This window comes from Pseudomonas sp. NFACC25, assembly GCF_900100935.1.
Lineage (GTDB): Bacteria > Pseudomonadota > Gammaproteobacteria > Pseudomonadales > Pseudomonadaceae > Aquipseudomonas > Aquipseudomonas marginalis.
The window spans coordinates 282483-338836 of the sequence record NZ_FMUC01000002.1 but is presented as its reverse complement, the minus strand read 5'-3'; the positions used below and the strand labels follow the sequence as shown (position 1 = coordinate 338836).

At 61.3% G+C, this 56354-nt stretch carries 53 protein-coding genes (2 of these 53 cut by a window edge); 40 read left to right on the top strand and 13 right to left on the bottom strand.

Going from position 1 to position 56354, the window contains the following annotated elements; translation table 11 throughout:
- From argE to BLQ09_RS05615, 10 genes are all read left to right on the top strand, one after another.
- Positions 1 to 398: the 3' end of an acetylornithine deacetylase gene (gene argE / locus BLQ09_RS05660; RefSeq protein ID WP_092355762.1), read on the top strand. 751 nt of this gene lie to the left of the window's left edge; only the last 398 of its 1149 coding nucleotides appear in the window; its start codon lies off the left edge, out of view; it ends in the stop codon at positions 396 to 398.
- Between the two features lie 133 nt (positions 399 to 531).
- Positions 532 to 1833, top strand: a complete 1302-nt coding sequence (argA, locus tag BLQ09_RS05655) for an amino-acid N-acetyltransferase (RefSeq protein WP_027608393.1) — start codon at positions 532 to 534, stop codon at positions 1831 to 1833.
- A gap of 596 nt (positions 1834 to 2429) precedes the next feature.
- Complete coding sequence (locus tag BLQ09_RS05650) at positions 2430 to 3800, top strand: OprD family porin (RefSeq protein WP_092355760.1); 1371 nt, start codon at positions 2430 to 2432, stop codon at positions 3798 to 3800.
- Between the two features lie 291 nt (positions 3801 to 4091).
- Complete coding sequence (locus tag BLQ09_RS05645; RefSeq protein WP_027608395.1) at positions 4092 to 4730, top strand: peroxiredoxin; 639 nt, start codon at positions 4092 to 4094, stop codon at positions 4728 to 4730.
- A 201-nt stretch (positions 4731 to 4931) separates the two neighbouring features.
- A complete protein-coding gene (ssuE, locus tag BLQ09_RS05640) occupies positions 4932 to 5525 on the top strand; it encodes an NADPH-dependent FMN reductase (RefSeq protein ID WP_027608396.1) in 594 nt (197 codons plus the stop codon).
- A 99-nt stretch (positions 5526 to 5624) separates the two neighbouring features.
- Complete coding sequence (locus BLQ09_RS05635; protein WP_027608397.1) at positions 5625 to 6593, top strand: sulfonate ABC transporter substrate-binding protein; 969 nt, start codon at positions 5625 to 5627, stop codon at positions 6591 to 6593.
- 25 nt (positions 6594 to 6618) lie between these two features.
- Positions 6619 to 7767 carry an FMNH2-dependent alkanesulfonate monooxygenase gene (gene ssuD / locus BLQ09_RS05630; protein WP_027608398.1) on the top strand — a complete coding sequence of 383 codons (1149 nt, stop codon included), beginning with the start codon at positions 6619 to 6621 and terminating at the stop codon, positions 7765 to 7767.
- A 9-nt stretch (positions 7768 to 7776) separates the two neighbouring features.
- The gene (gene ssuC / locus BLQ09_RS05625; protein WP_027608399.1) at positions 7777 to 8565 is read left to right on the top strand and encodes an aliphatic sulfonate ABC transporter permease SsuC; all 789 of its coding nucleotides are present in this window, start codon (positions 7777 to 7779) and stop codon (positions 8563 to 8565) included.
- Positions 8562 to 9368, top strand: coding sequence for an aliphatic sulfonates ABC transporter ATP-binding protein (gene ssuB / locus BLQ09_RS05620; protein WP_027608400.1), 807 nt, complete (start codon positions 8562 to 8564; stop codon positions 9366 to 9368). Before ssuC ends, ssuB begins: the two co-directional genes overlap by 4 nt.
- Positions 9369 to 9396: 28 nt before the next feature.
- On the top strand, positions 9397 to 9612 hold the full coding sequence (locus BLQ09_RS05615; protein WP_003176783.1) for a TOBE domain-containing protein: 216 nt from the start codon (positions 9397 to 9399) through the stop codon (positions 9610 to 9612).
- A gap of 121 nt (positions 9613 to 9733) precedes the next feature.
- Here BLQ09_RS05615 and BLQ09_RS05610 read toward each other — a convergent pair whose 3' ends face one another.
- Together BLQ09_RS05610 and BLQ09_RS05605 are read right to left on the bottom strand one after the other, a co-directional pair.
- Positions 9734 to 10363 carry a TetR/AcrR family transcriptional regulator gene (locus BLQ09_RS05610; protein ID WP_065924363.1) on the bottom strand — a complete coding sequence of 210 codons (630 nt, stop codon included), beginning with the start codon at positions 10361 to 10363 and terminating at the stop codon, positions 9734 to 9736.
- 213 nt (positions 10364 to 10576) lie between these two features.
- Positions 10577 to 11953, bottom strand: a complete 1377-nt coding sequence (locus tag BLQ09_RS05605; protein WP_003213894.1) for a glutamine synthetase family protein — start codon at positions 11951 to 11953, stop codon at positions 10577 to 10579.
- Between the two features lie 597 nt (positions 11954 to 12550).
- Between BLQ09_RS05605 and BLQ09_RS05595 the strand changes: the two genes are divergently transcribed.
- The 7 genes from BLQ09_RS05595 (at position 12551) to BLQ09_RS05565 (ending at position 20864) form a co-directional block, all read left to right on the top strand.
- Positions 12551 to 13909 carry a glutamine synthetase family protein gene (locus BLQ09_RS05595; protein WP_003176780.1) on the top strand — a complete coding sequence of 453 codons (1359 nt, stop codon included), beginning with the start codon at positions 12551 to 12553 and terminating at the stop codon, positions 13907 to 13909.
- A 58-nt stretch (positions 13910 to 13967) separates the two neighbouring features.
- Entirely contained in the window at positions 13968 to 15332 is a 1365-nt protein-coding gene (locus tag BLQ09_RS05590; protein WP_092355757.1) for an aspartate aminotransferase family protein, read from the top strand.
- 181 nt (positions 15333 to 15513) lie between these two features.
- A complete protein-coding gene (locus tag BLQ09_RS05585) occupies positions 15514 to 16608 on the top strand; it encodes a polyamine ABC transporter substrate-binding protein (RefSeq protein ID WP_065924369.1) in 1095 nt (364 codons plus the stop codon).
- A 154-nt stretch (positions 16609 to 16762) separates the two neighbouring features.
- Complete coding sequence (locus BLQ09_RS05580; protein WP_027608404.1) at positions 16763 to 17857, top strand: polyamine ABC transporter substrate-binding protein; 1095 nt, start codon at positions 16763 to 16765, stop codon at positions 17855 to 17857.
- A 66-nt stretch (positions 17858 to 17923) separates the two neighbouring features.
- Positions 17924 to 19066: an ABC transporter ATP-binding protein gene (locus BLQ09_RS05575; protein WP_027608405.1), complete on the top strand. Its 1143-nt coding sequence runs from the start codon at positions 17924 to 17926 to the stop codon at positions 19064 to 19066.
- Positions 19063 to 19983 carry an ABC transporter permease subunit gene (locus BLQ09_RS05570; protein ID WP_027608406.1) on the top strand — a complete coding sequence of 307 codons (921 nt, stop codon included), beginning with the start codon at positions 19063 to 19065 and terminating at the stop codon, positions 19981 to 19983. Before BLQ09_RS05575 ends, BLQ09_RS05570 begins: the two co-directional genes overlap by 4 nt.
- Positions 19980 to 20864 (top strand): ABC transporter permease subunit, encoded by an 885-nt coding sequence (locus BLQ09_RS05565; protein WP_015886412.1) that lies wholly within the window; start codon positions 19980 to 19982, stop codon positions 20862 to 20864. Before BLQ09_RS05570 ends, BLQ09_RS05565 begins: the two co-directional genes overlap by 4 nt.
- A 131-nt stretch (positions 20865 to 20995) precedes the next feature.
- On the opposite strand, the gene BLQ09_RS05560 is transcribed toward BLQ09_RS05565, so the two are convergent.
- Positions 20996 to 21637 (bottom strand): HD domain-containing protein, encoded by a 642-nt coding sequence (locus tag BLQ09_RS05560; RefSeq protein ID WP_027608407.1) that lies wholly within the window; start codon positions 21635 to 21637, stop codon positions 20996 to 20998.
- A gap of 202 nt (positions 21638 to 21839) precedes the next feature.
- Between BLQ09_RS05560 and BLQ09_RS05555 the strand changes: the two genes are divergently transcribed.
- A complete protein-coding gene (locus tag BLQ09_RS05555; protein ID WP_027608408.1) occupies positions 21840 to 22805 on the top strand; it encodes a GlxA family transcriptional regulator in 966 nt (321 codons plus the stop codon).
- Positions 22806 to 22838: 33 nt separating this feature from the next.
- Here the strand turns inward: BLQ09_RS05555 and BLQ09_RS05550 are convergent, their stop codons facing one another.
- Entirely contained in the window at positions 22839 to 25193 is a 2355-nt protein-coding gene (locus tag BLQ09_RS05550; protein WP_092355754.1) for a penicillin acylase family protein, read from the bottom strand.
- Positions 25194 to 25224: 31 nt separating this feature from the next.
- A complete protein-coding gene (locus BLQ09_RS05545; protein ID WP_092355751.1) occupies positions 25225 to 25800 on the bottom strand; it encodes a DUF6436 domain-containing protein in 576 nt (191 codons plus the stop codon).
- Between the two features lie 99 nt (positions 25801 to 25899).
- Between BLQ09_RS05545 and BLQ09_RS05540 the strand changes: the two genes are divergently transcribed.
- Positions 25900 to 26841, top strand: coding sequence for a phospholipase BipL (locus tag BLQ09_RS05540; protein WP_092355748.1), 942 nt, complete (start codon positions 25900 to 25902; stop codon positions 26839 to 26841).
- Between the two features lie 105 nt (positions 26842 to 26946).
- Here BLQ09_RS05540 and BLQ09_RS05535 read toward each other — a convergent pair whose 3' ends face one another.
- Positions 26947 to 27699 (bottom strand): DUF2059 domain-containing protein, encoded by a 753-nt coding sequence (locus BLQ09_RS05535; RefSeq protein ID WP_027608412.1) that lies wholly within the window; start codon positions 27697 to 27699, stop codon positions 26947 to 26949.
- 131 nt (positions 27700 to 27830) lie between these two features.
- On the opposite strand from BLQ09_RS05535, the gene BLQ09_RS05530 reads away from it, so the two are divergent.
- Together BLQ09_RS05530 and BLQ09_RS05525 are read left to right on the top strand one after the other, a co-directional pair.
- A complete protein-coding gene (locus BLQ09_RS05530) occupies positions 27831 to 28463 on the top strand; it encodes a 2OG-Fe(II) oxygenase (protein WP_027608413.1) in 633 nt (210 codons plus the stop codon).
- Positions 28464 to 28465: 2 nt separating this feature from the next.
- Positions 28466 to 28948, top strand: coding sequence for a 2-thiouracil desulfurase family protein (locus BLQ09_RS05525; RefSeq protein ID WP_027608414.1), 483 nt, complete (start codon positions 28466 to 28468; stop codon positions 28946 to 28948).
- On the opposite strand, the gene BLQ09_RS05520 is transcribed toward BLQ09_RS05525, so the two are convergent.
- The gene (locus tag BLQ09_RS05520; RefSeq protein WP_051429424.1) at positions 28899 to 29423 is read right to left on the bottom strand and encodes a transporter substrate-binding domain-containing protein; all 525 of its coding nucleotides are present in this window, start codon (positions 29421 to 29423) and stop codon (positions 28899 to 28901) included. The two genes, BLQ09_RS05525 and BLQ09_RS05520, sit on opposite strands and share 50 nt — an antisense overlap.
- 134 nt (positions 29424 to 29557) lie before the next feature.
- Between BLQ09_RS05520 and BLQ09_RS05515 the strand changes: the two genes are divergently transcribed.
- Positions 29558 to 29998, top strand: a complete 441-nt coding sequence (locus BLQ09_RS05515; protein ID WP_027608415.1) for a DUF4399 domain-containing protein — start codon at positions 29558 to 29560, stop codon at positions 29996 to 29998.
- Between the two features lie 67 nt (positions 29999 to 30065).
- Here the strand turns inward: BLQ09_RS05515 and serA are convergent, their stop codons facing one another.
- The gene (serA, locus tag BLQ09_RS05510; protein ID WP_027608416.1) at positions 30066 to 31295 is read right to left on the bottom strand and encodes a phosphoglycerate dehydrogenase; all 1230 of its coding nucleotides are present in this window, start codon (positions 31293 to 31295) and stop codon (positions 30066 to 30068) included.
- 205 nt (positions 31296 to 31500) lie between these two features.
- Between serA and BLQ09_RS05500 the strand changes: the two genes are divergently transcribed.
- The 4 genes from BLQ09_RS05500 to BLQ09_RS05485 all read left to right on the top strand — a co-directional run bounded on the left by BLQ09_RS05500 (position 31501) and on the right by BLQ09_RS05485 (position 35715).
- Complete coding sequence (locus BLQ09_RS05500; protein ID WP_092355745.1) at positions 31501 to 32895, top strand: FAD-binding oxidoreductase; 1395 nt, start codon at positions 31501 to 31503, stop codon at positions 32893 to 32895.
- 22 nt (positions 32896 to 32917) lie between these two features.
- Entirely contained in the window at positions 32918 to 33583 is a 666-nt protein-coding gene (locus tag BLQ09_RS05495) for a fumarylacetoacetate hydrolase family protein (protein WP_027608418.1), read from the top strand.
- 169 nt (positions 33584 to 33752) lie between these two features.
- Positions 33753 to 34679 (top strand): SdiA-regulated domain-containing protein, encoded by a 927-nt coding sequence (locus BLQ09_RS05490; RefSeq protein WP_027608419.1) that lies wholly within the window; start codon positions 33753 to 33755, stop codon positions 34677 to 34679.
- 121 nt (positions 34680 to 34800) lie between these two features.
- Complete coding sequence (locus tag BLQ09_RS05485; protein WP_027608420.1) at positions 34801 to 35715, top strand: SdiA-regulated domain-containing protein; 915 nt, start codon at positions 34801 to 34803, stop codon at positions 35713 to 35715.
- An 18-nt stretch (positions 35716 to 35733) separates the two neighbouring features.
- Here the strand turns inward: BLQ09_RS05485 and rpiA are convergent, their stop codons facing one another.
- A complete protein-coding gene (rpiA, locus tag BLQ09_RS05480; RefSeq protein ID WP_092355741.1) occupies positions 35734 to 36405 on the bottom strand; it encodes a ribose-5-phosphate isomerase RpiA in 672 nt (223 codons plus the stop codon).
- 136 nt (positions 36406 to 36541) lie between these two features.
- Here rpiA and ilvA point away from each other — a divergent pair, with 136 nt between their 5' ends.
- Positions 36542 to 38056 (top strand): threonine ammonia-lyase, biosynthetic, encoded by a 1515-nt coding sequence (gene ilvA, locus BLQ09_RS05475; protein WP_027608422.1) that lies wholly within the window; start codon positions 36542 to 36544, stop codon positions 38054 to 38056.
- A gap of 41 nt (positions 38057 to 38097) precedes the next feature.
- On the top strand, positions 38098 to 38511 hold the full coding sequence (locus tag BLQ09_RS05470) for a DUF2269 family protein (RefSeq protein WP_027608423.1): 414 nt from the start codon (positions 38098 to 38100) through the stop codon (positions 38509 to 38511).
- A 149-nt stretch (positions 38512 to 38660) separates the two neighbouring features.
- Here BLQ09_RS05470 and BLQ09_RS05465 read toward each other — a convergent pair whose 3' ends face one another.
- On the bottom strand, positions 38661 to 39320 hold the full coding sequence (locus BLQ09_RS05465; RefSeq protein ID WP_027608424.1) for a histidinol-phosphatase: 660 nt from the start codon (positions 39318 to 39320) through the stop codon (positions 38661 to 38663).
- 143 nt (positions 39321 to 39463) lie between these two features.
- Between BLQ09_RS05465 and BLQ09_RS05460 the strand changes: the two genes are divergently transcribed.
- Complete coding sequence (locus BLQ09_RS05460; RefSeq protein ID WP_003176750.1) at positions 39464 to 39943, top strand: RNA pyrophosphohydrolase; 480 nt, start codon at positions 39464 to 39466, stop codon at positions 39941 to 39943.
- A 22-nt stretch (positions 39944 to 39965) separates the two neighbouring features.
- Positions 39966 to 42245, top strand: coding sequence for a phosphoenolpyruvate--protein phosphotransferase (gene ptsP / locus BLQ09_RS05455; RefSeq protein WP_027608425.1), 2280 nt, complete (start codon positions 39966 to 39968; stop codon positions 42243 to 42245).
- An 83-nt stretch (positions 42246 to 42328) separates the two neighbouring features.
- Here the strand turns inward: ptsP and BLQ09_RS05450 are convergent, their stop codons facing one another.
- On the bottom strand, positions 42329 to 43075 hold the full coding sequence (locus BLQ09_RS05450; RefSeq protein ID WP_092355738.1) for an NRDE family protein: 747 nt from the start codon (positions 43073 to 43075) through the stop codon (positions 42329 to 42331).
- A gap of 121 nt (positions 43076 to 43196) precedes the next feature.
- Here BLQ09_RS05450 and BLQ09_RS05445 point away from each other — a divergent pair, with 121 nt between their 5' ends.
- From BLQ09_RS05445 to BLQ09_RS05435, 3 genes are all read left to right on the top strand, one after another.
- The gene (locus BLQ09_RS05445) at positions 43197 to 43979 is read left to right on the top strand and encodes a sulfite exporter TauE/SafE family protein (protein WP_027608427.1); all 783 of its coding nucleotides are present in this window, start codon (positions 43197 to 43199) and stop codon (positions 43977 to 43979) included.
- A 65-nt stretch (positions 43980 to 44044) separates the two neighbouring features.
- Entirely contained in the window at positions 44045 to 44857 is an 813-nt protein-coding gene (lgt, locus tag BLQ09_RS05440) for a prolipoprotein diacylglyceryl transferase (protein ID WP_065924346.1), read from the top strand.
- 52 nt (positions 44858 to 44909) lie between these two features.
- A complete protein-coding gene (locus tag BLQ09_RS05435; RefSeq protein WP_027608429.1) occupies positions 44910 to 45743 on the top strand; it encodes a thymidylate synthase in 834 nt (277 codons plus the stop codon).
- A 129-nt stretch (positions 45744 to 45872) separates the two neighbouring features.
- Here BLQ09_RS05435 and cadR read toward each other — a convergent pair whose 3' ends face one another.
- Entirely contained in the window at positions 45873 to 46313 is a 441-nt protein-coding gene (cadR, locus tag BLQ09_RS05430) for a Cd(II)/Pb(II)-responsive transcriptional regulator (protein WP_027606134.1), read from the bottom strand.
- Between the two features lie 84 nt (positions 46314 to 46397).
- Between cadR and BLQ09_RS05425 the strand changes: the two genes are divergently transcribed.
- From BLQ09_RS05425 to BLQ09_RS05395, 7 genes are all read left to right on the top strand, one after another.
- The gene (locus BLQ09_RS05425) at positions 46398 to 48650 is read left to right on the top strand and encodes a heavy metal translocating P-type ATPase (RefSeq protein ID WP_092355735.1); all 2253 of its coding nucleotides are present in this window, start codon (positions 46398 to 46400) and stop codon (positions 48648 to 48650) included.
- 16 nt (positions 48651 to 48666) lie between these two features.
- Entirely contained in the window at positions 48667 to 49530 is an 864-nt protein-coding gene (locus BLQ09_RS05420) for a LysR family transcriptional regulator (RefSeq protein ID WP_027606132.1), read from the top strand.
- Between the two features lie 246 nt (positions 49531 to 49776).
- Positions 49777 to 50841, top strand: a complete 1065-nt coding sequence (locus tag BLQ09_RS05415) for a putative 2-aminoethylphosphonate ABC transporter ATP-binding protein (RefSeq protein ID WP_092355732.1) — start codon at positions 49777 to 49779, stop codon at positions 50839 to 50841.
- 1 nt (position 50842) lies between these two features.
- Positions 50843 to 52549: a putative 2-aminoethylphosphonate ABC transporter permease subunit gene (locus BLQ09_RS05410; protein WP_092355730.1), complete on the top strand. Its 1707-nt coding sequence runs from the start codon at positions 50843 to 50845 to the stop codon at positions 52547 to 52549.
- 22 nt (positions 52550 to 52571) lie between these two features.
- Positions 52572 to 53594, top strand: coding sequence for a putative 2-aminoethylphosphonate ABC transporter substrate-binding protein (locus tag BLQ09_RS05405; protein ID WP_065938090.1), 1023 nt, complete (start codon positions 52572 to 52574; stop codon positions 53592 to 53594).
- Between the two features lie 125 nt (positions 53595 to 53719).
- Positions 53720 to 54853 (top strand): TIGR03364 family FAD-dependent oxidoreductase, encoded by a 1134-nt coding sequence (locus BLQ09_RS05400; RefSeq protein ID WP_092355727.1) that lies wholly within the window; start codon positions 53720 to 53722, stop codon positions 54851 to 54853.
- Entirely contained in the window at positions 54853 to 55407 is a 555-nt protein-coding gene (locus BLQ09_RS05395; RefSeq protein ID WP_027606127.1) for a phosphonate degradation HD-domain oxygenase, read from the top strand. Before BLQ09_RS05400 ends, BLQ09_RS05395 begins: the two co-directional genes overlap by 1 nt.
- On the opposite strand, the gene BLQ09_RS05390 is transcribed toward BLQ09_RS05395, so the two are convergent.
- Positions 55404 to 56354, bottom strand: the 3' portion of a protein-coding gene (locus BLQ09_RS05390) for a DUF3482 domain-containing protein (RefSeq protein WP_027606126.1). It continues 417 nt past the right edge of the window; 951 of the gene's 1368 nt are visible here — the last part of the coding sequence; its start codon lies off the right edge, out of view; its stop codon occupies positions 55404 to 55406. The genes BLQ09_RS05395 and BLQ09_RS05390 overlap by 4 nt on opposite strands.

The following is a 56354-nucleotide window of genomic DNA, read 5'->3' as shown; positions in this document are numbered from 1 at the left end:
GCCAATGCTCCCTGGAATTCGACCTGCGGCCCTTGCCGGGCATGGACCCCGCAGTGCTGCGTGCGGCGATCCGGCAAAAGCTCGAACCCCTGGCCGAGCGCCATAAAGTCAAGATCGACTACGCGCCGTTATTCCCCGCAGTGCCGCCGTTCGAGCAGGTCGAAGACGCCGAGTTGGTGCGGGTCGCGGAACGATTGACCGGGCATCGTGCCGAAGCAGTAGCGTTCGGCACCGAAGCGCCTTATCTTCAGCGCCTTGGTTGTGAAACCCTGGTGCTCGGCCCTGGCGACATCGCCTGTGCCCACCAACCGGGCGAATACCTCGAAATGTCACGCTTGACGCCTACAGTGCGTCTATTGCGGGAACTGATCGAACATTACTGCCTGAAACCTGCGTAAATTAACCCCTGTCCATTCGTACATAAGGAGAGCGAGCGTGTCGCCAAGCCTGTTCCGACGATAACCATCAGCCCGCTGTGCGTTTTCACGACTCATCCTTTTTCGGCTGCTTTTTATTACAGGCCCAGGTTCCATGCCCGACTACGTTAATTGGCTTCGTCACGCTTCGCCCTACATCAACGCCCACCGCGACTGCACCTTTGTGGTCATGTTGCCCGGCGACGGCGTGGATCATCCGAACTTCGGCAATATCGTCCACGACCTGGTGCTGCTCCACAGCCTGGGCGTGCGCCTGGTGCTGGTGCACGGTTCGCGCCCACAGATCGAAGCGCGCCTTGAAGCGCGCGGCCTGGTCCCGACTTACCATGAAGGCATGCGCATCACCGATGCCGCGACGCTGGAGTGTGTGATCGACGCGGTCGGCCACCTGCGTATCGCCATCGAAGCGCGCCTGTCGATGGACATGGCCTCGTCGCCGATGCAGGGCTCGCGCCTGCGGGTGGCCAGCGGCAACCTGGTGACGGCGCGGCCTATCGGCGTGCTTGAAGGCGTGGATTACCACCACACCGGCGAAGTGCGCCGGGTCGACCGCAAGGGCATCAATCGCCTGCTGGATGAGCGCTCCATTGTGCTGCTGTCGCCCCTGGGCTATTCGCCTACGGGGGAGATCTTCAACCTGGCCTGCGAAGACGTCGCCACCCGCGCCGCCATCGACCTGGGGGCGGACAAACTGCTGCTGTTCGGCGCTGATCTCGGCCTGATCGATGAAAATGGCCGCCTGGTCCGCGAACTGCGCCCGCAACAAGTACCGGCACACCTGCAACGCCTGGGCAGCAGCAACTACCAGTCCGAATTGCTTGATGCAGCGGCCGAGGCTTGCCGGGGCGGGGTAGGGCGCAGCCACATTGTCAGCTACGCCGAAGACGGTGCCTTGCTCACCGAACTGTTCACCCGCGATGGCGGCGGCACGCTGGTGGCCCAGGAGCAATTCGAACGGGTGCGCGAGGCGGCGATTGAAGACGTCGGCGGCTTGCTCGACCTGATCAGCCCCCTGGAAGAACAGGGCATCCTGGTGCGCCGTTCGCGGGAAGTGCTCGAGCGTGAGATCGAGCAGTTCAGCGTGGTTGAGCGCGAAGGCATGATCATCGCGTGTGCGGCGTTGTATCAGATCGCCGATTCGGACGCGGGTGAACTGGCTTGCCTGGCGGTGAACCCGGAGTATCGCCATGGCGGGCGGGGTGATGAGCTGCTGGAGCGTATCGAAACCCGTGCCCGGGCGCAGGGGTTGAAGACGCTGTTCGTACTTACCACGCGGACTGCCCACTGGTTCCGTGAGCGCGGCTTTGTGCCGAGCAGCGTGGATCGCCTGCCCTCGGCACGGGCCTCGCTGTACAACTACCAGCGTAACTCGAAGATTTTCGAGAAGGCCTTGTAGAACCCTACCCCCAAGTCACCGGGCAGGCTCGTGTAAGAGCCTGCCGTCACGCACGACTAAAGTTTAAGCATTCTTGATCTGACGCCGATAACAGGTGGGCGGCTATGGATAGAGTGTGGGCGCTTGCAAACACCTGAATCGTCGAGTGGGCGGCTTGGACAGCAAAAGAAACGATTAGTGACACAAAAACTGTAACAAATTGACGGGAGGATGTGCCTTTGGCCATGATGGCGTCGCCTTTTTGATCGTGGGTGACGTATGCAACAGCGCGGCCACACTAATCGATCTAAAAAAGCTCTAACAAATACCCTTTAGGAATTAGCTTGTGTGGCGAGTGGTCTATGCTGGCCTGTCCACGTCACGGAAAGTCTTATTCCTGAATCGTATGAAAAAGAATGAAATAATTCTTTTTGGGTGTATGAAAAACTCATTACCCTGCAGGGACCAAATCAACGGTGGTTAGACGAAGGTAGTAGACACACAAGGTTACGATTGACTTGTCAGTCACTATCCGGTGCTAATCGCGCATCTGTGGATCGAGGGCGTCAGACCCGAGACCAAAGAAATACAAAAATTAGAAACGAGAGGAGCGGTACATGAAGAAGTCCACCTTGGCACTGTCTGTAGCTTTGGGCGTAATCGCTCAGCAAGCAGGCGCTGCCGGTTTCATCGAAGACAGCCACGCCACACTGAGTGCGCGTAACTTTTACATCAACACCGATAACCGTGATGGCCACCCATCGTCGACCTCGAACACCCGCAGCAAGAACGCTGAATGGGGCCAAGGCTTCGACCTGCGTTTCATCTCGGGTTACACCCAAGGTACCGTTCAGTTCGGCGTTGATGCGATCGGCCTGTACGGCGTGCGCCTGGATTCGAGTCGTGCTGAACACGGTAACTACAACGGCACCGCATCTGGCGGTACTGTGTTCCCGAGCGATGGCAACACGGCTGTTAACGATTTCGCCAGCCTGGGCGTGACCGGCAAGGTCAAGATCTCCCAAACCGAACTGAAGTTGGGCACCCTGCAGCCTAAGTTGCCGGTTATCGTGACCAACGATGGTCGTCTGCTGCCGCAGACCTTCCAAGGTGGCCAGATCACTACCAACGACATCAAGGATTTGACCTTGGTTGCTGGTCAGGTGGAAAAGGCCAAGGGTCGTAACTCCAGCAACAACGAAAACCTGTCGATTGGTGGTGCCAACGGTAGCTCCAACTACAACACAGGCACTTTCGTTAACAAGTTCTACTATGCGGGTGGTGACTACAAACTCACCAAAGACCTGACCGCCCAGTACTACTACGGCAACCTGGAAGACTTCTACAAGCAGCACTTCCTGGGCCTGACTCACAACTGGGCAATCGGCCCGGGCGTTTTGAAGTCTGACCTGCGTTATTTCAACAGCTCCGACGATGGTAAAAACGGCAACACCCCTGCTTACTACAGCAGCGGTAACTACAACGGTTTCAGCGGCGGCAAAGGTAAGGTTGATAACAACCTGTACAGCGGCCTGTTCCTGTACACCGTTGCCGGCCACACTTTCGGTGGTGGTTACCAGGTCAGCAACGGCAGCAGCGACTTCCCTTGGTTGAACCAGGGCGACGGTTCGTCGGCTTACCTGACGACTGACATGCAGATCCAGAAGTTTGCCCGCGCCGGCGAGCGTACCTGGCAAGCTCGCTACGCTTACGACTTCGCTAAAGTCGGCGTACCTGGCCTGACTGCTGGTGTCGTTTACCTCAAGGGTAGCGACATCGACACCGTAGGCACCAACGCTGGTCGTACTGAAATCACCGGTCAATCCGAGTGGGAACGTGACATCACCGTTGCTTACGTGATTCCAGAAGGCCCGCTGAAAAACCTTGGCGTTGCCTGGAAAAACGCTATGTGGCGCACCGACCTGGCGAACACCCGTTCCCAGGACGAAAACCGCCTGATCGTCAGCTACTCGCTGCCACTGTTCTAGTCGCGTGAAGCTGTTGTAAGACCGTAAAACCTTGCCCGGCGCACGCCGGGCAAGGTGTCTTGCTTTTCAAGTCGGGCTAAACCCCCGCAAGCCCTTCCTGAACCCCTCTTTGTACAGCGTCTCAAGGCCTTCTCGAACCTTGGAAACGATGTTGCGCCTCGCCCTTTCCCGCGTCCAATGAACAGATTTTTAATATTCCTTTATCGTCTAGATAAATCGATATTTATTCTTTTTAAATAATCCGCAATCCATGCACAGTGGGCTCCATAAGCACTCACCAGGAGCCACACCATGAGCCTAAGACTGGGCGATATCGCCCCCGACTTCGAACAGGATTCCAGCGCCGGCAAGATTCGTTTCCACGAATGGCTGGGCGACAGCTGGGGTGTGTTGTTTTCCCACCCGGCGGACTTCACCCCGGTGTGCACCACGGAGCTGGGCTTCACCGCCAAGCTCAAGGACGAGTTCGCCAAGCGCGGCGTCAAGGCCATCGCCCTGTCGGTGGACCCGGTGGATTCGCACCACAAGTGGATCGAAGACATCAACGAAACCCAGGCCACCGTCGTCAACTTCCCGATCCTGGCTGACGCCGACCGCAAGGTTTCGGACCTCTACGACCTGATCCACCCGAATGCCAGTGACACCCTCACCGTGCGTTCCTTGTTCGTGATCGACCCGAACAAGAAGATCCGCCTGACCATCACCTACCCGGCCAGCACCGGCCGTAACTTCCACGAAATCCTGCGGGTCATCGACTCGCTGCAACTGACCGACAACTACAAAGTCGCCACCCCCGCCAACTGGCAGGACGGTGATGAGGTGGTGATCGTGCCGTCACTCAAGGATGAGGAAGAGATCAAGAAGCGCTTTCCGAAGGGCTATCGGGCGGTGAAGCCGTATTTGCGGCTTACTCCACAGCCCAATCGTTGAAACTGACTCACAGCAGGGGTTTTCAGGCCGTTTCTACGGCCTTTTTTTTCGCCTGGCGACCTACAAACCTCATATGCATTTAAAGAATAAACAAATGAAAAAATAAGATTTATAGATATATGAATCTGCTGATAAGGTCTGTTCCATCTTGGCGCCATCGCCACACAGCGAACCGCCGGCACTTGCTCAAGGAATTCCTGCATGTTGGTCGTAACACTTGGAGGCAGTCCCAGCCAGCGTTCCCGCTCCGGGGTCTTGCTGGAAAAAACCCGTCAGTGGTTGCAAGACAAAGGCGTTGAAGTGGTGAGTTACCAGATACGGGACTTCCCGGCTGAAGACTTGCTGCATGCACGCTTCGACAGCCCCAAGGTCATCGACCTGCTGCAACAGGTGGCTAACGCGGATGGCCTGGTGATCGCCACGCCGGTGTACAAGGCTTCGTTCTCCGGTGCGTTGAAAACCGTGCTCGACCTGCTGCCGGAGCGCGCCCTGGCCCACAAGGTTGTGTTGCCGATGGCGACCGGCGGCAGCATCGCTCACATGCTGGCGGTGGATTACGCCTTGAAGCCGGTATTGTCGGCCCTCAAAGCCCAGGAGCTGCTCCACGGCATCTTTGCCGAAGACAGCCAGATCGCCTACGGCGAAGGCAGTGCCCAGGCACAACTGGTACCGGTCCTCGAACACCGTTTGCACGAGGCCCTGGAGACGCTTTACGGCGCCATGGCCCGTCGTCCGAAACCGTTGGACCCGCATGTGTTGAATGAACGTTTGTTGAGTGCTCGCTGGAGCATTTAAGTCAGCCTCACCGCTATATAGATGTACTCACCTTACTCAGCCGCCAACGGCCAAGCAGGTGCAGCCAACCCCCTCATCGCACTATTTGGAGAGAGCGCCATGCGCACTGTCATCTTGCGTCGTGGTCTGGTCGCACTGTTTGCTGCGGCTGTGTCCTTCGGCGCCATTGTTCAGGCTCAAGCCGCCGAGACCCTGCGGATCGGTTACCAGAAATACGGCACCCTGGTGCTGCTCAAGGCCAAGGGCACCCTGGAAAAACGCCTGGCCGCCCAAGGTGTGCAGGTGCAATGGACCGAGTTTCCCGGCGGTCCGCAACTGCTCGAAGGCCTGAACGTGGGTTCCATCGACTTCGGTGTCACCGGCGAAACCCCGCCGGTCTTCGCCCAGGCCGCCGGTGCCGACCTGCTCTACGTGGCCTACGAGCCGCCAGCGCCCACCAGTGAAGCGATCCTGGTGCCGAAAGACTCGACGATCAAATCGGTGGCCGAGCTCAAGGGCAAGAAAGTCGTGCTCAACAAAGGCTCCAACGTGCACTACCTGCTGGTGCGTGCCCTGGAAGACGCCGGCCTGAAATACACCGACGTGCAGACCGTGTTCCTGCCGCCCGCCGATGCCCGTGCCGCCTTCGAGCGTGGCAGCGTGGATGCGTGGGTGATCTGGGACCCGTACCAGGCCGCCGCCGAGAAACAACTGCAAGCGCGTACCTTGCGTGACGGCACCGGCATTGCCGACAACCACCAGTTCTACCTGGCCACCAAGCCGTACGCCGAAAAGCATCCGGAAGTGGTCAAGGCGCTGATCGAAGAAGTGCGCGCGGTGGGCGAGTGGTCCAAGGCCAACCCCCAGGAAGTGACCGAACAAGTCGCGCCGCTGCTGGGCCTGCCGGCAGACATTACCCTGACCTCGGTGAAACGCCAGGGCTACGGCGCGCTGTTCCTGACCCCGGAAGTGGTGGCGGCCCAGCAGAAAATCGCCGACAGCTTCTACCAACTCAAATTGATCCCCAAGCCCTTGAGCATCAAGGACGTGATCTGGACGCCACCGGCTGCCGTGGCTAAAGCGCCGTAATCCGATTTCTTCAGGAGACAACTCCATGAGCCTCACTATTTTCTGGTTCCTGCCTACCCACGGCGACGGCCATTACCTTGGCACCGCCGAAGGCGCTCGCGCCGTCGACCACGGTTATCTGCAGCAAGTGGCCCAGGCCGCTGACCGCCTGGGATTCGGCGGGGTGCTGATCCCCACCGGTCGCTCCTGCGAAGACTCGTGGCTGGTGGCCGCCTCGCTGATCCCGGTGACCCAGCGTTTGAAATTCCTTGTCGCGCTGCGCCCCGGGATCATTTCCCCGACGGTGGCGGCGCGTCAGGCCGCGACCCTGGACCGCCTGTCCGGCGGCCGCGCGCTGTTCAACCTGGTGACTGGTGGTGACCCGGAAGAGCTGGCCGGCGATGGCTTGTTCCTCAGTCACGAAGAGCGCTACCAGGCTTCGGTGGAGTTCACCCGCATCTGGCGCCGCGTGCTGGAAGGCGAAACCGTGGATTACGACGGCGAGCACATCAGCGTCAAAGGCGCCAAGTTGCTCTACCCGCCGATCCAGCAACCGCGCCCGCCGCTGTACTTCGGGGGATCCTCCGAAGCGGCCCAGGACCTCGCCGCCGAACAAGTGGAGATGGTGCTGACCTGGGGCGAGCCACCGGCCGCCGTCGCCGAGAAGATCGAACAGGTGCGGGCCAAGGCGGCGAAGCTAGGGCGCACCGTGCGCTTCGGCATTCGTCTGCATGTGATCGTGCGCGAAACCAACGAAGAAGCCTGGAAAGCCGCCGACAAACTGATCTCCCATCTGGACGACGACACCATCGCCCGTGCCCAGGCTTCCCTGGCGCGCTTCGATTCTGTCGGCCAGCAGCGCATGGCGGCCTTGCATGGCGGCAACCGCGACAACCTGGAAGTCAGCCCCAACCTGTGGGCCGGCGTCGGCCTGGTGCGTGGCGGTGCGGGCACCGCGCTGGTGGGCGATGGCCCGACGGTTGCCGAGCGGGTCAAGGAGTACGCAGCGCTGGGCATCGACACCTTTATCTTCTCCGGTTATCCACACCTGGAAGAATCGTATCGGGTCGCCGAGCTGCTGTTCCCGCACCTGGATATCGAACGTCCCGAGCTGCCGAAAAGCGCCGGTTACGTAAGCCCGTTCGGCGAAATGGTCGCCAACGACATCCTTCCCAAAGCTGCGTCACAGAGCTGAGGCGGCGCCATGAACCTGGAAAAATTGAGCCATCGCGTGGCGCCCTGGGTGCTGCCGATTTTATTGCTGGCGGTGTGGCAGTTGTCGGTGTCCGCGGGTTGGTTGTCGACACGCATCCTGCCGGCGCCCAGCGCGGTGATTGAGGCTGGGGTCAACCTGGTGCGCAGCGGCGAAATCTGGACGCACCTGGCTATCAGTGGCTGGCGTGCCGGCCTGGGCTTTGTGATCGGTGGCAGCATCGGCCTGGCGCTGGGGTTTATCACCGGCCTGTCGACGTGGGGCGAACGCCTGCTGGACAGCTCGGTGCAGATGATCCGCAACGTGCCGCACCTGGCGCTGATTCCGCTGGTGATCCTGTGGTTCGGCATCGACGAGACCGCGAAGATTTTCCTCGTGGCCCTCGGCACGCTGTTTCCGATCTACCTGAACACCTACCACGGCATCCGCAACGTCGACCCGGCGCTGGTGGAAATGTCGCGCAGCTACGGTTTGTCCGGTTTCAGCCTGTTCTGGCAAGTGATCCTGCCGGGTGCGCTGCCGTCGATCCTGGTGGGTGTGCGCTTTGCCCTGGGCTTTATGTGGCTGACGCTGATCGTGGCGGAAACCATCTCTGCCAGCTCCGGCATTGGTTACCTGGCGATGAACGCCCGCGAATTCCTGCAAACCGATGTGGTGGTGTTGGCCATCGTGATGTACGCCATCCTCGGCAAGCTGGCCGACCTGGCCGCTCGCGGTCTGGAGCGTGTATGGCTGCGCTGGCACCCGGCTTACCAAGTGAATAAAGGAGGTGCGGCATGACCGCTCAACAACCTCCGCGCCTGCTGAAGGGGATTCCCCTGGCGGTGCGCAAATTGCGCAAGGCCTTCGGCGCGCGGGAAGTACTCAAGGAAATCGATCTGCACATTCCGGCGGGCCAGTTCGTGGCCGTGGTTGGTCGCAGTGGCTGCGGTAAAAGTACCTTGCTGCGCCTGTTGGCCGGCCTCGATAAAGCCAGCGGCGGCGAGCTGCTGGCCGGTTCGGCGCCGCTGAGCGAGGCGATTGAAGACACGCGCTTGATGTTCCAGGAAGCGCGCCTGCTGCCGTGGAAAAAGATTATCGACAACGTCGGCCTGGGCCTCAAAGGCAACTGGCGCCCTAAAGCCTTGGAAGCCCTGGAAGCGGTCGGCCTGGCCGAGCGTGCTAATGAGTGGCCGGCGGCCTTGTCCGGTGGCCAGAAGCAGCGTGTGGCTCTGGCCCGCGCCTTGATTCACCAGCCGCGCCTGCTGCTGCTCGACGAACCGCTGGGCGCCCTGGACGCCCTGACCCGTATCGAGATGCAGCAACTGATCGAAAACCTCTGGCAAAAACACGGCTTCACCGTGTTGCTGGTAACCCATGACGTCAGCGAAGCCGTGGCCATTGCCGACCGGGTGATCCTGATCGAAGACGGCGAAATCGGCCTCGACCTGATCGTCGATCTGCCGCGCCCACGGGCCCGAGGCTCACATCGCCTGGCCGCACTGGAAGCGCAAGTACTTAACCGTGTGCTGTCGTTGCCCGGCACACCGCCGGAACCCGAACCTGTTTCACCGCTGCCTACGCAATTGCGTTGGGCTCAATAACTCACTTGTCCTACGAAGGAAGTCCACCATGACTATTAAAGCCATCAACGTGCGTAACCAGTTCAAAGGCACCATCAAGGAAATCGTCGTCGGCGACGTGCTGTCGGAAATCGACGTGCAGACTGCATCCGGTATCGTCACGTCCGTGATCACCACCCGCTCGGTCAAAGAGCTGGAGCTGGTGATTGGCAGCGAAGTGATTGCCTTTGTGAAGTCGACTGAGGTGTCGATCGCCAAGTTGTGATTTGCGTCGCTCTTGAGGCCGTCATCGGGGTGTAGCCCCCTCCCACATATTGATCTGTGAGCACATTCAAAATGTGGGAGGGGGCTTGCCCCCGATGAGGCCGGCCCAGCCAACCCAGGATTCAGCGCTTAGGCAGATACGCCGGCAAATACAGCCCCACATACGCATCAAACACCCGCATCCCTTCCTCAGCCATACGCGGCGTAATCAGCCCATGCTGATGCACCGAACGCGCATACACGCGATCACTCAATTCCAACGCCAGCGCAAACACATCCACATCGGTTGGCAAGCTCGGCACTTCAAAGTGGCGGTCGAACACTTCCAGCATCAAATCCCCCAGCTCCAGATCATGCTGGCGGTCCGCCTGGGTCACTTCGGTCAGCCCGTGCTGGGCCAGGATCAACTGGCGCGCGGCGGCGTCGTTGCTGTAGATGGTCAGCATGCGCTGTTCGACGATGTAGGACAGGTCGCGCCAATGCTTGAGTGAATCATGCTCGATGGGGGCCTGGATGGCGCAGCGGAAGGCTGCATGTATATCGGCGGTCAGTGCCTCCAGCAGCGCCGGCACACTGGCGAAAAAGTGATACACCGACGACGGCGGGATCTGCGCGCGCTCGGCCACGCTGTAGATCGACAAACTCGCCACGCCTTCGGCGGCCAGCAAGGTGCGGGCGGCATCGAGAATCGCGTCGATCCGTGCCTGGCTGCGGGCGCGGGGTTTGCGAGGGGCGGCGGGGCGGGTGGGCATGGAAGTCTCCTACAAGGCAGCGGGCATTGTACGCAGAGCCTGGGGATGATCCATACCGCTTGTTGGGGTGAGCGGGCTTGCCCCGCGCTGGGCTGCGAAGCGGCCCCCATAAAAAACGCCGAGTTCCTTCAGAAAGAACTCGGCGCCTGTGTTGGGGGCTGCTACGCAGCCCAGCGCGGGGCAAGCCCGCACCACAGTCAATGCAGCCGTCGTTTAGACCGTATGCAGGTACCAGTTGTACTCAAGGTCGGAGATGGAGTGTTCGAACTCTTCCAGCTCACTTTCCTTACAGGCGACGAAGATATCGATGTATTTAGGATCGATGTACTTGGCCATCACCTCGCTGTCGTCCAACTCGCGCAGGGCATCGCGCAGGTTGTTCGGCAGGCTCTGTTCGTTCTGCTCGTAGCTGTTGCCTTCCACGGGGGCGCCCGGCTCGATCTTGTTGGTCAGACCGTGGTGCACGCCTGCAAGGACCGAAGCCATCAGCAGGTAAGGGTTGGCGTCGGCACCGGCCACACGGTGTTCGATACGTACGGCGTCGGACGAGCCGGTCGGTACGCGAATCGCCACGGTGCGGTTGTCCAGGCCCCAGCACGGCGAGTTCGGCACGTAGAACTGTGCGCCGAAACGACGGTAGGAGTTGACGTTAGGGCACAGGAATGCCATTTGGGCGGGTAGGGTCTCGAGCACACCGCCGATCGCGTGACGCAATGCGGCGTTCTGCTCGGGATCCTCGCTGGCAAAGATGTTCTTGCCGTCCTTGTCCAGGATCGAGATGTGTACGTGCAAACCGTTGCCTGCCTGGCCTGGGTAAGGCTTGGCCATGAAGGTGGTATCCATCTCATGGTCGTAGGCGATGTTCTTGATCAGGCGCTTGAGCAGTACCGCGTAGTCGCAGGCCTTGATCGGGTCGGCCACGTGGTGCAGGTTCACTTCGAACTGCGCCGGGGCACTTTCCTTGACGATGGCGTCGGCCGGGATGCCTTGCTCTTTGGCACCTTCCAGGATGTCCTGGAGGCAGTCGACGTATTCGTCGAGGTCGTCGATCAGGTAGACCTGTGTCGAGTGCGGGCGTTTGCCGGAGATCGGCGAGCGGGGCGGTTGTGGGCGGCCGTTCACGTTCTCCTGGTCGATCAGGTAGAACTCAAGCTCGAAGGCGGCGCAGATGGTCAGACCGAGGTCGTCAAACTTGCTTACAACTTGGCGGAGCACTTCGCGCGGATCGGCGAAGAAAGGTTCACCTTCAAGTTCGTGCATGGTCATCAGCAGTTGCGCGGTAGGGCGCTTTTGCCAGGGTTCATTGCACAGGGTGTCAGGGATCGGATAACAGATTCGGTCAGCATCACCGATGTCCAGGCCCAGGCCGGTGCTTTCCACCGTCGAGCCATTGATATCCAGGGCAAATAAAGAGGCAGGCAGGTTAATGCCCTTCTCGTAAACCTTGTGGAGGCTGGTGCGTTCGATGCGCTTACCGCGCACCACACCATTCATATCCGCAATTAGAAGGTCTACGTACAGAACCTCAGGATGATCCTTAAGGAACGCGTTCGCTTCGTTAAGCTGAACGGCACGCGGGGGTACCGACATGATGCAACACCTTTGTTGTTAAAAATATCAATCATTGATCTTTTCTGGTTTCAGTCAACCCGAACGGCATGCCGAAGTCAAGCGAGGCCTTTTTTGCCCTAAAAAAGCGCCGTGACCGCACTTTTGGGGCTTTTTGGGGCGGTTTTTTCGGTTTGACCGGCTTGGGACTCGCAGGCTTGAGCGGGCCGTGTTGTATTTTTTACGGGGGTGTTGTGTAAAAAAATGAACAAGGCTAAGCTCGATTCAAACCCATAACAGCAATAATACCGGGGTGCTTCATGTCTCGCCTGCCGCCAATCGGCGTCTCAGCCTGCTTCAGCCAGGCTTTGTCCGCAGTCCGTTCGTCCCGCGTGAATGCCCACGCACCGGCCAATATTCTTGACGGCCCATCCGCTCTCTTTTTTGCCTCCTCGACTGCCACTGACCGGCTGCCATCCGCGCGGCCGCTCATGATTCTGCACGACTTTGGCTTGAGGAATGCAACGCTGCAGCAAATGGCAGGTAAGCTCCTACCCTGAACGAAAAAACGACGCGGATGCTGCGTCAACCAACGCCTGGCCTTTAATGGATGCCAGGAAACCCAGCCCAGAGGCATTTATGAGTAACAACCTCGACCAGCTCACCGATTGGTTGAAAGACCACAAGATCACAGAAGTCGAATGCATGATTGGCGACCTGACCGGTATCACCCGGGGCAAGATCTCGCCGACCAACAAGTTCATCGCCGAAAAAGGCATGCGCCTGCCCGAGAGCGTTCTGTTGCAGACCGTGACCGGCGACTATGTCGAAGACGACATCTATTACGAATTGCTCGACCCGGCAGACATCGACATGATCTGCCGCCCCGACCAGAACGCGGTGTTCCTGGTGCCCTGGGCCATCGAGCCGACCGCCCAGGTGATCCACGACACCTACGACAAGCAAGGCAACCCGATCGAGCTGTCGCCGCGCAACGTGCTCAAGAAAGTCCTCAAGCTCTACGCCGACAAAGGCTGGCAGCCCATCGTGGCGCCGGAGATGGAGTTCTACCTGACCAAACGCTGCGAAGACCCGGACTTCCCGCTGCAACCGCCGATCGGTCGGTCCGGGCGCCCGGAGACCGGCCGCCAGTCCTTCTCTATAGAAGCCGCCAACGAATTCGACCCGCTGTTCGAAGACGTCTACGACTGGTGCGAGCTGCAGGAGCTGGACCTCGACACCCTGATCCATGAAGACGGCACGGCGCAGATGGAAATCAACTTCCGTCACGGCGATGCCCTGTCCCTGGCGGACCAGATCCTGGTGTTCAAGCGCACCATGCGTGAAGCCGCGCTCAAGCACGACGTGGCGGCCACCTTCATGGCCAAGCCGATGACCGGCGAGCCCGGCAGCGCCATGCACCTGCACCAGAGCATCATCGACATCGCCACCGGCAAGAACGTCTTCTCCAATGAAGACGGGACCATGAGCCAGCTGTTCCTCAACCACATTGGCGGCCTGCAGAAGTTCATCCCTGAGTTGCTGCCGCTGTTTGCCCCCAACGTGAACTCGTTCCGCCGCTTCCTGCCCGACACCTCGGCGCCGGTGAACGTGGAGTGGGGCGAAGAAAACCGCACCGTCGGCCTGCGCGTACCGGATGCCGGCCCGCAGAACCGTCGCGTGGAAAACCGCCTGCCGGGCGCCGACGCCAACCCGTACCTGGCGATTGCCGCCAGCCTGCTGTGTGGCTACATCGGCATGGTCGAAGGCCATAACCCCAGCGCCCCGGTGGTGGGGCGTGGTTACGAGCGCCGCAACCTGCGCCTGCCGTTGACCATCGAAGACGCCCTGGAACGCATGGAAAACAGCAAGACCATCGAGAAATACCTGGGTCAGAAATTCATCACAGGCTACGTCGCGGTCAAGCGGGCCGAGCATGAAAACTTCAAGCGCGTGATCAGTTCGTGGGAGCGGGAATTCCTGCTCTTCGCCGTCTGATGCGCCGGGCGCACGGGGCAACCCGTGCGCCCTTCACTGAAAAGTCTAGGAGATTGGTATGTCCAGCAACAACCCGCAAACCCGTGAATGGCAAGCCTTGAGCAGTGATCACCACCTGGCGCCGTTCAGCGACTTCAAGCAATTGAAAGAGAAAGGCCCACGGATCATCACCAAAGCCCACGGCGTTTACCTGTGGGACAGCGAAGGCAACAAGATCCTCGACGGCATGGCCGGCCTTTGGTGCGTGGCGATCGGTTACGGTCGCGATGAACTGGCCAACGCCGCCGCCAGGCAGATGAAAGAACTGCCGTACTACAACCTGTTCTTCCAGACCGCTCACCCACCTGTACTGGAGCTGGCCAAGGCGATTGCCGACATCGCGCCTGCCGGCATGAACCATGTGTTCTTCACCGGTTCCGGCTCCGAAGGCAACGACACCATGTTGCGCATGGTCCGCCACTATTGGGCGATCAAGGGCCAGCCGAACAAGAAAACCATCATCAGCCGCAAGAATGGCTACCACGGCTCCACCGTGGCTGGCGCCAGCCTGGGCGGCATGACCTATATGCATGAACAGGGCGACTTGCCGATCCCGGGCATCGTCCATATCGCCCAGCCGTACTGGTTCGGCGAAGGCGGCGACATGAGTCCTGAAGAGTTCGGGATCTGGGCCGCCAACCAACTGGAAGAGAAGATCCTCGAGCTGGGCGTGGACAATGTCGGTGCTTTTATTGCCGAGCCGATCCAGGGCGCCGGTGGCGTGATCGTGCCGCCGGACAGCTACTGGCCGCGCATCAAGGAAATCCTTGCCAAGTACGACATCCTGTTTGTGGCCGACGAAGTGATTTGCGGTTTCGGCCGTACCGGTGAGTGGTTCGGTAGCGATTTCTACGACCTCAAGCCCCATATGATGACCATCGCCAAGGGCCTGACCTCGGGCTACATCCCCATGGGCGGCCTGATCGTGCGCGACGACGTGGTGGCCGTGCTCAACGAAGGCGGTGATTTCAACCACGGTTTCACCTACTCCGGTCACCCGGTGGCTGCGGCCGTGGCCCTGGAAAACATCCGCATCATGCGCGATGAAAAAATCGTTAACCGCGTCCACGACGAAACGGCACCGTATTTGCAGAAACGTCTGCGGGAGCTGGCGGATCACCCGTTGGTGGGTGAAGTGCGCGGTGTCGGCATGCTCGGTGCAATTGAGCTGGTTCAGGACAAGGCGACGCGCAAGCGTTACGAGGGCCGGGGCGTAGGCATGATCTGCCGAACCTTCTGCTTCGAGAATGGCCTGATCATGCGCGCCGTGGGCGACACCATGATCATTTCGCCGCCTCTGGTGATCAGCAAGGCTGAAATCGACGAACTGGTGACCAAGGCTCGTCAGTGCCTGGACCTGACTTTGGCGGCATTGCAGGGCTAAGTGCTAGGCTCAGTGCGCAGCGCACCGGGCAGTTATAAATGCAGGGGCCTTGGTTGAAAGCCGGCCCCTGAACTTGCCAGACTGTCGCCCTGTTTTGCTGCCCTCTGGAAGGGTCGCTGAACATAAAAGAACGTGGCCCAAAAAAGAAAAATTGGAGCATCACCAAATGAAGGCATTAGGTTTGAAGAACGCTGGCAAGACCCTCCTCGCCTTGTCCCTGATGGGCGCAATGGCGGGCGCGGTCCAGGCCGACGATAAAGTGCTGCACGTCTACAACTGGTCCGACTACATTGCACCGGACACCATCGCCAACTTTGAAAAAGAGTCGGGCATTAAAGTGGTGTACGACGTTTTTGACAGCAACGAGACACTCGAAGCCAAGTTGCTGGCAGGCAAGTCCGGCTACGACATCGTCGTACCGTCGAACAACTTCCTCGCCAAGCAGATCAAGGCCGGTGTCTACCAGGAGCTGGACAAGTCCAAGCTGTCCAACTATGGCAACCTGAACACCTCCCTGCTTAAAGCCGTGTCGGTCAGCGACCCGGACAACAAGCACGCTTTCCCGTACATGTGGGGTTCGATCGGCATCGGCTACAACCCGGACAAGGTCAAGGCCGCGCTGGGCGTGGACAAGATCGATTCGTGGGACGTGCTGCTCAAGCCGGAAAACATCGCCAAGCTCAAAAGCTGCGGCGTGAGCTTCCTCGATTCGCCGACCGAAATGCTGCCGATCGCGCTGCATTACCTGGGCCTGCCAACCGACAGCCAGAAGAAGGCCGACCTCAAGCAAGCCGAAGACCTGTTCCTGAAAATCCGTCCTTCGATCGGCTACTTCCACTCGTCCAAGTACATCTCCGACCTGGCCAACGGCAACATCTGCGTAGCCGTGGGTTACTCGGGTGACATCCAGCAGGCCAAGTCCCGCGCGGCTGAAGCCGGTGGCAAGGTCAAGGTGGCCTACGACATTCCGAAAGAAGGTGCCGGTAGCTTCTTCGACATGGTCGCCATCCCTAAAGATGCCGAAAACGTCGATGCCGCTTATAAGTTCATGAACTACCTGCTCAAGCCGGAAGTCATGGCTTCGATCACCAACAGCGTGCGTTTCCCGAACGGTAACGAGAAGGCCACCGCACTGGTCGACAAAGACATCACCAATGACCCGGGCATCTACCCGCCAGCGGATGTGCAAGCCAAGCTCTACGCCATTGCGGACTTGCCGGCTGCGACCCAGCGTGAAATGACACGCAGCTGGACCAAGATCAAATCCGGTAAATAAACCGGCCTTCGTTAACCACCGCGCGCCCCGCGGTGGTTAATGAAACAAATAAATGACAGAAAGTTTTGCCGGATCGGTTTATCGAGGGTAAGTTGCGCGCCGGTTTTGTTGCCGGGCAACAACTTTGGGCCCAACTATTTAAGAGGACCTCCACTTGCCAATTTCTTTGTTTCGCCAAGCCTTGCTGGTAGGTGCAGGTCTCACGCTGGCTGTCAGCGTGCAGGCCGCACCGACCGTGCATATTTATAACTGGTCGGATTACATCGGTCCCGACACCCTGGCCAACTTCGAAAAGGCCACCGGCATCAAACCCGTGTATGACGTGTTTGATTCCAACGAAACCCTGGAAGGCAAGTTACTGGCCGGGCGTACCGGCTATGACGTGGTAGTGCCGTCCAACCACTTCCTTGGCAAGCAGATCAAGGCCGGGGCGTTCCAGAAACTCGATAAGTCGCTGCTGACTCATTACGCCAACCTGGACCCTGTGCTGCTCAAGCGCCTGGAGAAGAACGACCCGGGCAACCAGTACGCCGTGCCGTACCTGTGGGGTACCAACGGCATCGGTTACAACGTCGACAAAGTGAAGGAAGTGCTGGGTGTCGACAAGATCGACTCCTGGGCCGTGCTGTTCGAACCGGAAAACATGAAGAAACTGGCCACCTGCGGTGTGTCGTTCATGGACTCGGCGGATGAAATGCTGCCGGCGGTGCTCAACTACATGGGTCTGGACCCTAACAGCACCAACCCTGAAGACTACAAGAAGGCCGAGGAAAAGCTGCTCAAAGTGCGGCCCTACGTGACCTACTTCCATTCTTCCAAATACATCTCCGACCTGGCCAACGGCAACATCTGCGTGGCCGCCGGGTTCTCCGGCGATGTATTCCAGGCCAAGGCTCGTGCAAGCGAAGCGGGCAAAGGCGTGAACATCGCCTACGCAATTCCGAAGGAAGGCGGCAACCTGTGGTTTGACGTGCTGGCGATCCCCAAGGACGCCACCAACATCAAGGAAGCCCACGCCTTCATCAACTATTTACTGCAATCTGAGGTGATCGCCCAGGTCAGTGACACCGTCGGTTACGCCAACCCTAACCCAGGGGCGGACAAACTGATGGAGCAATCGATACGCACCGACGAAGCGGTTTACCCACCGCAGGCGGTTCTCGACCGGACATTCGTCAACTTCGAGCTACCCCCGAAAGTGCAACGTCTAATGACCCGTAGCTGGACCAAGGTCAAGACGGGCAAGTAAGGCTCAAACTATCCAAGGTTCGCCCGCTTCGGGCGAACTGCACTCTTTTTTTTGGGAGTTTCGTAAATGGCAGTTGCCTCCGGCGCCTATAAGAAAGCCCTCGAGGGCGACCAGACACCGAAAAAGGTGCTGGTCAAAATCGACCGGGTCACGAAGAAGTTCGACGAGACGATTGCCGTGGACGATGTGTCCCTGGAAATCAAGAAAGGCGAGATCTTCGCCTTGCTCGGCGGTTCGGGTTCGGGCAAGTCCACCCTGCTGCGCATGCTCGCAGGCTTCGAGCGCCCGACAGAAGGTCGGATTTACCTCGACGGCGTGGACATCACCGACATGCCGCCCTACGAGCGGCCGATCAACATGATGTTCCAGTCCTACGCCTTGTTCCCCCACATGACCGTGGCGCAGAACATTGCGTTCGGCCTGCAACAGGACAAGATCCCCAAGGCCGAGGTCGATGCCCGCGTGGCCGAAATGCTCAAGCTGGTCCAGATGAGCCAGTACGCCAAGCGCAAGCCGCACCAGTTGTCCGGTGGCCAGCGTCAGCGGGTCGCGCTGGCCCGCTCCCTGGCCAAGCGCCCGAAACTGCTGCTGCTCGATGAGCCCATGGGCGCCCTCGACAAGAAGCTGCGCTCGCAGATGCAACTGGAATTGGTGGAGATCATCGAGCGCGTCGGCGTGACCTGCGTGATGGTGACGCACGATCAGGAAGAGGCCATGACCATGGCCGAGCGCATCGCGATCATGCACCTGGGCTGGATCGCCCAGATCGGCAGCCCGATCGACATCTACGAGACGCCGACCAGCCGCCTGGTGTGCGAATTCATCGGTAACGTCAACATCTTCGACACCCAAGTGGTGGATGACGCCGAAGGTCACGCGGTGCTCAAGTGCCCGGACCTGGACCGCGACATCTACGTGGGCTACGGCATCGCCACCTCGGTGGAAGACAAGTCGGTGACCTACGCCATCCGCCCGGAAAAACTGCTGGTCACCACCGAAATGCCGACCTGCGAGCACAACTGGTCCAGCGGCAAGGTGCACGACATCGCCTACCTGGGCGGCCACTCGGTGTTCTACGTCGAGCTGCCAAGCGGCAAGCTGGTGCAGTCCTTCGTCGCCAACGCCGAACGCCGTGGCCAGCGCCCAACCTGGGGTGACCAGGTCTACGTGTGGTGGGAAGACGATAGCGGCGTGGTACTGCGCACATGAACATGAAGAAGCTCAAGCGGCGCTTGCACCGCATCGTCCCCAGCGGCAAGCAGGTGGTCATCGGGATTCCGTTCCTGTGGCTGTTCCTGTTTTTCGCCTTGCCATTTTTCATCGTCCTGAAAATCAGCTTCGCCGAAGCCGACGTGGCGATCCCGCCGTACACCGAGATCTACACCTACGTCGAGCAGAAGCTGCAGGTGGTGCTGAACCTGGCCAACTACAGTTTGCTGGCAGGTGATGAGCTGTACATCGCGGCGTACCTGGGCTCGCTGAAGATGGCGTTCTTCAGCACGCTGCTGTGCCTGCTGATCGGCTACCCGATGGCCTATGCCATTGCCACCGCGCGCAAAGAGATGCAGACCGTGCTGGTGCTGCTGATCATGATGCCGACCTGGACCGCGATCCTGATCCGCGTGTATGCGTGGATGGGCATCCTCAGCAACAACGGCCTGCTCAATGGCTTCCTGATGTCCATGGGGTTGATCAACGAACCGCTGCAGATCCTCAACACCAACATCGCGGTGTATATCGGCGTGGTGTATTCGTACCTGCCGTTCATGATCCTGCCGCTGTACGCCAACCTGGTGAAGCATGACCAGAGCCTGCTGGAAGCCGCATCGGACCTGGGTTCGAGCACCTTCAACAGCTTCTGGAAAATCACCGTGCCGCTGTCCAAGAACGGCATCATCGCCGGCTGCATGCTGGTGTTTATCCCGGTGGTGGGCGAGTTCGTGATCCCGGAACTGCTCGGCGGCCCGGAAACCCTGATGATCGGTAAAGTGTTGTGGCAAGAATTCTTTAACAACCGTGACTGGCCGGTGGCGTCTGCCCTGGCGGTAGTGATGCTGGCGATCCTGATCGTGCCCATCATTCTGTTTAACCGCAGCCAAGCCAAAGAGATGGAGGGCAAGATATGAAGCGCGTCAGTTTCTCAAGCTTCATGCTGGTGGCGGGGTTGTTGTTCATCTACCTGCCGATGCTGATCCTGGTGATCTACTCGTTCAACGAATCCAAGCTGGTGACGGTGTGGGGCGGTTGGTCGATCAAGTGGTACGTGGGCCTGTTGGACAATACCCAGTTGATGGGCTCGGTGGCACGTTCCCTGGAAATCGCCTGCTACACGGCGGTGGCCGCCGTGGCCCTGGGTACGTTGGCGGCGTTTGTGCTGACGCGCATCAGCCAGTTCAAGGGCCGCACGCTGTTCGGCGGCCTGGTGACCGCGCCGTTGGTGATGCCGGAAGTGATCACCGGTCTGTCGCTGCTGCTGCTGTTCGTGGCCATGGCGCAGATGATCGGCTGGCCTCAGGAGCGTGGCATCGTCACCATCTGGATCGCCCACACCACGTTCTGTGCCGCTTATGTGGCGGTGGTGGTATCGGCGCGCCTGCGTGAGCTGGACCTGTCGATCGAAGAGGCGGCGATGGACCTGGGTGCACGGCCGTGGAAGGTGTTCTTCCTGATCACCATCCCGATGATCGCGCCGTCGCTGGCGGCGGGCGGCATGATGTCGTTCGCACTGTCCCTGGATGACCTGGTACTGGCCAGCTTCGTGTCGGGGCCGGGTTCGACGACATTGCCGATGGAAGTGTTCTCGGCGGTACGCCTGGGGGTTAAACCCGAGATCAACGCCGTGGCCAGCCTGATTCTGCTGGCAGTGTCGCTGGTGACCTTCCTGGTGTGGTTCTTCAGCCGGCGTGCCGAAGAAATGCGCAAGAAAGCGATCCAGCAGGCGATTGAAGAAGCTGCTGCCGATGGCTGGCAGCAGCCGGACAAGCGTCGGGCTCCAGCGCCGGTCTAAAGGTCTGTGCGGTCCAAATGTGGGAGGGGGCTTGCTCCCGATGGCGGTGGGTCAGTCAATAGATGCAGTGACTGACACTCAGCAATCGGGGGCAAGCCCCCTCCCACAGTTTTGACCGCATTCCAGATTGGCTATGCAGCCCACGGCGACTTGCGAATCACCTCGACAAAATTCATCGGCTTGAACCCCGGTTCCTGATCCACCAGCACATCGGTCTTCACGTTGCCGAACGTGGTCTGCGGGCGATGGCGCAAGCCGTCGGCAAACGCGCAGATGATGCACTCCTTGAACCCTTCACCGCGTGGATGCGCATGCACCACGGCTTCGCGCTGCACGCTGCTGAACGCGGCGTAGTCCATGCCCAGCACGTCCATTTCCACACCGGCGGTCACCAATGCCACGGTCGGGCGCAGGTGCTGCGGCACGCCCGGCGTGGTGTGCAGGGCGATAGACAGCCACACCTGTTCGATATCGTCGTCGCTCAGCCCGTAAGGCTTGAGGAAGGCCGCGGCGGCGTTGGCGCCGTCCACTTCGAAACGCTGGTCATCACTGCGATGGCCTGCCACCAGGCCCAGGTCATGGAACATGGCGCCGACGTAGAGCAGTTCCGGGTTGTAGGCCAGTTGCTTGCGCTCACCGCTCAATGCGCCGAACAGAAACACCCGGCGGGAGTGGTGGTAGAGCAGGTCGGACTCAATGTCGCGGATGTATTCGGTGGTGGCCCTGGCCAGGGCGCTGTCCGGGATCTTGATACCGGCGATGGTGGTGGTCATGGTGGTTCTCCTCTGGAAAGCCTTCAGTCTGGTCGCGCGCCCGCTAAGCGGCCATGGTCACGAGGGTGCGATCCCGGCCAATCTGCCGCGACATCGTGCCAAGGCAAAATCAGCTAGGGTGTAGCCGGCGATATCACTCTCGAAGCCTGGGGAAATCCCACAGGGTTTGCATTTTATTCAGCTGAAAAAGGTGTCCGTGAGCATGCACAAAACCGTCGCCATCCTGATCTTCCCCGGCGTCCAGTCCCTGGATGTGAGCGGCCCCATGGATGTGTTCTGTGAGGCCAACCGCTTTCTGCCGCCCCAGGATCACTACCGGATCGAGGTCATCGGGCTGGGCCACGGCACCCTGGTTGCCTCCAACGGTTTGGCATTGCAGGCCCACCGGCATTACAGCGAAGCCCTGCAAGCCTATGACCTGCTGCTGGTTGCCGGCGGCCCGCAATTGCCCTTCGAGGATTTCGGCGCGCCGTTCGATGATTGGCTGCGTGGTGCAACCGCCCGGGCGCAGCGCTTTGGTTCGATCTGCAACGGCGCCTTCATGCTGGCGCGCGCCGGGTTGCTGGATGGAAAAACCGTCACGACCCATTGGAATGATGCGGCAGGCCTGGCGCGTTTGTGCCCGCGCGCGCAGGTCGAAGCCGACCGCCTCTACGTACAGGATGGCAATCTCTACACCTCGGCGGGCGTCACCGCAGGCATCGACCTGTCGCTGTACCTGCTGGCCCAGGACCACGGCCCTGAAGTGGCGTTGAGCGTGGCCAAGCGCCTGGTGGTGTTCACCCAGCGCTCGGGCGGGCAGTCGCAGTTCAGCCCGTTCCTCACGCCCCACGCCGAAACCACCTCGGCGGTGGCGCTGGTGCAGTTATACGTATTGGCGAACCTGACCGGCGACCTGACCATCGCCGACCTGGCCAAGGCCGCCAACATGAGCGCGCGCAACTTCTCCCGGGTGTTTGCCCGTGAGGCGCGGATTACGCCAGCGGAGTTTGTCGAACGGGCGCGGGTGGATGCGGCGCGGGTGATGCTCGAAAGCACGCATGCGCCGCTGAAAACCGTGGCCTATCAATGCGGGTTTCGCGATGCCCAGCACATGCGCAGTGTGTTCAACCGCCGGCTGGGCGTGACGCCGCAACAGTTCCGGCTCAATTTTGCGGCACCGGTCTAAGCCCCTTCCACAGGTTGACCGATTTCCAAGGGGCTATCGCGCCGGCAGCAGTTTCAGCGTGCCGCGGGTATTGGCCGTGACTTCCTCATCACTGAAATGCGCCTGCTCGTAACCCCCTTCGATATAGGTCTCGGCCTGGTCGCCATAGTGCTTGTCGAACGGCACGCCGCTTTGCCCCACCGGATTGATGGTGAGGGCGTGGGCCACGTCGGCAAAGTCGATCAGGCGCCGGGTGGACGGGCCGTAGGTCACCGGCCAGGGCGCGGGGCCGATGACGGCCGACTGGTTGTTCGGCACTTCGTGGGTGCCGGGGGCCGGGAACGGGCCGACGTTGACAATCAGGTCCAAGGGTTTCTGCGAGCCCAGCGGATGGCCGTGGGTCAGGGTATGGGCCTTGCCCCACTGCCATTGCGTTGGGTCATCGCCGAAGGTGGCCTTGAGGTGCGCGAGGCTGTTGTCCCAGGCCCGCTTGACGGTGGCGGTGCGCTTGCCGTCCCACCAGGGCGAGGCCGGGTCGGCAGCCAGGCGGGGCAGGGCGGCGTCGATCACGCGGGTGGTGAGCAGGGTCTTGAACATCCCGTCACCCAGCTTCGGGTGGAAGGCCGCGTCGGCGAGGTTGAACAGGAACTGGTTGAACAGCGTGGCGCTGGTGGAATCCAGCGGGTAGTCACCCTTCCAGCCGGCAAGTTGCTCCACCAGCTTCAACTGCGCCGGGTCCGTGACCACCTCGCGCAGCACCGGCAACAGCGGCGCCAGCAGGCGCGGGCCGAAGGCGGTGGTGGTGCCCAGTTGCAGGGCCTGGCTGTTGGTCACATCCCACTTCACGCTCTTGTCGCTCAACTGCGCGTTCAACTGCTGGCCCCGGTCGGCGAGGTTGTAATAGCCGGGGATTTCCATGCCGGTGGGCGACACCGGCTGGGCATTGGCCGACACCACATAGCCCCGCGCCGGGTTTTCTTCCTGGGGGTTGGCGCTGAAGGGGTAGAAGCCCAGCTTGTCGGCCTCGGCGGTGCTGCCGTCGAGGATAAACCCTGGGTTGGCACCTGCCGGGCGAATCGGCAACTGGGCCGCCGCCCACCAGCCGATATCGCCCCTGGCATTGGCCCACACGATATTCAGCCCCGGTGCGGACACCTTTGACGCCGCCGTACGGGCCTTGGCCAACGTGTCGGCGCGGTTGAGCTGGTAGAAACCTTCGAGGATCGGGTTCTGGGTGTCGAGGAACGCCCACCACATGGCAATCGGCGTCTTGCCGCCGCTGTCGCCGAGCACGTCATTGATGATCGGGCCGTGGGGCGATTGGCGCAGGGTGAGGCTGACCGGTGCCTGGCCTTTTACGGCGATCTGTTGCTCGCTGCGGGTCATGTCGACCCACTGGCCGTGGTACCAGACCTGGTTGGGGTTGTCCGGGTTGACCTTTTCGGCGATCAGGTCGAGGTCGTCGTTCTGGAACATGGTCAGGCTCCAGCCGAAATCCAGGTTGTGCCCCAGGAACGCTACGGGTACCAGCGCGTTGTGATAGCCATACAGCTCGAAGCCCGGCGCCGACAGCTGCGCCTCGTACCACACCGACGGCACCGAGAAGCGAATATGCGGGTCACCCGCCAGCAGCGGTTTGCCGCTCTTGGTGCGACTGCCACTGATGGCCCAGGCGTTGCTGCCCTCGAACTGCGGCAAACCGTTGTCGGCCAGGGCCTGCTCACTCAGCGCGGCGAGGGCGCCGAGGGTGTTCCAGTCACTATCGGCGAGGTTGAGGGCGCCCTTGGGTTGCCAGTCGAGGTCGAAGACGTTCAGGTAGTCGCTGCCCAGTTGGTCGCGGACGTAAGTCAGCAAGGGCTCGGTACGAAATGCAGCGGCAAAGCTGTAGGCCATGTACCCGGCGACGCTGATGGTGTCCTCGGCGGTAAACGCGCGCTTGGGGATGCCCAGCACGTCGAACTCCATCGGGCGGGCGTGGCTGTCCTGATACTGGTTGATCCCGTCCAGATAGGCCTGCAGGGCCTTCCAGTGCGCCGACTCATGGTCCTGCTGGGCCACGTAGGTGGCGGCGCGGTCGCGAATGCGCAGGCTGCGGAACAGCTTGTCGGTCTCCAGCAGCTTCGGCCCGAGCACCTCGGCCAGTTCGCCACGGGCCAGGCGGCGCATGATCTCCATCTGGAACAGGCGGTCCTGGGCATGCACGTAGCCCAGGGCGCGATACAGGTCGGTCTCGTTCTCGGCGCGAATATGCGGCACGCCACGGTCGTCGTAGCGCACGGTGACCGAGCCTTGCAGGTTGGCCAGTTCAACCGTGCCCTGGCGGGTGGGTTGCTTGCTGTAGACGTACCAGCCCGCACCGAGGCCGATCAGTACCAGCAGAACCGCAAGAACCTGCAGGACGCGCTTCATGAACATTCCTTACCAAGAGTGGGGTGGCGGGCTACTCATCTTTCGACCACGAACAATAGCAGCCCACCGCCAGGGTGTGCGTGGCGTTCACATCTCGGCCGGCTTCAAGGGCTTTCAGGATCGGCTCGATAAAACTGTTACTGGCGTTGCACGTCAGCCCTTCGCTGTAGGGCCCGAAATACGCGAGCTTGCCGGTGCGGTCCCAGATGCCCACGGCCGGGCTGGCCGGCACCTGGTCGGCGCCGGGCAGGGCGGTGAGGGTTTTCATCTTGCGCAGGTTATCGGGCAACTGGCCGTGGCTGCCGGCTTTTTGCAGGGCATAGAACTCGACGCCCTGGGGCGCGTATTGCTCGATCAACTCGCCCAGGTGCTGCTGGTTGCCGACGTTGCACGGGCACGCCGGATCCCAGAAATGCACCAGGCGGATCGGCCCGGGGCCGCTGAGTTCGGCGGGCAGGCGCAGAGGGTCGCCGGAGAATACCGCGGTGTGTTCGCTGAAGGCACGCAGGTAGCGGCCCTGGAACCAGTCATACGCCGCCCACAGCACACCGGCGCAGATGATCAGGATCAGGCTGGCGAACAGGGCGTTACGGTAAGGCTGTCGCATTCGGATCTATCCTCGCAGGTCGCGTAGCTTGCCATGCTTGTCCTGACAGATGAATATCGCAGCTCGATATTCATCTTCGCCGCAAGTCTGGAACCCTTTATGCCTGTGACCTTTGACCCTGATCACCTTCGCGAAAGCCTGCGGCCCCTGGTGGATGCGCAACCGCTTTCAGCCGAAGCGCGGGTCTACCAGCGTTTCTATGGGCTGGACCTGAGTGCACGCAAAGTGCCGGCGGTGAGTCGGCTGGGGCGTTTCGAGGTGGCTGGGTTCGAGGTGGTCGCCCAGGTGTGGTGGCCGCCCGTGCCGGTGGCGACGATGTTTATGTTCCACGGCTTCTACGACCATATGGGCCTGTATCGCCACGTGGTGGACTGGGCCCTGGACCAGGGCTTTGTGGTAATCGCCTGCGATTTGCCGGGCCATGGCTTGTCCAGCGGCGCGCGCGCCAGCATCGATGATTTTGCCGTGTACCAGGATGTGGTGCAGGCACTGTTCGCCCAGGCCCAAGCGCTGCAATTGCCGCAGCCCTGGCACTTGTTCGGGCAAAGCACCGGCGGCGCGGTGGTGGTGGACCACTTGCTCAACCATGGCGCTACCAGTCCGGCGCAAGGCAAGACCTTCCTGCTATCACCGCTGGTGCGGCCGCGCGCGTGGGGATGGTCACAGGTCAGCTATTACCTGCTGCGCCCGTTCGTCAAAGGCATCGCCCGGCGTTTCAGCGAGAACACTCACGACCCGGCGTTCAAGCCGTTCCTGGAAGCCGACCCGCTGCAACCCCGCCAACTGCCCACCGCCTGGGTAGGCGCCCTGGCGCGCTGGATCAAACGCATCGAGGCCGCACCACGCAGCCCTCGGCGGCCGGTGATTGTGCAGGGTGAGGAAGACATGACGGTGGATTGGCAGCACAACTTGCAGGTGCTGCGGGGCAAGTTCGACCAGCCCGAGGTGTTGATGCTGCCGCGCGGCCGGCATCACCTGGCGAATGAGATTCCTGAGATTCGTGAAGAGTACTTCCGGTATTTGACAGACCATTTGAAATAACACAATCCAAATGTGGGAGGGGGCTTGCCCCCGATAGCGGTGCATCAGTCAGCTTATCTGTAGCTGACCCACTGCCATCGGGGGCAAGCCCCCTCCCACATTTTATTACTGTGTCAGGCTTGAAGTGCTCTGGCCGACTGCCAGACCTGCGCGAATCGCCGCCAGCGCCGCCTGGTAATACGCCTTACCTTCCGGTGACTCCGCAAACGTCGCGAACTCCTCCAGCTCCGGGTCGGACAAATCCCGATAGACGTACAGCAGAGTGTTGTTCAGGTCATTGCCAATCTGTTGCATCAGTCGCTCGCGCTGGCCATTCAGCATGCCTTGGGCCTGGCCGCCACCCAGCAGGCCGGGGATCATCTGGCTCAAGCTGTCGGCGGCCACGCCGGCGATCGCCAGGCTCACCTCCGCCCCGGCTTCGCGGGCGGGCAGGGCCTGGGCCAGGTGGCCGATGATCAGGCTGCGGGTGGCGTCAGCCTCGATGTGCGGCAGGCCTTGGGCGTTTTTTGCCAACTGGTCACGGCGCGTGGCCAGTAACTCGGCCGCAACGACCTTGCGGCCCAGGGGCGATTGGAAAAACGCCAGGGCCGGCGCAGGGTCTGCCAGGTGCTTGCGTAGCTGGGCTTCGGCGCGCTGGTCCATGGCCTGGGCGGCAAAGCGCTTGTTGCTGTTGTCCACCAGCGCCTGGTACACCGCCGGCGGCAGGCTGTTACGGTAGCGTTGCTGGGCAGCACTGAGGGCGTCATTGAAATGCGCACGTTGTTCGGCCCAGCCGGCGACCTTGTACAACTGGTCATGGCCGTCTGCCCAGGCGGGCAAAACGCAGAACATCAGCAAGGAAAAAAACAAACGACGCATATGGACTCCTGTCAGTCGGCCACTATTGTCCGTGTCGGGCGTAGGATTTGTCGAGAAGTCCTATCAGTCAGCTGACTAAAGTGTATTCAGACGCTCGGCGGCTCTGTCGGATTCACAGGCGTATGGATACTATGCGCGCCATGCAAATACCCCTCGATCACCCCCTGCTGCAACGCATCGTCGATGACCTGGCCGAAAAAGGCTGGTCGCAGCAGAACGGCTTCCTGCCCCAGGCTCTGACCCTGGAACTGGCGGCTGAGTGCCGTAAACGTGCGGCCGAGGGTGAACTGGCCCCGGCGGCCGTGGGACGTGGGCCGGCCCAGGAGATTCGCGAGGGCATTCGTGGTGACCATATCCAGTGGCTGGAGGAGGGCGACGCGGCGGTCTGCGACAGCTATATGGCGTTGATGGACACGCTGCGCCTGGCGATGAACCGTGGTTTGTTCCTCGGCCTTGAGGATTTCGAAAGCCACTTCGCCATGTATCCCCCCGGCGCGTTTTACCTCAGGCACCTGGACCGGTTCCGCGACGATGATCGGCGCATGGTTTCGGCGGTGATCTACTTGAACGACGCCTGGTTGCCCGAGCACGGTGGCCAGCTGCGCATGTACCTCAAGGACGGCGTCGAATACGACGTGGTGCCCAGCGGTGGATGCCTGGTGGTGTTCCTGTCGGGCGAGGTGCCCCACGAAGTCTTGCCGGCTACGCGCGAGCGCCTGTCCCTCACCGGGTGGTTCCGTCGGCGCGGTAACGAGCCGTTCTAACCATGCAAAAGATTCTGATCAGCCGCTGCCTGCTTGGCCACAAGGTGCGCTACGACGGTGGGGCCAGCGGGCCGTTCGATCAACTGGCGGCGTGGCAGGCTGAAGGGCGCGTGGTTGCGATCTGCCCGGAAGTGTCGGGCGGTCTGCCGACGCCCAGGCCCTCCGCCGAGATTCCAGGTGGGCAGGGCATCGATGTCTGGGAAGGCCGCGCCCAGGTGCTGACGGCCGAGGGCGAAGACTTCAGCGCCGCCTTCCTCGACGGCGCCCGGCAAGCCTTGGCGTTGGTGCAGCGCCATCACATCCGCATCGCCATTCTCAAGGCCAATAGTCCGTCCTGCGGCAACCTGCTGACCTATGACGGCACTTTCACCGGTGTCAAGGTCAGTGGCGAAGGCGTAACGGCGGCGCTGCTCAAGCGCCATGGCGTGCAGGTGTTCAGTGAGCTGGAGTTGCCTGCGGCGGCACTGGCGTTGGCGCGCCTGTAGGGGCCTGGTCCTCGAACCACTTCTGGGAGAGCGCCTTTAAACGGCCATCGTCCTTCACCCGCTTCAGCGCACCGTCCAGGCTGGTCTTGAAGGCCGGGTTGCCCTTCTGGAACGGGATCGCCAGCTCAGGCTTGTCGTGATAAGCCTCGCTGAAATCGAACTGATCCTTAAGCTCGGCAGTCATAGCGACATGGTTGATGGCCACATCGTATTTGCCGGTTGAGACCCCCGGCAGCATGTCGGCGTCATCGGTGGTGATAAACGAGGGGCGCACGTCCATTTCCTTTGCCAGCAATTCACCCAGCTCGACTTCAAAGCCGGTGAGTTTGTCGCCTTCCTTGAAATTGTACGGTGGTGTGTTGGCTTCAAGGGCGATGCGGAGTTCGCCGCGATCGTTTACATCGTCGATCAGTTCGGCATGAGCCAGAGGGCTCAGAAGGGGCAGCAACAGTAACAGGCCAGGCGAAAAGCGCATGGTCACTCCTAAAGAATTCGAATGTGCGAGGCGCCGTTCAGCATCGCTTTGCTATGGTGGTGAGTGCCTTGGACAGCAATTTGTCGCGAAGTTGTCAGAACCCTACAGATTTCATGGAAAAACTGGAGAAGCGAATGAAAGCCCTATTGTCCCGTGCAACCATTGCCAGCCTGTTGCTGGGTGCCTCGATGTTGGCGAATGCCGCCGATGTTCCGCGTACCCCCGCGCCCAAGGGAGCTGAGGTGTTTATCGTCTCGCCCAAGGATGGCGCGACCGTCGACAAAACCTTCACCGTCAAATTCGGCGTCAAGGGCCTGGACCTTGAGCCGATCGACAAGCAAGTACCAAACGCCGGCCACCATCATCTGCTGGTAGACCAGGATGTACAGTCGCTGAAGGCTGATGAGGCCATCCCAGCCACCGCCACGTCGATTCACTTCGGTAAGGCGCAGACTGAAACCGAACTGACCCTGGCTCCAGGCAAGCACACCCTGCAACTGGTCGCAGGCGACAACGTGCATCGCCAATTCGAGCCCACTGTAGCCTCGAAAGTGATCACGGTTAACGTCAAGTAAGATTTGTTCAGACAAAAAAATGGGAGGCCCCTGCGGGTCTCCCATTTTTTATGCAGCGTTTGCAGCGTTAGAACAACACGCGGCTACGGATAGTGCCGTTGATGTGTTGCAGCTTCTCTTGCGCCAGGTCCGAGTACTCGGCGTCGACGTCGATCACCACGTAGCCGACCTTCTCGTTGGTCTGCAGGAACTGACCGGAGATGTTGATGCCGTTTTCCGCGAAGACCTTGTTGATCTCCATCATCACCCCAGGGATGTTCTGGTGGATGTGCAGCAGGCGGTGCTTGCCAGGGTGAGCCGGCAGGGCCACTTCCGGGAAGTTGACGGACGAGACCGAGGTACCGTTGTCGCTGTACTTGACCAGCTTCTCCGACACTTCCAGGCCAATGTTGGCTTGGGCTTCGGCAGTGGAACCACCGATGTGCGGGGTCAGGATCACGTTGTCCAGGCCACGCAGCGGGCTTTCGAAGATGTCGTCGTTGGAGCGGGGCTCCACCGGGAACACGTCGATTGCGGCGCCAATCAGGTGCTTGTCCTTGATCGCGTCGGCCAGGGCGTCCAGCTCGACCACGGTGCCCCGTGCAGCGTTGATCAGGATGCCGCCTTTCTTGATGGCGCGGATTTCCTTCTCGCCGATCATCCACTGGGTCTCGGCGGTTTCCGGAACGTGCAGGGTGACGATGTCGGACATGCCCAGCAGCTCGGTCAGGCTCGACACCTGGGTGGCGTTGCCCAATGGCAGCTTGGTCAGGGTGTCGTAGAAGAACACCTGCATGCCGAGGCCTTCGGCCAGTACCGACAGTTGCGTGCCGATCGAGCCGTAACCGACGATACCCAGCTTCTTGCCCCGGATTTCGAAGGAGTTGGCCGCGCTCTTGATCCAGCCGCCACGGTGGCAGGAAGCGTTCTTCTCAGGGATACCGCGCAGCAGCAGGATGGCCTCGGCCAGCACCAGCTCCGCCACGGAACGGGTGTTGGAGTACGGGGCGTTGAACACTGCAATGCCGCGCTCGCGCGCTGCGTCGAGGTCGACCTGGTTGGTGCCGATGCAGAAACAGCCGACCGCCACGAGTTTCTTGGCGTGATCGAAGATCTCTTCGGTCAGCTGAGTACGGGAGCGAATGCCGATAAAGTGCGCGTCGGCGATCTTTTCCTTGAGCTGGGCTTCCGGCAGAGAACTGGTGATGTACTCAATGCTGGAGTACCCGGCGGCCTTCAGTACGTCGACGGCCGATGGGTGGACGCCTTCCAGAAGAAGGAACTTGATCTTGCTCTTATCGAGAGAAGTCTTGCTCATCTGCGTAAACCTGTATCCCGGAGAAAAATGGCAGGGAATCGGATCGCTTAAGCTGACCCGGACGGCAGGAAAGCCGTCACCGCAGAAACGCCCTTGGGCTCTGTCCTGCGGGGGCGGTATGCTAGCATACGCGCCCCGCTAAACACCTATTCCTGCGACGTGAAGCGTTCTCAGGATGACCATGAATTGTTCGAGAGTTCTGTCGATGACCCATCCTGCCCTGATTGATGAGCTAAAGACCCTGGTTGAGCCCGGCAAAGTGCTGACCGACGCCGACTCCCTGGAGGCTTACGGCAAGGATTGGACCAAGCACTTCGCGCCCGCGCCGACCGCCATCGTGTTCCCCAAGACCACCGAGCAGGTGCAGGCCATTGTCCGTTGGGCCAATGCGCACAAGGTGGCGCTGGTGCCATCCGGTGGTCGTACCGGCCTGTCGGCTGCTGCCGTGGCGGCCAATGGCGAAGTGGTCGTCTCGTTCGACTATATGAACCAGATCCTCGACGTGAACCTCACCGACCGCACCGCCGTGTGCCAGCCGGGCGTGGTCACCAAGCAATTGCAGAACGTCGCCGAAGAAAATGGCCTGTACTACCCGGTGGACTTCGCGTCGTCCGGTTCCAGCCAGATTGGCGGCAATATCGGCACCAATGCCGGCGGGATCAAGGTCATTCGCTACGGTATGACTCGCAACTGGGTGGCCGGCATGAAAGTCGTCACCGGCAAGGGCGATGTGCTGGAGCTGAACCGCGACCTGATCAAGAACGCCACCGGCTATGACATGCGCCAACTGTTTATCGGCGCCGAAGGCACCCTGGGCTTTGTGGTCGAAGCCACCATGCGCCTGGACCGTGCGCCGAAAAACCTCACCGCGATGGTGCTCGGCACCACCGATTTCGACTCGATCATGCCGGTGCTGCACGCCTTCCAGGGCAAGCTGGACCTGACCGCCTTCGAATTCTTCTCCGACAAGGCCTTGGCCAAAGTCCTCGGCCGTGGCGATGTGCCGGCGCCGTTCGAGACCGAGTGCCCGTTCTACGCGCTGCTGGAATTCGAAGCCACCACCGAAGAAGTCGCCAACCACGCCCTGGAAACCTTCGAGCACTGCGTCGAGCAGGGCTGGGTGCTGGACGGCGTGATGAGCCAGAGCGAAACCCAGTTGCACAACCTGTGGAAACTGCGCGAGTACATCTCCGAGACCATTTCCCACTGGACGCCTTACAAGAACGATATTTCGGTCACCGTCTCCAAAGTACCAGGGTTCTTGAAGGAAATTGATGCGATCGTCGGCGAACACTACCCGGACTTCGAAATCGTCTGGTTCGGCCATATCGGCGACGGCAACCTGCACCTGAACATCCTCAAGCCGGAAAACCTGAGCAAGGATGAGTTCTTCGCCAAGTGCGCCACCGTGAACAAGTGGGTGTTCGAAACCGTTCAGAAGTACAACGGTTCGATTTCCGCCGAACACGGCGTGGGCATGACCAAGCGTGATTACCTGACCTACAGCCGCTCGCCGGTTGAGATCGAATACATGAAAGCAGTGAAGGCAGTGTTCGACCCGAACGGGATCATGAACCCTGGCAAGATCTTCGCTGTTTAACCGCCCCCGAAGGAGTCGTTTCATGAGCTACCAGCACAAGTATGTCGACGGCACCAATATCCACTTTCCTGTCGGTAAAGTGGTGTGTATTGGGCGTAACTACGCCGAACATGCCAAGGAACTGGATAACCCGGTGCCGACCGAGCCGTTGCTGTTCATCAAGCCGGGCAGTTGCGTCGTCCCGCTGGAAGGCGGTTTCAGCATTCCGACCGAGCGCGGTTCGGTGCACTACGAGGCGGAAATCGCGGTGCTGATCGGCAAGCCGCTGTCGAACAAGCCCAGCCGTGAAGAAGTGCTGGACGCCATCTCCGGCTTCGCCCCGGCCCTGGATCTGACCCTGCGCGACAAACAATCCGAGCTGAAAGCCAAGGGCCTGCCGTGGGAAATCGCCAAGTCCTTCGACGGCGCGGCGGTGATTGCACCGTTCGTGGTCGGCAGCACCTTCGCGGACGTGACCGATATTGGCATTCGCCTGACCATCAATGGCGAAGTGCGCCAGGACGGCAACAGCGCGAGCATGCTCAACCCGATCGTGCCGATGATCCAGTACATGGCCGGCTGCTTCTCGCTGCAGGCCGGCGACGTGATCCTCACCGGCACCCCGGCCGGCGTGGGCCCGTTGAATGTGGGTGATGACCTGGTGTTGGAATTGACCGGCGTAAACCGCTTCGAAAGCAGCGTTCGATAAGCACCTGATGTGGGAGGGGGCTTGCCCCTTCCACATTGGGTCCGAATCCATCTCGTGCATCGGCTTTTGCATTTTTTTCACACCCCATCCGGATAATCCTCAGCCTCCTGCGCGCGGGTCCATTGATCCTGTGCTATCACCTACCGCTGACTTTCCGGAAAAGCACCCCATGGCCGTGTCCCTGCCTTCCGCCACACCCAAGCCGCGCTCTCGCTTTGCCTTGCGCTGGTATTCCTGGCTATTTCTGGCGGGTGCCATCGTGTACGGCATTTCCTGGGCCATGCATTGGGACGATCGCGGCGTGCTGTGGCTGTTGGAGGGCTTTGAAACGCCCGCCGAGCGCAGCGAAAGTGTGTGGTTGCCTGACTATCACGTTGTCATCGACGCCAAGGTTCTGCCGGGCATGGAGAAAGACGAAGCCTCGGACGTCTCCTATAACCCGCAGACCAAAACCCTGTTTTCCGTCATGGGTAAAAACCCGTTCCTGGTCGAGCTGAGCCTGCAAGGCGACGTATTGCGCAAGATGCCGCTCAATGGCTGGGACAACCCGGAAGGCTTGACCGTGATGGAAAATGGCCTGATGGCCGTGGTCGACGAACGCCAGCACAACCTGACCATCGTCAAGATCGACGCTGCCACCCAGCAATTGAACAAGGCCGACTTCCCGAGCTATGACCTGGGCCCGTCCAAGGATCAGAACAAAGCGTTCGAGGGGCTTACCTGGGACAAGCGCAATCAGCAATTTGTGCTGGGTGAAGAGCGGCCGCCGGCGTTGTTCACCTGGAAAAGCGACGGCAGCCAGACCCTGGTCGGCGATAAACAGAAACTGGCCAGCAAAGAGCTGGACATGCGCAACCTTTCGGCCCTGGCCATCGACCCGCGCACCGGCCATCTGCTGGTGTTATCGGCCGACTCCCACTTGTTGCTGGAGTTGGACGAGAAGGGTGAACAAGTCAGCTTCATGACCCTGCTCGGTGGCTTCAACGGCCTCAAGAACACCATCCCCCGTGCGGAGGGGGTCACCATGGATGAGGACGGCACGCTCTATATGGTCAGTGAGCCAAACCTGTTCTATCGTTTCGAAAAGCAGAAATAACAGACGAATCACGTCGGATATTTCTCTATTAGCGGCATTCGCCAGACATCAGGGTGCGTTTAAGTTTAAATTCAGACAGGCGTGATATTCATTCGCCACTTTTGACTTTGAGCACCGCCCGATGCGTCGATTTGCCCGCCCCAAACCCATTCTTTTTATGCTGGTGTTGATCGCCCTGGTCAGCGCCGGGGCGGTTGCGCAGCATTTTCGCCTGTTCGAGCGCGCCTGGTTCAACTGGCAGGCCTGGCGTCAGCCGGCGGACGAGCGCTCCATCGGCCTGGCGGATTACCGAGTGACCCTTGAGGCCCAGGTTATCGAAGGGCTCGACGACGATGTCTCGGCCCTCACCTACGACCCGGTACGCAAGAGCCTGTTTACCGTCACCAATAAAAATGCCGAGCTGATCGAGCTGTCCCTTGAGGGCAAGATCCTGCGACGCATCCCGTTGGTGGGGTTTGGTGATGCCGAGGCGGTGGAATTTATCAGCGACAACATCTATGTCATCACCGACGAACGCCAGCAGCGGCTGATCAAGGTGCATGTGGACGACGATACCCAATTCCTCGACGCCGCCGATGCGGAACAGATGACCCTGGGCCTGCATGTCGGGGGCAACAAGGGGTTTGAGGGGTTGGCCTATGACTCGGTGGGCAAGCGCCTGTTCGTGGCCAAGGAACGCGACCCGATGCTGATCTACGAGGTCCACGGCTTTCCCCATTTCAAACCGGAAAAAACCTACTCGGTGCACGTGATCAACAACCCCAAGCGCGATGCCGGGCTGTTTGTGCGCGACCTGTCGAGCCTGCAATACGACGAGCGCAGCGGTCATTTGCTGGCGCTGTCGGATGAGTCGTTCCTGGTGCTGGAGCTGGATATCGACGGTCGCCCATTGAGCAGCCTGTCTCTGCTCAATGGGCGCCATGGCCTGAAAAAACGGGTGCCCCAGGCCGAAGGGATCGCCATGGATGACGAGGGCACGTTGTATCTGGTCAGCGAGCCGAACCTGTTCTACGTGTTCAAGAAACCCAATCCCTGAGACACATTGGGTTTTGCATCAGGCTTTAAGGGTTTTCACGCCTTCGGAAGTGCCCAGCAGCAGCACATCCGCCGGACGCGCCGCGAACAGGCCGTTGGTGACCACGCCGACGATGGCGTTGATCTGGGTCTCAAGCTCCACTGGGTTGGTGATCTGCATATTGAACACGTCGAGGATGATGTTGCCGTTGTCGGTCAACACGCTTTCGCGGTACACCGGATCGCCACCCAGCTTCACCAGCTCGCGAGCCACGTGGCTGCGGGCCATCGGGATGACTTCCACCGGCAGCGGGAACGCGCCGAGCACCGGTACCAGCTTGCTGGCGTCGGCGATGCAGATAAAGGTCTTGGCCACCGCCGCGACGATTTTCTCGCGGGTCAGGGCTGCACCGCCGCCCTTGATCAGGTTCAGGTGTTCGTCGCTTTCATCGGCGCCGTCGACGTAGAACTCCAGGTCGCTCACGGTGTTGAGCTCGTACACCGGAATGCCATGGCCCTTGAGGCGCGCGGCGGTGGCTTCGGAACTGGCAACGGCGCCGTCGAACGCGCCTTTGTGCCGGGCCAGCGCATCGATAAAGCAGTTGGCGGTGGAGCCGGTGCCGACACCGACGATGCTCTTGTCGTCGAGTTTGGGAAGGATTAAATCGACGGCGGCCTGGGCCACTGCCTGTTTGAGTTGATCCTGGGTCATGCGGGCTCCGGAACGGGCGGGGAGTAAAGAGGGGCGCGAGTATAACCCAACAAAACCTCCGGATTCGTGTGGTCGCCCGGCCAAACGCTGGGTTAGACTCCTTGGCCCTGCCCAACCCGCCCAGTGATTTCCGCCGATGCTTGAACAGTACGTCAAAAAGATCCTCACCTCGCGCGTCTATGACGTTGCCGTAGAAACCCCGCTGCAGACCGCCCGCCAGCTCTCCGAGCGGCTGGGCAACAAGGTCTGGCTCAAGCGTGAAGACTTGCAGCCGGTGTTCTCGTTCAAGATTCGCGGCGCGTACAACAAGCTGACTCAATTGACGGCTGAAGAGCGCGCGCGCGGCGTGGTCACGGCCTCGGCGGGCAACCATGCCCAGGGCCTGGCCCTGGCGGCCAAGGTGCTGGGGGTCAAGGCCACGATCGTGATGCCCAAGACGACTCCGGAGATCAAGGTCGAAGGCGTGCGCTCCCGTGGCGGCAAAGTGGTGCTGCACGGCGATTCCTTCCCGGAAGCCCTGGCCTACTCGCTGAAGCTGGTCGACGAAAAAGGCTACGTCTACATTCACCCCTACGATGATCCGCACACCATTGCCGGGCAGGGCACCGTGGCGATGGAGATCCTGCGCCAGCACCCGGGGCCCCTGGACGCGATTTTCGTACCGGTGGGCGGCGGCGGGCTGATCGCGGGCATTGCGGCGTACGTGAAATACCTGCGCCCGGAGATCAGGATCATCGGCGTCGAGCCGGACGACTCCAACTGCCTGCAAGCTGCCATGGCTGCCGGCGAGCGTGTGGTGCTGCCCACCGTGGGCATTTTTGCCGATGGCGTGGCGGTGGCGCAGATCGGCCAGCACACCTTCGACATCTGCAAACACTATGTGGATGAAGTGATCACCGTCAGCACCGATGAAATCTGTGCCGCGATCAAGGACATCTACGACGACACCCGTTCCATCACCGAGCCGGCCGGCGCGCTCGGCGTAGCAGGCATCAAGAAATACGTGGAGACCCGTGGCGTCACCGGCCAGACCCTGGTGGCCATCGACTCCGGCGCCAACGTCAACTTCGACCGCCTGCGCCATGTGGCCGAGCGCGCCGAGCTGGGTGAAGGTCGCGAAGCCATTATTGCCGTGACCATCCCTGAGAAACCGGGCAGCTTCAAGGCGTTCTGCGAGGCGGTGGGCAAGCGCCAGATCACCGAGTTCAACTACCGCTACCACTCCGGCAGCGAAGCGCACATCTTTGTCGGCGTGCAGACCCACCCGGAAAACGACCCGCGCAGTGCGCTGATCGCCAGCCTCACCAGCCAGGGTTTCCCGGTGCTGGACCTGACCGAGAACGAACTGGCCAAGTTGCACATCCGCCATATGGTGGGTGGGCATGCGGCCCAGGTCAGTGATGAAGTGGTGTTTCGCTTCGAATTCCCGGAGCGTCCGGGGGCCTTGTTCAACTTTCTTAATAAATTGGGCGGGCGCTGGAACATCTCGATGTTCCACTATCGCAACCACGGTGCCGCTGACGGCCGTGTGGTCGCCGGCCTGCAAGTGCCGGCGAACGAGCGTCACCTGGTCCCGGCGGCCCTGGAAGCCATTGGCTACCCGTATTGGGATGAAAGCGATAACCCGGCCTACAAACTGTTTCTCGGTTGAGCGACTACGCTGATTGGGGCGGCCTTTAAGGAAAACGACAGATGGAAACCCTTACCACCCTCAAAGTTATCCACGTAGCCGCCACGGTGTTGCTGCTGCTCAGCGGCCTCGGCCTGGCGCTGCTGGCCTGGCGCAAGCGCAGCGCCGGCCCGGCCGTGACCGTGCAGCGCCCGTGGGCGTTCGTGTGGTTACTGATGGGCGTTTGCATGGTCAGCATGCCGTTTACCGGCTGGTGGCTGGTGCACCTGGTCGGCTGGCCGCTGGGGCAGGCCTGGATCCTGGGTTCCAGCATCCTCTACACCGTGGCCGCGCTGGCCTGGTTCTGGCTGGTGGCACGGCTTAACCGGCTGCGCAAAGGCGAGGGTGGCAGCCTGAATTTCACCCTGGTGCTGGCCGGGGTAAGCCTGGTGGGGTTTGTGGCGATTGCTGGGCTCATGGGCGCCAAGCCGGTTTAATGCGGTGAGGGCTTCTGTGGTGAGCGGGCTTGCCCCGCGCTGGGCTGCGAAGCAGCCCCGACAAAGGCCCGCATTTTTCCTGATGAGACCGGTTGGCAGGTTTTGGGGCTGCTTCGCAGCCCAGCGCGGGGCAAGCCCGCTCACCACGGTTACTCGCTACGCAGGGTAATCACCGGCCAACCCCGTTTCTCGGCTTCAGCGCGCAGATTCGGATCCGGATCCACCGCCACCGGATGCGTCACCTGCTCCAACAGCGGCAGGTCATTCATCGAGTCGCTGTAGAAGTAACTGTCTTCCAGGCTGTGCCCGGTTTCTTCCAACCACCGATTCAAGCGCGTCACCTTGCCTTCACGAAAGCACGGCACATCAGTGCTGCGCCCGGTGTAGCGGCCATTTTCCATCTCGCACTCGGTGGCGATCAGCGTCTCGACGCCCAGGCGTGCGGCAATTGGCGCGGTGACGAAACGGTTGGTGGCGGTGATGATCACCAGCTTGTCGCCAGCGGCGCGGTGCTTGGCCAGCAGTTCAGCGGCCAGGGGCAGCATGATCGGCTCGATGCAGTCGCGCATATAGTCGTTATGCCATTCGTCCAGCTGGGCCATCTCGGTGCGGCCGAGGATTTCCAGGCAGAAGTTCAGGTAGGCGGCGTTGTCCAGCTTGCCGGCCAGGTAGTCCTGGTAGAACTCGTCGTTGCGGGCTTTGTAGGCGACCGCGTCGAGAATCCCCCGCTCGCAGAGGTAATCGCCCCAGGCGTGGTCGCTGTCACCGCCGAGAAGGGTGTTGTCCAAGTCGAATAAAGCCAGGCGCATTGCAGTTACTCGCTGAAAAGTCTGTAAAAAGGCGTCCAGAATACGGTCTTTTCACAAGAGTGCACATAAGGTAAGAAGCCTCGTTGCCGCTGGAACAACCTTTGTGGAACAATGCGGCGACATGCGTTTGCGAGGTTGTTGCCGTGATCGACCCCGATGGTTTCCGTCCTAATGTCGGGATTATTCTTACGAATGATGCCGGACAGGTGCTATGGGCTCGCCGAATCAACCAAGATGCCTGGCAGTTTCCTCAAGGCGGAATCAACCCCGACGAAACCCCTGAAGACGCCTTGTACCGTGAGTTGAACGAAGAAGTCGGCCTTGAGCGTGAAGATGTGCAGATTTTGGCCTGTACCCGGGGCTGGTTGCGCTATCGTTTGCCGCAACGCCTGGTGCGTACCCACAGCCAACCGCTGTGCATCGGCCAGAAGCAGAAATGGTTTCTCCTGCGCCTGATCTCCAACGAGCAGCGGGTGCGGATGGATTTGACCGGTAAACCGGAGTTCGATGGCTGGCGTTGGGTCAGTTATTGGTACCCGCTGGGCCAGGTGGTGACATTCAAGCGCGAGGTTTATCGTCGCGCTCTCAAAGAGCTTGCCCCGCGCCTTTTAGCGCGCGACTGACGACGGAGTTCGACCCCGAGCCATGCTCAATACGCTGCGCAAGATCGTCCAGGAAGTTAACTCCGCCAAGGATCTCAAGGCGGCGTTGGGGATTATTGTGTTGCGCGTCAAGGAAGCCATGGGCAGCCAGGTCTGCTCGGTTTACCTGCTGGACCCAGAGACCAACCGTTTTGTGCTGATGGCCACCGAGGGCTTGAACAAGCGCTCCATCGGCAAGGTCAGCATGGCGCCCAATGAAGGTCTGGTGGGCTTGGTGGGGACGCGTGAAGAACCCCTGAACCTTGAAAACGCGGCCGATCACCCGCGTTATCGCTACTTTGCCGAAACCGGCGAAGAGCGCTACGCCTCGTTCCTCGGCGCACCGATCATTCACCACCGCCGCGTCGTCGGCGTATTGGTCATCCAGCAAAAAGAACGTCGCCAGTTCGACGAGGGCGAAGAAGCCTTCCTCGTGACCATGAGCGCGCAGCTCGCCGGGGTTATCGCCCACGCCGAAGCCACCGGCTCGATTCGCGGCCTGGGCGGCCAGGGCAAGGGGATCCAGGAAGCCAAGTTCGTCGGTGTACCGGGTTCACCGGGGGCGGCGGTCGGTACTGCCGTGGTCATGTTGCCGCCGGCCGACCTCGATGTGGTGCCGGACAAGCACGTCGACGACATCGACGCTGAAATCAAACTGTTCAAGACGGCCCTGGAAGGCGTGCGCGCCGACATGCGCAACCTGTCGACCAAGCTGGCCACCCAGCTGCGCCCCGAAGAGCGCGCGTTGTTCGATGTGTACCAGATGATGCTCGACGACGCGTCCCTCGGGAACGAAGTCAAGACCGTGATCAAGACCGGCCAGTGGGCCCAGGGCGCGCTGCGCCAGGTGGTCACCGATCACGTCAACCGTTTCGAATTGATGGACGACGCCTACCTGCGCGAGCGGGCCTCGGATGTGCGTGACCTCGGCCGCCGCCTGCTGGCCTACCTGCAGGAAGACCGCAGCACCAACCTGGTCTACCCCGACAACACCATCCTGATCAGTGAAGAACTGACCGCCACCATGCTCGGCGAAGTGCCTGAAGGCAAGTTGGTGGGCCTGGTCTCGGTCCTGGGTTCGGGTAACTCCCACGTCGCGATCCTGGCCCGGGCCATGGGCATTCCGACGGTGATGGGCCTGGTGGACCTGCCGTACTCCAAGGTCGACGGTATCGACATGATCGTCGATGGCCATCGCGGCGAGGTGTTTACCAACCCCAGCGAAGTCCTGCGCAAGCAATACGCCGAGGTGGTGGAAGAAGAGAAGCAACTGGCGCTCGGGCTCGATTCCTTGCGCGAACTGCCGTGCGTGACCCTCGACGGTCACCGTGTACCGCTGCTGGTCAACACCGGCCTGCTGGCCGATGTGGCACGCGCGCAACAGCGCGGTGCCGAAGGGGTGGGGCTGTACCGCACTGAAGTGCCGTTCATGATCAACCAGCGGTTCCCGAGTGAGAAGGAGCAACTGGCGATTTATCGCGAGCAACTGTCCGCCTTCCACCCGTTGCCGGTGACCATGCGCAGCCTGGACATTGGCGGCGACAAGTCACTGTCGTATTTCCCGATCAAGGAAGACAACCCCTTCCTCGGCTGGCGCGGTATTCGCGTTACCCTCGACCACCCTGAAATCTTCCTGGTGCAGACCCGTGCCATGCTCAAGGCCAGCGAAGGCCTGAACAACCTGCGCATCCTGCTGCCGATGATCTCCGGCACCCATGAACTGGAAGAAGCCTTGCACCTGATCCACCGTGCCTGGGGCGAAGTGCGCGACGAAGGCGCCGACGTACCGATGCCGCCGATTGGCGTGATGATCGAAATCCCGGCGGCGGTGTATCAGGCCAAGGAACTGGCGCGGCAGGTGGACTTCCTGTCCGTGGGCTCCAACGACCTGACCCAGTACCTGCTGGCCGTGGACCGTAACAACCCACGGGTGGCCGATCTTTACGACTACCTGCACCCGGCGGTGCTGCAAGCCCTGCAACACGTGGTGCGCGACGCCCATGCCGAAGGCAAGCCGGTGAGCATCTGCGGTGAAATGGCCGGTGACCCGGCGGCAGCGGTGCTGTTGATGGCGATGGGCTTTGACAGCCTGTCGATGAACGCCACCAACCTGCCGAAGGTGAAGTGGATGCTGCGCCAGGTTGAACTGAGCATGGCCAAGGATCTGCTGGCGGAGTTGATGACCATCGACAACCCGCAGGTTATCCACAGCTCGCTGCAATTGGCGCTGAAAAACCTGGGGCTGACGCGGATGATCAACCCGGCGTCTGCCAAGACCCTTTAATGGCGATACGCAGCCCCGCCCGTAGCAGCTGTCGAGCGCGCGAGGCTGCGTAGGGCGCGCTGCTGGGTAAGACGGCATCAGCGTCAGAACTTGAGTTCTACCTCTCCGAGCCGTCCACCATGCGGTCCAAAGCTGCGCTCCACCATCCGCCGCGTGCCATCGGCATTCACAATCAACGCCGTGCTCGCCCGTGTCCCATAACTGGGGCTGGCGATAAACACACTCGACAGCAAACTCTCCGTCGCCAACCCCACGCCGGTATCCGGCAGCTCGGCAAACGGTGCAATCTGCGGATCGCTCAGAATCTCCAGTAGCGCTTCGGGCCGGGGATCGTTCAGCAACTCACTCAGCGCGGCTTTGGCCTTAAGCAGTTTTGGCCAAGGTGTATCCAGCCCTGCATTGGATAACCCATACACGCCCGCTTTCAACTGCGTCGGCTCGGTGTGATTGGCGTTGTAATGCCACAACTCTTCCCGCGTCCCCACCAGCAGGTTAAACCCGGCATATTCAATCGAACGGCCATTAACGTCGGCCAAATACTGGTCAATCGGCAGCGAACCACTGAGAAACCGTGCCACCAGCTCCCCGCGGGACTTGCGTGCCGGCGGCTGGTGCGGATCACGGATATTGGTCAGGGCCGCAAACCGCCCATCGGTATTCACGCCCAGCCAGGTGCCGCCCGCTTCCTGGTCGCGGCCGGCGTAGACCTCGGGCGCATCCGGCCACTGCGCCAGCGGCAGGCTGGGGCGGGCGTAGAACTCGTCACGGTTGGCCGCGACGATCAGCGGCTGGGCATGGCCCGGCCGCCAGGCAAAAACAATCAGGCACATCAGGCGATTCCCGTTTGTGTTTTTTGCCACTCTACCCACACCGGCAGCGGCGTTCCATCGTATCCAGTTGGGTCGCATGCCTTCCATCCGTTAACATGCCGGACCTGGTTTGGGGGCTCCCATGGAATTTCTGCTGTATTTGCTGCTGGGCGCGTGCGCGGGCGTGCTCGCCGGGCTGTTTGGCGTGGGCGGCGGGATCATCATCGTGCCGGTGCTGGTGTTCAGCTTCACCTTGCAGGGCTTCGACCCGCAGGTGCTGACCCACCTGGCCGTGGGCACCTCCCTGGCGACGATCATCTTTACCTCGGTCAATGCCGTGCGTGAGCACCACCGACGTGGCGCGGTGCGTTGGCCGATCTTTGTCTGGATGACCGTGGGCATCCTGCTCGGCGCCGGCTTTGGTGCGCTGACCGCCGAGGCGATTTCCGGCCCCCACTTGCAGAAGGTCATCGGCGTATTCGCCCTGATCATCGCCGTGCAACTGGCCCTGGAGGTCAAGCCCAAGGCCAGCCGCACGGTACCGGGCAAGCTCGGCCTGACGGTGGCCGGTACCATGATCGGCTGGGCTTCGGCGATTTTCGGCATCGGCGGCGGCTCGCTGACCGTGCCGTTTTTGACCTGGCGCAGCGTGCCGATGCAACAGGCGGTGGCCACCTCGTCCGCCTGTGGCCTGCCGATTGCCCTGGCCAGTGCGTTAAGTTTCATGATTCTGGGCTGGCATGACCCGCTGTTGCCCGCTCATAGTCTAGGGTTCGTGTATTTGCCGGCGCTGCTGGGCATTGCCCTGACCAGCATGGTGTTTGCCCGTTTCGGTGCACGCCTGGCGCACCGGTTGTCGCCGCGCTTGCTCAAGCGGTTGTTCGCCGGCTTGCTGTTTTGTGTCGGTTTGAATTTTTTGCTGTAACGCAGGCTTAATCGCGCCCGGGCATGGTCCGGTCGCCATAACGAATGATTTAACGAGGAGTCGCAATGCTGCCTTACCCGCAGATCGACCCGGTGGCCCTGGCCATCGGTCCGCTGAAAATCCACTGGTACGGGTTGATGTACCTGATCGGCATCGGCGGTGCATGGCTGCTGGCCTCCCGGCGCCTGAACCGTTTCGACCCGACCTGGACCAAGGAGAAGCTCTCCGACATGGTGTTCTGGTTGTCGATGGGGGTGATCGTCGGCGGGCGCCTGGGGTATGTGCTGTTTTACGATCTCTCGGCCTACATCGCCAACCCGACGCTGATCTTCGAAGTGTGGAAAGGCGGCATGGCATTCCACGGTGGCTTTATCGGCGTGATGATCGCGGCCTGGTGGTTTGGCCGGCGCAACGGCAAGTCGTTCTTCCAACTGATGGACTTCGTCGCGCCGCTGGTGCCGATCGGCCTGGGCGCCGGGCGCATCGGCAACTTCATCAACGCCGAGTTGTGGGGCAAGCCGACCGACGTGCCGTGGGCCATGGTGTTCCCGCCGTTCAGCGACCCGGCGCAACTGCCGCGCCATCCGTCGCAGCTGTACCAGTTCGCGTTGGAAGGCGTGGCACTGTTCCTTATCCTGTACCTCTTTTCGCGCAAACCGCGCCCGACCATGGCCGTTTCCGGCATGTTCGCGCTGTTCTACGGGATCTTCCGTTTCATCGTCGAGTTCGTGCGCGTGCCGGATGCCCAGCTGGGTTACCTGGCATGGGGCTGGCTGACCATGGGACAAGTGCTCAGCATTCCGATGATCCTGGTCGGCCTGGGCCTGCTGTGGTGGGCGTACAATCGCCCGCAACCGCTGAAGCACACCGCGCTTTAAATTCGAATGCCGAGGCCCGCGAGGTCTCGGCTTCAACGATACGGGTAATGACATGAAGCAATATCTCGAACTACTGAACGATGTCGTGACCAATGGCCTGACCAAAGGCGACCGTACCGGCACCGGCACCAAGGCCGTGTTCGCCCGTCAGTATCGGCATAATTTGGCCGACGGCTTCCCGCTGCTGACCACCAAGAAGCTTCACTTCAAAAGCATCGCCAATGAGCTGATCTGGATGTTGAGCGGCAACACCAACATCAAGTGGCTGAACGAAAACGGTGTGAAAATCTGGGACGAGTGGGCCACCGAAGACGGTGACCTGGGCCCGGTGTATGGCGAGCAGTGGACTGCCTGGCCGACCAAGGATGGCGGCACGATCAACCAGATCGACTACATGGTGCACACGCTCAAGACCAACCCTAACAGCCGTCGCATCCTGTTCCACGGCTGGAACGTCGAATACCTGCCGGACGAAACCAAAAGCCCCCAGGAAAACGCGCGCAACGGCAAGCAAGCCCTGCCACCGTGCCACCTGCTGTACCAGGCGTTCGTGCATGACGGCCATCTGTCGATGCAGTTGTACATCCGCAGCTCCGACGTATTCCTCGGCCTGCCGTACAACACCGCCGCCCTGGCGCTGCTGACCCATATGCTGGCCCAGCAATGCGACCTGATCCCCCACGAGATCATCGTCACCACCGGCGACACCCACGCCTACAGCAACCATATGGAGCAGATTCGCACCCAGCTGGCGCGCACGCCGAAGAAGCTGCCGGAACTGGTGATCAAGCGTAAGCCCGAATCGATCTACGACTATAAATTCGAAGACTTCGAAATCGTAGGCTACGAGGCCGATCCAAGCATTAAAGCCGACGTCGCCATTTAAAAGGACTGTCTCGGTCAAAATGTGGGAGGGGGCTTGCCCCCGATAGCGGTGGATCAGTTAAGTGAAAAATGACTGACACACCGCCATCGGGGCAAGCCCCCTCCCACATTTAAACCGTGTTCGCTTGAGTTAATGCCCGTGGCTTCTCCCTACATGTGAGGGCTCGGCCTCGCTGGCGGCCACACCGCCGTTGACCTCCAGTCGCTGCAAAATCCCACAGTGGTCCCCACCGCCACAGCGTTGGCGCAGGTCCAGCAACTGCTCCTGCAACGCCAGCAGCCCGTCAATCCGCGCTTTTACATGGTGGATATGCTCGTCGATCAACGCATTCACGTTTTCACACTGGTCCTGGGGGCTGTCCCGTAGCCCGAGCAGGCTGCGGATCTCTTCCAGGGTCATGTCGAGGCTGCGGCAGTTGCGGATAAAGATCAGTCGCTCGGTGTGCGCCTGGGTGTACACGCGGTAGTTGGCCTCGGTGCGTGCCGGGGGTGGCAGCAGGCCTTCCTTCTCGTAATAACGGATGGTTTCCACCGGACAATCGGTCAGTTTGGCCAGTTCGCCGATCTTCATTACAGCAATCTCCAAATGGGTGCTTGACCCTATAGTGGCTACAGGGTCTTTACTTGGCAACAGGCACCTTACGGACGCGACCTGATGAGCGACTCCATTCACACCCCGCACAAACACGACCATGACCACGATCATGGGCCGAAGAAACTCACCCCCGTGCACGATCACGGCCATGGCGGTTCCTGCTGTTCCGGCACGCCCGCGCCTGCGTTGGTGCAGTTGAGCGAGGCGCCCACCGCCGGCTCGCGCCTGAGTACCTTCCGCATCGAAGCCATGGACTGCCCCACCGAGCAGACGCTGATCCAGAACAAACTGGGCAAGCTGGCCGGTGTGCAGCAGCTGGAATTCAACCTGATCAACCGCATCCTCGGCGTTACCCATGACCTGCCGAGTACCGCGCCGATCATCGAAGCGATCAAATCCCTGGGTATGCAGGCCGATCCGATCGTGGAGGGCACCCCGGCCGCCGAGCCGCCCGCCAAGAAGCATTGGTGGCCGCTGGCGTTGTCCGGTGTGGGCGCGTTGGGCGCCGAAGTACTGCACTTCAGCAATGCCGCGCCCACTTGGGTGATTGCGCTGGTAGCGCTGGTGTCGATCCTCAGCGGCGGCCTCACCACTTACAAGAAGGGCTGGATCGCCCTGAAAAACCTCAACCTGAACATCAACGCCCTGATGAGCATCGCGGTCACTGGCGCGGTCCTGATCGGCCAGTGGCCGGAAGCGGCCATGGTGATGTTCCTGTTTACCGTGGCCGAGCTGATCGAGGCCAAGTCCCTGGACCGTGCGCGCAATGCCATCAGTGGCTTGATGCAGATGACACCGGAACAGGCCACGGTTCGGCAGGCTGATGGAAGCTGGGTTGAAATGGAGGTCAAGAGCATTGAGCTGGACGCAATCGTGCGGGTAAAACCCGGCGAGCGTATCGGCCTTGACGGTGAGGTCACCGCCGGCCAGTCCACCATCGACCAGGCGCCGATCACCGGTGAAAGCCTGCCGATTGAAAAGACCGTCGGCGATAAAGTCTTCGCCGGCACCATCAACCAGGCCGGTTCCCTGGAGTACAAGGTCACGGCGGCTGCCAACAACTCCACCCTGGCCCGCATCATCCACGCGGTGGAGCAGGCCCAGGGCGCGCGGGCACCGACCCAGCGGTTCGTCGACAGCTTCTCGAAAATCTACACCCCGGCCGTGTTCCTGTTCGCCTTGGGCGTGGCCGTAATCCCGCCGCTGTTCATGGCCGGCGCCTGGTTCGACTGGATCTACCGCGCCCTGGTGCTGCTGGTGGTGGCGTGCCCGTGCGCGCTGGTGATCTCCACCCCGGTGACCATTGTCAGCGGCCTGGCGGCTGCGGCGCGCAAAGGCATCCTGATCAAGGGCGGTGTGTACCTGGAGGGCGGCTACAAGCTTGACTACCTGGCCCTCGACAAGACCGGCACCATCACCCATGGCAAGCCGGTGCAAACCGATTACCTGGCACTGTTCCCCACTGTCGAAGACAGCGCCCCGGCCCTGGCCGCCAGTTTGGCCGGGCGTTCCGACCACCCGGTGTCCCTGGCGATTGCCAACGCGGCTGTGGATAAAAACCTGCCGGTGCACGTTGTGGATAACTTCGAAGCCCTGGCCGGGCGCGGCGTGCGCGGCGATATCAATGGCCAGACCTACCACTTGGGCAACCACCGCCTGGTGGAAGACCTTGGCCTGTGTTCGCCGGAGCTGGAGGAAAAACTGTTCGCCCTGGAAAAACAGGGCAAGTCCGTGGTGCTGTTGCTCGACAAGTCCGGCCCGCTGGCGCTGTTCGCCGTGGCCGATACGGTCAAGGACAGCAGCCGCGAAGCCATCCAGCAACTGCATGAGCTGGGCATCAAGACCTTGATGCTCACCGGCGACAACACCCACACCGCCCAGGCGATTGCGGCCCAGGTCGGCATCGATCAGGCCCAGGGCGACCTGTTGCCCACCGACAAGCTGCACGCCATCGAAACCCTCTACGGCCAAGGCCACCGGGTGGGCATGGTCGGCGATGGCATCAACGACGCCCCGGCCCTGGCCCGCGCCGAGATTGGCTTTGCGATGGCTGCGGCAGGTACCGACACCGCTATCGAGACGGCCGACGTGGCCTTGATGGACGATGATTTGCGCAAGATTCCGGCATTCATTCGTTTGTCGCGGCAAACGTCGAGTATCCTCAAGCAGAACATCACCCTGGCCCTGGTGATCAAGGCGATCTTCCTGGTGGTCACGTTCCTGGGCATGGCGACCATGTGGATGGCGGTGTTCGCCGACATGGGCGTGGCCCTGCTGGTGGTGTTCAATGGCCTGCGCCTGTTGCGCAAATAGAGGATGAGAGGGTGGTGTGCTGAGTGCCGAGTTGAAGGCGTTTTTTATGGTCGCCCGCCTGGGCAGTATTACCCAGGCGGCGAAAAAACTCGGCCTGAGCCAGCCCACTGTTACCACCCAGATTCGCAACCTGGAAAGCCAGTACGGCGTCGAGCTGTTCTACCGTGGCGGGCGCCGCCTGACTGTCAGCGACGAGGGCGCGCGCCTGCTGCCGATGGTCAAGACGCTGTTGCAGCAGGAGGCGGATATCGAGTTTTTCCTGCGCAACAGCGGCCAGGTCCAGGGCGCACTGAGGATTGCCGCCACGGCGCCGTACTACATCCTCGACCTGGTCAAAGCCTTTCGCGAACGCCTGCCGCAGGTGGAGGTGTCGGTGGAAATCGGCAACTCCCAGCAGGTGCTTGAAGCCTTGGATGACTACCGCGTCGATGTCGCTGCGTCCTCACAGTTGCTCGAAGACCCGCGTCTGATCCGTCGTGTACTGGGCACCGACCCGTTGGTGCTGGCGGTACACCGCAACCATCCACTGGCCAAGCTCGACCATGTGCCCCTCAGTGCCTTGGCCGGGCATACGTTGTTGATGCGTGAAGCGGGCTCCACCACGCGACGGCTGACGGAAGAGATGCTGCAGGGTGCGGGCGTCAGTTACGGGCCGCTGCTGGAAATCGGCAGCCGTGAATCGATCCGTGAAGCGGTGCTGCGCAATATCGGCATCAGCATCATCGCCCGCCAGGAAGTGCCCCATGACCCGCAGCTGAAGGTGCTGACCCTCGAGCATGCGCCGCAGATTCCCGAGTACCTGTACTGCCTCAAGGAAAGAAAAGGCGCTCGTCTGCCGGCGGCGTTTCTGGGGTTGGCGCAGGAAATGTCGCCGATCTAAAGCCTTGTAGTGGCTTTGGGGACCAATCGGGAGCAAGCCCCCTCCCACAGGTGACTGCATTTCCATGTTGGAACTCGGTCAAGTGTGGGAGGGGGCTTGCTCCCGACTGCGGTAGACCAGGCAGCCCACCGCTAAGCGTCCTACACAAATCTGCGAATACCACTATCGCCGCCTTTTGCCTTCCTGCCATAAGAGCGACGCATTGCCTGCCTAGCATGGCCTTCATCAGTTTGATGAGGTGCCACCATGAACACAGCCCTGACCCAACCCGGCGCGCCGATGCAAGTGCGCGGTATCCAGAAACGCTTCGGCGCCTTTACGGCGTTGGACAACGTGTCACTGGACGTGGCTGCTGGCGAGCTGGTGTGCCTGCTCGGCCCTTCCGGCTGCGGCAAGACCACGTTGCTGCGCTGCATTGCCGGCTTGGAACGCCAGGACAGCGGCGAACTTTACCTGGGTGATCGCGATGTTTCCCTGCTGCCACCCCAGGCTCGCGACTACGGCATTCTGTTCCAGTCCTACGCGCTGTTTCCCAATCTCACCGTCGAAGCGAACATCGGCTACGGCCTCACCGGCAGCGGTCGCGATGAAGTGCGCCAGCGCGTCGGCCAGATGCTTGAGCTGGTGGGGCTGCTTGGCAGTGAAAAGAAATACCCCGGCCAACTCTCCGGCGGCCAACAGCAGCGGGTCGCCCTGGCCCGTGCCCTGGCACCGGCGCCGTCATTGCTGTTGCTGGATGAGCCGATGTCGGCCCTCGACGCCCGCGTGCGCGAGCATCTGTGCACCGAGCTGCGCCAGCTGCAGCGGCGCCTCGGTATCACCACCCTGATGGTCACCCACAACCAGGACGAAGCCATGTTGATGGCCGACCGCATTGCCGTGATGAACAACGGCAAGGTCGAGCAATACGCTACGCCCCAGGAAATCTACGACCGCCCGGCCACGCCGTTTGTGGCGGAGTTTGTCGGCCAGGGCAACTGGCTGCCGTTCAGTCGCAACAGTGCCAGCCATGCCCAGGTCGGCGGGATGAACATGCGCCTGGCCGAGGACGCCGGCGTGGCCAGGTCCGGCCGGCTGTTCTGCCGCCCGGAAGCGATCAGCGTCAACCCGTCGGTGCATGAGGAGAACCTGTTCCCGGCCAAGGTCCGCGAGATCACTTTCCTCGGCAACCGCTGCCGCATGAGCTTTGAGCTGGAGCAGCTGCCCGGCCATCCGCTGCTTGCCGAACTGGCCCCGGAATCCATGCCGCGCCTGGGCGCCCAGGACATCTGGGTTGCCTTGCCGCCGCGCAGCCTGCAGGTGTTTGCCTGAGATGGCCGCTGTCTTGACTCTGGCGCGTCAAGCGTCACGCGCCGAAACCGGCGACCGTATTTTCGTGGTCGGCGGCAAACTGCTCTGGCTGGTGCTGCTGGGCATCGCCGTATTACTGCCACTGCTGGCGATCTTCTGGCGCGGTTTCAGCAGCGAGGCCGGGCAGGGCGGTGGCCTGGTCGCCGCACGGGAGTTGGTCACCAGCGCCAACTTCCACTGGCTGCTGGGCAATAGCCTGAAAGTCTCCCTCAGCGTGGCGGCCATTGTCGTACCGCTGGCCTACCTGTTTGCCTACGCCCTGCAACGCACGTTGATTCCCGGCAAGGCCATCTGGCGCGGTATGTCGCTGCTGCCGCTGATGGCGCCGTCAATGCTGCCGGGGATTGCACTGGTCTACCTGTTCGGTAACCAGGGCCTGTTGCGCGGGCTGTTCTCGGACAACATCTACGGCTTCTGGGGCATTGTCCTCGGTGAAGTGATCTACACCTTCCCACATGCCCTGATGATTTTGCTGTCGGCGCTGTCGTTGGCCGATGCGCGCTTGTTCGATGCGGCCTCGAGCATGGGCGCCAGTCCTGCCCGGGCGTTTCGCAGCATCACCTGGCCGGCCACGCGCCAGGCGGTATTTGCCGCGTTTTGCCTGGTGTTCACCTTGACCATCACGGATTTCGGCGTGCCCGTGGTGGTGGGCGGGGATTACCAGGTGCTGGCGCTGGAAGCCTACAAGGCGGTGGTCGGCCAGCAACAGTTCGGTCGCGGTGCGTTGATCGGCATGGTGTTGCTGCTGCCGGCGCTGTTCAGCTTTGGCGTCGACGCCTGGTTGCGCCGTCGCCATGGCGAGGCCATGAGTGGCCGCGCCCAGGTCTTCCAGCCGGCGCCGTCGCGTTTACGGGATGGCTGCTACCTGCTCATCGTGCTGCTCATCAGTGCCGTGTTGCTGCTGGTGTTCGGCATGGCGGTGTACTCCTCGCTGGTGAAGTTCTGGCCGTACAACCTGTCGCTGTCGCTCAGCCACTACCAGTTCGAAGACACGGCCGGCGGCGGTTGGCTGGCCTATCGCAACAGCTTGACCCTGGCGTTGTGCACGGCATTGATCGGCAGCGTATTGATCTTTACCGGCGCCTACCTGATGGAAAAGACCAAGGGCCAGCAGGGCCTGAACCTGGCGCTGCGCATGCTCAGCTTTGTGCCGATGGCCGTGCCGGGGTTGGTGCTGGGCCTGGGCTACGTGTTCTTTTTCAACCTGAGCGGCAACCCGCTGCATGTGTTCTACGGCACCATGACCCTGCTGGTGGTGTGCACCATTGCTCACTATTTGACCACCGCGCAGATGACCGCCACCACCGCGCTGCGCCAGCTGGACGCCGAGTTCGAAGCGGCGGCGCTGTCGCTCAAGGCGCCGCTGTATCGCCATTACTTGAAAGTCACGGTGCCGATCTGCCTGCCGGCGCTGCTGGACATCGTGCGCTACCTGTTTGTGTCGGCGATGACCACCGTGTCCGCCGCGATCTTCCTCTACAGCCCCGACACCCTCCTCGCCGCCGTCGCCGTGTTGAACATGGACGACGCCGGCAATGTGGGCGGCGCGGCGGCCATGTCGACCCTGATCCTGTTCACCTCAGGCAGCGTTTCGCTGCTGCTGGCGTGGGCTTCACGTGGCGCCTTGCGCCGCTCCCAAGCCTGGCGCCAGACCGCGCCCGGCCAATAACCATCCCTGAAGGAGGTGCTCCATGTTCAAGCCCCTGGCGCTGGTCGCTGCTGTACTCACTGCATTCAGCCTGAATGCCTTCGCCAAGACCGAGTTGACCGTGTACACGGCCCTTGAAGCCGAGCAGTTGAAGACCTACAAAAAAGCCTTCGAACAGGCCAACCCCGACGTCGAGATCAAATGGGTCCGCGACTCCACCGGCATCATCACCGCCAAGCTGCTGGCTGAAAAAGACCGCCCGCAGGCCGATGTGGTCTGGGGCCTGGCCGCGTCGAGCCTGGCGATCCTCGATCAGCAGGGCATGCTCGATAACTACGCGCCGAAGGACCTGGACAAGATCGGCAAAAACTACCGTGACGCCGCTAACCCACCGGCCTGGGTCGGCATGGATGTGTGGGCGGCAACCATTTGCTTCAACACGGTCGAAGCCGAAAAGCAGGGCCTGACCAAGCCGGTGAGCTGGCAAGACCTGACCAAGCCCGAGTACAAGGGCAAGATCGTGATGCCCAACCCGGCCTCGTCCGGCACCGGCTTCCTGGATGTGAGCGCGTGGCTGCAAACCTTCGGCGAGAAGCAGGGCTGGCAGTACATGGACGACTTGCACCAGAACATCGGCCAGTACGTTCACTCCGGTTCCAAGCCGTGCAAGCTGGCGGCTTCCGGTGAGTTCCCGATTGGTATTTCCTTTGAGTATCCGGCCGTGCAGCTGAAGCGCCAGGGTGCGCCGCTGGACATCATCCTGCCGAAGGAAGGCCTGGGCTGGGATATCGAAGCCACTGCCGTGATCAAGGGCACGGCCCATGCGGACGCCGCCAGAAAGCTCGCCGACTTCTCCGCCAGTACAGCGGCGATGGACCTGTACAAGGACAACTTCGCCGTGCTCGCCCAGCCGGGGATCGCCAAGCCGCAGACCGAATTGCCGGCCGACTACGAGCAGCGGTTGATCAAGAACGACTTCGGCTGGGCCTCGAAAAACCGCGACAGCATCCTGGCTGAGTGGCGCAAGCGCTATGACGGGAAGTCGGAGAAGGTGGCGGGGCAGTAAGGTTTTCGTCAGGGCTACTTGCCTCATCGGGAGCAAGCCCCTTCCCACACTTGACTGCATTCACAAATCGAAATGTGGGAGGGGGCTTGCCCCCGATAGCGGTCTTGAAAACAGGACATCACTAAATGACACACCACAGCGACCTGCTCATCATCGGCGCCGGCATCCTCGGCCTGTCCCACGCCTACGCCGCCGCCAGGCGCGGGCTCAAGGTCAAGGTGTTCGAGCGTAGCGCCACACCCCTGGGGGCCTCGGTACGCAACTTCGGCCAGGCCCTGGTCACCGGGCAGCCGCCGGGGCCGATGCTCGACCTGGCGCGGCAAAGCCGTGAAATCTGGGGGCATTGGGCACAGGAGGCGGACCTTCAATTGAAGCGCAACGGCTCGTATCTATTCGCCCGCACCGAAGCCGAAGAGCATCTGCTGGAAGCCTTCTGCGCCGGCCGCGCGCGTGAACACGGCTATAACGTCGACCTGTTGCAAGGCGCGGCGCTGAAGGATCTGTATGGCGGCCAGTTCCGCCATCACCGCGCCGCGCTGCATGGCCTGGACGACCAGCAACTGTATTCGCGCGAGGCGATACCGGCGCTGATCCACTACCTGAGCCAGCAACTGGGTGTGGAGTTTTACTTCTCCACCCTGGTGCGCGATGTCGAACCGGGCCAGGTGCACAGCACGGCGGGCAGCTTTCGTGGCGAGCAGGTCATCGTCTGTTCCGGCCACGATTATCAAACCCTGTTGGCCGAGGCCATCGCCGAACTCAACCCGCAGATCTGCCGCCTGCAAATGCTGCGCGCCCGGCCTGCACTCAACCTCAACCTGCAACACGCCTTGCTCACCGGCCTCAGTTGCGTGCACTACGGCGCTTTTGCCGACCTGCCTGAAGCCGCGCCGGTACAGGCACAAATCCTGCGCGAGGCGCCGCACCTGCATGCACACGGGATTCACCTGCTGATCAGCCCGACGCCCCATGGCGAACTGATCATCGGCGACTCCCACGACTACGGCAGCGATGCCTCGCCGTTCAATGCCGAGCAGGTGGATGACTGGATGATCGAGTTGGCCGAACAGACCTTGGGTTGCAAGATCCAGGTAATGGAACGCTGGCAGGGCGTCTATGGCGCCCGGGGCCCGGCGCCGTTTTCATTTGTGCAGGCCGCACCTGGCGTGAGCGCCGCCTTGATGCACACCGGTGTGGGCATGAGCGTGGGGCCGGCGATGGCCGAGCGCAATATCACAACCCTGTGGGGGCCGGCGTGATGAGCCCGGAACAGGCGATTGCCACAATCTTCGCTTTGTACGAGCAGCACGGCGCGGCGGATTACATCGGCGAGCCAGTGTCGCAGATCGAGCACATGTCCCAGGCCGCGCAGTTGGCCATGGCCGAAGGCTTCGATGATGAAGTGGTTCTGGCGGCGTTTTTCCACGATATCGGCCATCTGTGCGGCCAGGGTGGCGAGAACATGGGCGGTTATGGTGTGGTCAGCCATGAGCGGTTGGGCGCGGATTATTTGCGCCGTGCAGGCTTCAGTGAGCGCCTGGCCAGGCTGGTGGAGTACCACGTCCAGGCCAAGCGCTATCTGACGTTCAGCCAGCCGGACTACTACGCACGCTTGAGCGAAGCCAGCCGCCGCACCCTCGGTTACCAGGGCGGCGTGATGACGGCCGAGGAGGCCCGCGCCTTTGAACAAGACCCGCTGTACCAGGTCAGCCTGCGCCTGCGCCACTGGGACGAACAGGCCAAGCAAATGCACGTGCCGGTGCTCGACCTGCAAGTGCTCAAGGCCAAGGCCCGGCAGCTGCTGGCGGCTTAAGTCTCGTCGAGGCGCTGGGCCAGGGCTTCGACCTGTTCCTGGCGTTCGGCCTGGCTCAGTCTGGCCTGGGGGTTGAGGGACGACCACTGCGGGTGGGCGCGGGCCTTGTGCAACGCGTCCGGCAATTTGCCTTCGCGCCAGGTCTTGTCCTGGGGCGTATCGACCTTGATGCTGTGCATCGCCGCATGGCCGCGCAGGTTCAGGGCCTTGAGCAACTGGCGCTGGCGCAGGGCGAGCAGGCGCAGCACGCTGTCGTCCACGGTCAGCTCGCGTTGGCCCTTGATCTTGCCCAGCAGGCGGCTGCCGTAGCTGCGTGCAGTCTGCAACGCGCCACCGGCGATGGCGCCCGCCAGGGCGGCGGCGCCGAGGGTCAGCCCGCCGACCAGCAGGTCCACACCGGCTCCGGCCGCTGCGCCTGCAGCGATGCCACCACCGACGCGCACGCCGAGTTGCTTGAGGGTTTCCGGGTTGAACAGGTCATCCCCCCAACGGCCGTCGAGCAACGGCAAGTCGCTGGCGGCGGCGTCCTGCGGGCGGAAGCCGAACAGCTTGAGCAGGGCCTCCACGCATTTTTGTTCGCGCTGACGCACCGCCTTGCGCAAATCGCTGATGGCTTGTTGCTCATCTTCAGTCACCACGCTGCGTCGGCACGCGGCGCAGTCGATCAGCAATTCGGCAATCAACCGCGCGGCACTCTGTTGACGGGCCTGGCGTTGGGCTTCCTGGTCGAGGATCAGGCGCTGCAACTGCGGTCGGGCGTTTTCCAGCAGCAGGGCGAGACTTTCATACAGGCGACGTTCGCCGTCTTCCGGCGGCGCGACGCTGTCGAAACGCACCAGCGCATGCAGGCCCAGGCGTGCCAGGGCTTCACGCCAGTCCGGCTCGCGGTGGTCGCTGCTGCTGACGAAGTTGAGCACCGGCAGCAACGGTTTGCCACAACTGGCCAG

Coding starts and splice junctions, on each gene's coding strand:
- argA (WP_027608393.1), top strand. CDS start 532: ATGCCCGACTACGTTAATTGGCTTCGTCACGCTTCGCCCTACATCAAC.
- BLQ09_RS05650 (WP_092355760.1), top strand. CDS start 2,430: ATGAAGAAGTCCACCTTGGCACTGTCTGTAGCTTTGGGCGTAATCGCT.
- BLQ09_RS05645 (WP_027608395.1), top strand. CDS start 4,092: ATGAGCCTAAGACTGGGCGATATCGCCCCCGACTTCGAACAGGATTCC.
- ssuE (WP_027608396.1), top strand. CDS start 4,932: ATGTTGGTCGTAACACTTGGAGGCAGTCCCAGCCAGCGTTCCCGCTCC.
- BLQ09_RS05635 (WP_027608397.1), top strand. CDS start 5,625: ATGCGCACTGTCATCTTGCGTCGTGGTCTGGTCGCACTGTTTGCTGCG.
- ssuD (WP_027608398.1), top strand. CDS start 6,619: ATGAGCCTCACTATTTTCTGGTTCCTGCCTACCCACGGCGACGGCCAT.
- ssuC (WP_027608399.1), top strand. CDS start 7,777: ATGAACCTGGAAAAATTGAGCCATCGCGTGGCGCCCTGGGTGCTGCCG.
- ssuB (WP_027608400.1), top strand. CDS start 8,562: ATGACCGCTCAACAACCTCCGCGCCTGCTGAAGGGGATTCCCCTGGCG.
- BLQ09_RS05615 (WP_003176783.1), top strand. CDS start 9,397: ATGACTATTAAAGCCATCAACGTGCGTAACCAGTTCAAAGGCACCATC.
- BLQ09_RS05610 (WP_065924363.1), bottom strand. CDS start 10,363: ATGCCCACCCGCCCCGCCGCCCCTCGCAAACCCCGCGCCCGCAGCCAG.
- BLQ09_RS05605 (WP_003213894.1), bottom strand. CDS start 11,953: ATGTCGGTACCCCCGCGTGCCGTTCAGCTTAACGAAGCGAACGCGTTC.
- BLQ09_RS05595 (WP_003176780.1), top strand. CDS start 12,551: ATGAGTAACAACCTCGACCAGCTCACCGATTGGTTGAAAGACCACAAG.
- BLQ09_RS05590 (WP_092355757.1), top strand. CDS start 13,968: ATGTCCAGCAACAACCCGCAAACCCGTGAATGGCAAGCCTTGAGCAGT.
- BLQ09_RS05575 (WP_027608405.1), top strand. CDS start 17,924: ATGGCAGTTGCCTCCGGCGCCTATAAGAAAGCCCTCGAGGGCGACCAG.
- BLQ09_RS05570 (WP_027608406.1), top strand. CDS start 19,063: ATGAACATGAAGAAGCTCAAGCGGCGCTTGCACCGCATCGTCCCCAGC.
- BLQ09_RS05565 (WP_015886412.1), top strand. CDS start 19,980: ATGAAGCGCGTCAGTTTCTCAAGCTTCATGCTGGTGGCGGGGTTGTTG.
- BLQ09_RS05560 (WP_027608407.1), bottom strand. CDS start 21,637: ATGACCACCACCATCGCCGGTATCAAGATCCCGGACAGCGCCCTGGCC.
- BLQ09_RS05555 (WP_027608408.1), top strand. CDS start 21,840: ATGCACAAAACCGTCGCCATCCTGATCTTCCCCGGCGTCCAGTCCCTG.
- BLQ09_RS05550 (WP_092355754.1), bottom strand. CDS start 25,193: ATGAAGCGCGTCCTGCAGGTTCTTGCGGTTCTGCTGGTACTGATCGGC.
- BLQ09_RS05545 (WP_092355751.1), bottom strand. CDS start 25,800: ATGCGACAGCCTTACCGTAACGCCCTGTTCGCCAGCCTGATCCTGATC.
- BLQ09_RS05540 (WP_092355748.1), top strand. CDS start 25,900: ATGCCTGTGACCTTTGACCCTGATCACCTTCGCGAAAGCCTGCGGCCC.
- BLQ09_RS05535 (WP_027608412.1), bottom strand. CDS start 27,699: ATGCGTCGTTTGTTTTTTTCCTTGCTGATGTTCTGCGTTTTGCCCGCC.
- BLQ09_RS05530 (WP_027608413.1), top strand. CDS start 27,831: ATGCGCGCCATGCAAATACCCCTCGATCACCCCCTGCTGCAACGCATC.
- BLQ09_RS05525 (WP_027608414.1), top strand. CDS start 28,466: ATGCAAAAGATTCTGATCAGCCGCTGCCTGCTTGGCCACAAGGTGCGC.
- BLQ09_RS05520 (WP_051429424.1), bottom strand. CDS start 29,423: ATGCGCTTTTCGCCTGGCCTGTTACTGTTGCTGCCCCTTCTGAGCCCT.
- BLQ09_RS05515 (WP_027608415.1), top strand. CDS start 29,558: ATGAAAGCCCTATTGTCCCGTGCAACCATTGCCAGCCTGTTGCTGGGT.
- serA (WP_027608416.1), bottom strand. CDS start 31,295: ATGAGCAAGACTTCTCTCGATAAGAGCAAGATCAAGTTCCTTCTTCTG.
- BLQ09_RS05500 (WP_092355745.1), top strand. CDS start 31,501: ATGACCCATCCTGCCCTGATTGATGAGCTAAAGACCCTGGTTGAGCCC.
- BLQ09_RS05495 (WP_027608418.1), top strand. CDS start 32,918: ATGAGCTACCAGCACAAGTATGTCGACGGCACCAATATCCACTTTCCT.
- BLQ09_RS05490 (WP_027608419.1), top strand. CDS start 33,753: ATGGCCGTGTCCCTGCCTTCCGCCACACCCAAGCCGCGCTCTCGCTTT.
- BLQ09_RS05485 (WP_027608420.1), top strand. CDS start 34,801: ATGCGTCGATTTGCCCGCCCCAAACCCATTCTTTTTATGCTGGTGTTG.
- rpiA (WP_092355741.1), bottom strand. CDS start 36,405: ATGACCCAGGATCAACTCAAACAGGCAGTGGCCCAGGCCGCCGTCGAT.
- ilvA (WP_027608422.1), top strand. CDS start 36,542: ATGCTTGAACAGTACGTCAAAAAGATCCTCACCTCGCGCGTCTATGAC.
- BLQ09_RS05470 (WP_027608423.1), top strand. CDS start 38,098: ATGGAAACCCTTACCACCCTCAAAGTTATCCACGTAGCCGCCACGGTG.
- BLQ09_RS05465 (WP_027608424.1), bottom strand. CDS start 39,320: ATGCGCCTGGCTTTATTCGACTTGGACAACACCCTTCTCGGCGGTGAC.
- ptsP (WP_027608425.1), top strand. CDS start 39,966: ATGCTCAATACGCTGCGCAAGATCGTCCAGGAAGTTAACTCCGCCAAG.
- BLQ09_RS05450 (WP_092355738.1), bottom strand. CDS start 43,075: ATGTGCCTGATTGTTTTTGCCTGGCGGCCGGGCCATGCCCAGCCGCTG.
- BLQ09_RS05445 (WP_027608427.1), top strand. CDS start 43,197: ATGGAATTTCTGCTGTATTTGCTGCTGGGCGCGTGCGCGGGCGTGCTC.
- lgt (WP_065924346.1), top strand. CDS start 44,045: ATGCTGCCTTACCCGCAGATCGACCCGGTGGCCCTGGCCATCGGTCCG.
- BLQ09_RS05435 (WP_027608429.1), top strand. CDS start 44,910: ATGAAGCAATATCTCGAACTACTGAACGATGTCGTGACCAATGGCCTG.
- cadR (WP_027606134.1), bottom strand. CDS start 46,313: ATGAAGATCGGCGAACTGGCCAAACTGACCGATTGTCCGGTGGAAACC.
- BLQ09_RS05425 (WP_092355735.1), top strand. CDS start 46,398: ATGAGCGACTCCATTCACACCCCGCACAAACACGACCATGACCACGAT.
- BLQ09_RS05415 (WP_092355732.1), top strand. CDS start 49,777: ATGAACACAGCCCTGACCCAACCCGGCGCGCCGATGCAAGTGCGCGGT.
- BLQ09_RS05410 (WP_092355730.1), top strand. CDS start 50,843: ATGGCCGCTGTCTTGACTCTGGCGCGTCAAGCGTCACGCGCCGAAACC.
- BLQ09_RS05405 (WP_065938090.1), top strand. CDS start 52,572: ATGTTCAAGCCCCTGGCGCTGGTCGCTGCTGTACTCACTGCATTCAGC.
- BLQ09_RS05400 (WP_092355727.1), top strand. CDS start 53,720: ATGACACACCACAGCGACCTGCTCATCATCGGCGCCGGCATCCTCGGC.
- BLQ09_RS05395 (WP_027606127.1), top strand. CDS start 54,853: ATGAGCCCGGAACAGGCGATTGCCACAATCTTCGCTTTGTACGAGCAG.